Annotated in this window: 76 protein-coding genes (1 of these 76 running past the window's edge); 75 read left to right on the forward strand and 1 reads right to left on the reverse strand. The window is 35.9% G+C overall.

Annotation, left to right across the window (positions count from 1 at the left end; all coding sequences use genetic code 11):
- The 42 genes from BW929_RS07330 to BW929_RS15350 form a co-directional block, all read left to right on the forward strand.
- The coding region (locus BW929_RS07330; protein ID WP_143009710.1) for an EF-Tu C-terminal domain-related protein at window positions 1-94 on the forward strand (94 nt) is incomplete at its 5' end.
- Between the two features lie 85 nt (window positions 95-179).
- A complete protein-coding gene (gene rpsJ, locus BW929_RS07335) occupies window positions 180-491 on the forward strand; it encodes a 30S ribosomal protein S10 (protein WP_014553831.1) in 312 nt (103 codons plus the stop codon).
- A 21-nt stretch (window positions 492-512) separates the two neighbouring features.
- Window positions 513-1133, forward strand: a complete 621-nt coding sequence (gene rplC, locus BW929_RS07340) for a 50S ribosomal protein L3 (RefSeq protein WP_076544727.1) — start codon at window positions 513-515, stop codon at window positions 1131-1133.
- Between the two features lie 25 nt (window positions 1134-1158).
- Window positions 1159-1788: a 50S ribosomal protein L4 gene (rplD, locus tag BW929_RS07345; protein ID WP_076544728.1), complete on the forward strand. Its 630-nt coding sequence runs from the start codon at window positions 1159-1161 to the stop codon at window positions 1786-1788.
- On the forward strand, window positions 1785-2075 hold the full coding sequence (rplW, locus tag BW929_RS07350; protein WP_076544729.1) for a 50S ribosomal protein L23: 291 nt from the start codon (window positions 1785-1787) through the stop codon (window positions 2073-2075). The genes rplD and rplW overlap by 4 nt, the downstream gene beginning before the upstream one ends.
- Window positions 2076-2103: 28 nt before the next feature.
- Window positions 2104-2940, forward strand: coding sequence for a 50S ribosomal protein L2 (gene rplB, locus BW929_RS07355; protein ID WP_076544730.1), 837 nt, complete (start codon window positions 2104-2106; stop codon window positions 2938-2940).
- Window positions 2941-2958: 18 nt separating this feature from the next.
- On the forward strand, window positions 2959-3243 hold the full coding sequence (rpsS, locus tag BW929_RS07360) for a 30S ribosomal protein S19 (RefSeq protein WP_076544731.1): 285 nt from the start codon (window positions 2959-2961) through the stop codon (window positions 3241-3243).
- 33 nt (window positions 3244-3276) lie between these two features.
- Window positions 3277-3618: a 50S ribosomal protein L22 gene (rplV, locus tag BW929_RS07365; protein ID WP_076544732.1), complete on the forward strand. Its 342-nt coding sequence runs from the start codon at window positions 3277-3279 to the stop codon at window positions 3616-3618.
- A gap of 3 nt (window positions 3619-3621) precedes the next feature.
- Complete coding sequence (gene rpsC, locus BW929_RS07370) at window positions 3622-4266, forward strand: 30S ribosomal protein S3 (RefSeq protein ID WP_076544733.1); 645 nt, start codon at window positions 3622-3624, stop codon at window positions 4264-4266.
- Between the two features lie 29 nt (window positions 4267-4295).
- The gene (gene rplP / locus BW929_RS07375) at window positions 4296-4730 is read left to right on the forward strand and encodes a 50S ribosomal protein L16 (RefSeq protein WP_005487011.1); all 435 of its coding nucleotides are present in this window, start codon (window positions 4296-4298) and stop codon (window positions 4728-4730) included.
- Entirely contained in the window at window positions 4720-4923 is a 204-nt protein-coding gene (rpmC, locus tag BW929_RS07380) for a 50S ribosomal protein L29 (RefSeq protein WP_076544734.1), read from the forward strand. Before rplP ends, rpmC begins: the two co-directional genes overlap by 11 nt.
- Before the next feature lie 24 nt (window positions 4924-4947).
- A complete protein-coding gene (gene rpsQ, locus BW929_RS07385; protein ID WP_076544735.1) occupies window positions 4948-5202 on the forward strand; it encodes a 30S ribosomal protein S17 in 255 nt (84 codons plus the stop codon).
- A 29-nt stretch (window positions 5203-5231) separates the two neighbouring features.
- Window positions 5232-5600: a 50S ribosomal protein L14 gene (rplN, locus tag BW929_RS07390; protein ID WP_076544736.1), complete on the forward strand. Its 369-nt coding sequence runs from the start codon at window positions 5232-5234 to the stop codon at window positions 5598-5600.
- Between the two features lie 15 nt (window positions 5601-5615).
- Complete coding sequence (gene rplX / locus BW929_RS07395; RefSeq protein ID WP_076544737.1) at window positions 5616-5930, forward strand: 50S ribosomal protein L24; 315 nt, start codon at window positions 5616-5618, stop codon at window positions 5928-5930.
- A 22-nt stretch (window positions 5931-5952) separates the two neighbouring features.
- Window positions 5953-6492 (forward strand): 50S ribosomal protein L5, encoded by a 540-nt coding sequence (gene rplE, locus BW929_RS07400; protein WP_076544738.1) that lies wholly within the window; start codon window positions 5953-5955, stop codon window positions 6490-6492.
- Between the two features lie 28 nt (window positions 6493-6520).
- Window positions 6521-6706, forward strand: coding sequence for a type Z 30S ribosomal protein S14 (locus BW929_RS07405; protein ID WP_005487017.1), 186 nt, complete (start codon window positions 6521-6523; stop codon window positions 6704-6706).
- Window positions 6707-6726: 20 nt separating this feature from the next.
- Entirely contained in the window at window positions 6727-7125 is a 399-nt protein-coding gene (rpsH, locus tag BW929_RS07410) for a 30S ribosomal protein S8 (protein WP_076544739.1), read from the forward strand.
- Between the two features lie 179 nt (window positions 7126-7304).
- Window positions 7305-7838: a 50S ribosomal protein L6 gene (rplF, locus tag BW929_RS07415; RefSeq protein WP_076544740.1), complete on the forward strand. Its 534-nt coding sequence runs from the start codon at window positions 7305-7307 to the stop codon at window positions 7836-7838.
- A gap of 18 nt (window positions 7839-7856) precedes the next feature.
- On the forward strand, window positions 7857-8213 hold the full coding sequence (rplR, locus tag BW929_RS07420) for a 50S ribosomal protein L18 (protein ID WP_076544741.1): 357 nt from the start codon (window positions 7857-7859) through the stop codon (window positions 8211-8213).
- A gap of 16 nt (window positions 8214-8229) precedes the next feature.
- Window positions 8230-8730: a 30S ribosomal protein S5 gene (rpsE, locus tag BW929_RS07425; RefSeq protein ID WP_076544742.1), complete on the forward strand. Its 501-nt coding sequence runs from the start codon at window positions 8230-8232 to the stop codon at window positions 8728-8730.
- A 19-nt stretch (window positions 8731-8749) separates the two neighbouring features.
- Window positions 8750-9193 carry a 50S ribosomal protein L15 gene (gene rplO, locus BW929_RS07430; RefSeq protein ID WP_076544743.1) on the forward strand — a complete coding sequence of 148 codons (444 nt, stop codon included), beginning with the start codon at window positions 8750-8752 and terminating at the stop codon, window positions 9191-9193.
- 1 nt (window position 9194) lies between these two features.
- The gene (gene secY / locus BW929_RS07435; RefSeq protein WP_076544744.1) at window positions 9195-10463 is read left to right on the forward strand and encodes a preprotein translocase subunit SecY; all 1269 of its coding nucleotides are present in this window, start codon (window positions 9195-9197) and stop codon (window positions 10461-10463) included.
- A 15-nt stretch (window positions 10464-10478) separates the two neighbouring features.
- On the forward strand, window positions 10479-11129 hold the full coding sequence (locus BW929_RS07440; protein WP_076544745.1) for an adenylate kinase: 651 nt from the start codon (window positions 10479-10481) through the stop codon (window positions 11127-11129).
- On the forward strand, window positions 11129-11878 hold the full coding sequence (gene map / locus BW929_RS07445) for a type I methionyl aminopeptidase (RefSeq protein ID WP_076544746.1): 750 nt from the start codon (window positions 11129-11131) through the stop codon (window positions 11876-11878). The genes BW929_RS07440 and map overlap by 1 nt, the downstream gene beginning before the upstream one ends.
- 82 nt (window positions 11879-11960) lie before the next feature.
- Window positions 11961-12245, forward strand: coding sequence for a KOW domain-containing RNA-binding protein (locus BW929_RS07450; RefSeq protein WP_076544747.1), 285 nt, complete (start codon window positions 11961-11963; stop codon window positions 12243-12245).
- 3 nt (window positions 12246-12248) lie between these two features.
- Entirely contained in the window at window positions 12249-12473 is a 225-nt protein-coding gene (gene infA / locus BW929_RS07455; protein ID WP_005487029.1) for a translation initiation factor IF-1, read from the forward strand.
- Window positions 12474-12496: 23 nt separating this feature from the next.
- Complete coding sequence (gene rpmJ / locus BW929_RS07460; RefSeq protein ID WP_005487032.1) at window positions 12497-12610, forward strand: 50S ribosomal protein L36; 114 nt, start codon at window positions 12497-12499, stop codon at window positions 12608-12610.
- Between the two features lie 20 nt (window positions 12611-12630).
- A complete protein-coding gene (gene rpsM / locus BW929_RS07465; protein ID WP_076544748.1) occupies window positions 12631-13011 on the forward strand; it encodes a 30S ribosomal protein S13 in 381 nt (126 codons plus the stop codon).
- Window positions 13012-13027: 16 nt separating this feature from the next.
- Window positions 13028-13426 (forward strand): 30S ribosomal protein S11, encoded by a 399-nt coding sequence (gene rpsK / locus BW929_RS07470; RefSeq protein WP_076544749.1) that lies wholly within the window; start codon window positions 13028-13030, stop codon window positions 13424-13426.
- Window positions 13427-13454: 28 nt separating this feature from the next.
- Window positions 13455-14081 (forward strand): 30S ribosomal protein S4, encoded by a 627-nt coding sequence (gene rpsD, locus BW929_RS07475; RefSeq protein ID WP_076544750.1) that lies wholly within the window; start codon window positions 13455-13457, stop codon window positions 14079-14081.
- 52 nt (window positions 14082-14133) lie between these two features.
- Window positions 14134-15078, forward strand: coding sequence for a DNA-directed RNA polymerase subunit alpha (locus BW929_RS07480; protein WP_076544751.1), 945 nt, complete (start codon window positions 14134-14136; stop codon window positions 15076-15078).
- Window positions 15079-15091: 13 nt separating this feature from the next.
- Window positions 15092-15433 carry a 50S ribosomal protein L17 gene (gene rplQ / locus BW929_RS07485; protein WP_076544752.1) on the forward strand — a complete coding sequence of 114 codons (342 nt, stop codon included), beginning with the start codon at window positions 15092-15094 and terminating at the stop codon, window positions 15431-15433.
- 20 nt (window positions 15434-15453) lie between these two features.
- Window positions 15454-16275, forward strand: coding sequence for an energy-coupling factor transporter ATPase (locus tag BW929_RS07490; RefSeq protein ID WP_076544753.1), 822 nt, complete (start codon window positions 15454-15456; stop codon window positions 16273-16275).
- Complete coding sequence (locus BW929_RS07495) at window positions 16269-17117, forward strand: energy-coupling factor transporter ATPase (protein ID WP_076544754.1); 849 nt, start codon at window positions 16269-16271, stop codon at window positions 17115-17117. The genes BW929_RS07490 and BW929_RS07495 overlap by 7 nt, the downstream gene beginning before the upstream one ends.
- Window position 17118: 1 nt before the next feature.
- Window positions 17119-17910 carry an energy-coupling factor transporter transmembrane component T family protein gene (locus BW929_RS07500; protein ID WP_076544755.1) on the forward strand — a complete coding sequence of 264 codons (792 nt, stop codon included), beginning with the start codon at window positions 17119-17121 and terminating at the stop codon, window positions 17908-17910.
- A 12-nt stretch (window positions 17911-17922) separates the two neighbouring features.
- Window positions 17923-18669 carry a tRNA pseudouridine(38-40) synthase TruA gene (gene truA, locus BW929_RS07505; protein ID WP_076544756.1) on the forward strand — a complete coding sequence of 249 codons (747 nt, stop codon included), beginning with the start codon at window positions 17923-17925 and terminating at the stop codon, window positions 18667-18669.
- A gap of 135 nt (window positions 18670-18804) precedes the next feature.
- The gene (gene rplM, locus BW929_RS07510) at window positions 18805-19233 is read left to right on the forward strand and encodes a 50S ribosomal protein L13 (protein ID WP_076544757.1); all 429 of its coding nucleotides are present in this window, start codon (window positions 18805-18807) and stop codon (window positions 19231-19233) included.
- A gap of 23 nt (window positions 19234-19256) precedes the next feature.
- Entirely contained in the window at window positions 19257-19652 is a 396-nt protein-coding gene (gene rpsI, locus BW929_RS07515; RefSeq protein WP_076544758.1) for a 30S ribosomal protein S9, read from the forward strand.
- Window positions 19653-20125: 473 nt separating this feature from the next.
- Window positions 20126-20959 (forward strand): AmmeMemoRadiSam system protein B, encoded by an 834-nt coding sequence (gene amrB / locus BW929_RS07520; protein WP_076544759.1) that lies wholly within the window; start codon window positions 20126-20128, stop codon window positions 20957-20959.
- A gap of 33 nt (window positions 20960-20992) precedes the next feature.
- Window positions 20993-21520 carry an AmmeMemoRadiSam system protein A gene (amrA, locus tag BW929_RS07525; RefSeq protein ID WP_114489960.1) on the forward strand — a complete coding sequence of 176 codons (528 nt, stop codon included), beginning with the start codon at window positions 20993-20995 and terminating at the stop codon, window positions 21518-21520.
- The gene (amrS, locus tag BW929_RS07530; protein WP_076544852.1) at window positions 21513-22502 is read left to right on the forward strand and encodes an AmmeMemoRadiSam system radical SAM enzyme; all 990 of its coding nucleotides are present in this window, start codon (window positions 21513-21515) and stop codon (window positions 22500-22502) included. Before amrA ends, amrS begins: the two co-directional genes overlap by 8 nt.
- 205 nt (window positions 22503-22707) lie before the next feature.
- Window positions 22708-22869, forward strand: a complete 162-nt coding sequence (locus BW929_RS15350) for a hypothetical protein (RefSeq protein WP_199505809.1) — start codon at window positions 22708-22710, stop codon at window positions 22867-22869.
- 69 nt (window positions 22870-22938) lie between these two features.
- Here the strand turns inward: BW929_RS15350 and BW929_RS07535 are convergent, their stop codons facing one another.
- Window positions 22939-23664: a hypothetical protein gene (locus BW929_RS07535; protein WP_076544761.1), complete on the reverse strand. Its 726-nt coding sequence runs from the start codon at window positions 23662-23664 to the stop codon at window positions 22939-22941.
- A gap of 135 nt (window positions 23665-23799) precedes the next feature.
- Here BW929_RS07535 and cdaA point away from each other — a divergent pair, with 135 nt between their 5' ends.
- The 33 genes from cdaA to BW929_RS07695 all read left to right on the forward strand — a co-directional run.
- Window positions 23800-24576, forward strand: a complete 777-nt coding sequence (cdaA, locus tag BW929_RS07540) for a diadenylate cyclase CdaA (protein WP_076544762.1) — start codon at window positions 23800-23802, stop codon at window positions 24574-24576.
- Window positions 24577-24966 (forward strand): YbbR-like domain-containing protein, encoded by a 390-nt coding sequence (locus tag BW929_RS07545; protein ID WP_076544763.1) that lies wholly within the window; start codon window positions 24577-24579, stop codon window positions 24964-24966.
- A 63-nt stretch (window positions 24967-25029) separates the two neighbouring features.
- A complete protein-coding gene (glmM, locus tag BW929_RS07550) occupies window positions 25030-26382 on the forward strand; it encodes a phosphoglucosamine mutase (RefSeq protein ID WP_076544764.1) in 1353 nt (450 codons plus the stop codon).
- Window positions 26383-26704: 322 nt separating this feature from the next.
- Entirely contained in the window at window positions 26705-28537 is a 1833-nt protein-coding gene (gene glmS, locus BW929_RS07555) for a glutamine--fructose-6-phosphate transaminase (isomerizing) (RefSeq protein WP_076544765.1), read from the forward strand.
- A gap of 152 nt (window positions 28538-28689) precedes the next feature.
- Window positions 28690-29070, forward strand: coding sequence for a holo-ACP synthase (acpS, locus tag BW929_RS07560; protein ID WP_076544766.1), 381 nt, complete (start codon window positions 28690-28692; stop codon window positions 29068-29070).
- A complete protein-coding gene (locus BW929_RS07565) occupies window positions 29071-30633 on the forward strand; it encodes a bifunctional ADP-dependent NAD(P)H-hydrate dehydratase/NAD(P)H-hydrate epimerase (protein WP_076544767.1) in 1563 nt (520 codons plus the stop codon). It begins immediately after the preceding gene.
- 62 nt (window positions 30634-30695) lie between these two features.
- The gene (dcd, locus tag BW929_RS07570) at window positions 30696-31238 is read left to right on the forward strand and encodes a dCTP deaminase (protein ID WP_076544768.1); all 543 of its coding nucleotides are present in this window, start codon (window positions 30696-30698) and stop codon (window positions 31236-31238) included.
- Between the two features lie 16 nt (window positions 31239-31254).
- Complete coding sequence (locus tag BW929_RS07575) at window positions 31255-33504, forward strand: IGHMBP2 family helicase (protein WP_076544769.1); 2250 nt, start codon at window positions 31255-31257, stop codon at window positions 33502-33504.
- Window positions 33505-33702: 198 nt separating this feature from the next.
- A complete protein-coding gene (locus BW929_RS15355; protein WP_199505810.1) occupies window positions 33703-33849 on the forward strand; it encodes a hypothetical protein in 147 nt (48 codons plus the stop codon).
- Between the two features lie 97 nt (window positions 33850-33946).
- Window positions 33947-34252, forward strand: coding sequence for a type II toxin-antitoxin system HicB family antitoxin (locus BW929_RS07580; RefSeq protein ID WP_233493831.1), 306 nt, complete (start codon window positions 33947-33949; stop codon window positions 34250-34252).
- Entirely contained in the window at window positions 34233-34583 is a 351-nt protein-coding gene (locus BW929_RS07585) for a type II toxin-antitoxin system PemK/MazF family toxin (protein ID WP_076544771.1), read from the forward strand. The genes BW929_RS07580 and BW929_RS07585 overlap by 20 nt, the downstream gene beginning before the upstream one ends.
- Window positions 34584-34763: 180 nt before the next feature.
- Window positions 34764-35138 (forward strand): hypothetical protein, encoded by a 375-nt coding sequence (locus BW929_RS07590; protein ID WP_076544772.1) that lies wholly within the window; start codon window positions 34764-34766, stop codon window positions 35136-35138.
- A 23-nt stretch (window positions 35139-35161) separates the two neighbouring features.
- Window positions 35162-35590, forward strand: coding sequence for an ATP-binding protein (locus BW929_RS07595; protein ID WP_234978075.1), 429 nt, complete (start codon window positions 35162-35164; stop codon window positions 35588-35590).
- 29 nt (window positions 35591-35619) lie between these two features.
- On the forward strand, window positions 35620-36957 hold the full coding sequence (locus BW929_RS07600; RefSeq protein WP_076544773.1) for a [Fe-Fe] hydrogenase large subunit C-terminal domain-containing protein: 1338 nt from the start codon (window positions 35620-35622) through the stop codon (window positions 36955-36957).
- Window positions 36947-37276, forward strand: coding sequence for a serine kinase (locus BW929_RS07605; protein ID WP_076544774.1), 330 nt, complete (start codon window positions 36947-36949; stop codon window positions 37274-37276). Before BW929_RS07600 ends, BW929_RS07605 begins: the two co-directional genes overlap by 11 nt.
- Window positions 37277-38017 carry a PHP domain-containing protein gene (locus BW929_RS07610; RefSeq protein ID WP_076544775.1) on the forward strand — a complete coding sequence of 247 codons (741 nt, stop codon included), beginning with the start codon at window positions 37277-37279 and terminating at the stop codon, window positions 38015-38017. It abuts the gene before it with no gap.
- Between the two features lie 22 nt (window positions 38018-38039).
- Window positions 38040-38522 carry an NADH-quinone oxidoreductase subunit NuoE gene (gene nuoE / locus BW929_RS07615; protein ID WP_076544776.1) on the forward strand — a complete coding sequence of 161 codons (483 nt, stop codon included), beginning with the start codon at window positions 38040-38042 and terminating at the stop codon, window positions 38520-38522.
- Between the two features lies 1 nt (window position 38523).
- The gene (locus BW929_RS07620; protein WP_076544777.1) at window positions 38524-39081 is read left to right on the forward strand and encodes an ATP-binding protein; all 558 of its coding nucleotides are present in this window, start codon (window positions 38524-38526) and stop codon (window positions 39079-39081) included.
- Window positions 39081-39449 (forward strand): (2Fe-2S) ferredoxin domain-containing protein, encoded by a 369-nt coding sequence (locus BW929_RS07625; protein ID WP_076544778.1) that lies wholly within the window; start codon window positions 39081-39083, stop codon window positions 39447-39449. Before BW929_RS07620 ends, BW929_RS07625 begins: the two co-directional genes overlap by 1 nt.
- 17 nt (window positions 39450-39466) lie before the next feature.
- Complete coding sequence (gene nuoF, locus BW929_RS07630; RefSeq protein WP_076544779.1) at window positions 39467-41269, forward strand: NADH-quinone oxidoreductase subunit NuoF; 1803 nt, start codon at window positions 39467-39469, stop codon at window positions 41267-41269.
- A 24-nt stretch (window positions 41270-41293) separates the two neighbouring features.
- Window positions 41294-43015: an NADH-dependent [FeFe] hydrogenase, group A6 gene (locus tag BW929_RS07635; protein ID WP_076544780.1), complete on the forward strand. Its 1722-nt coding sequence runs from the start codon at window positions 41294-41296 to the stop codon at window positions 43013-43015.
- A gap of 288 nt (window positions 43016-43303) precedes the next feature.
- Window positions 43304-44737, forward strand: a complete 1434-nt coding sequence (gene nagE / locus BW929_RS07640; protein ID WP_076544781.1) for an N-acetylglucosamine-specific PTS transporter subunit IIBC — start codon at window positions 43304-43306, stop codon at window positions 44735-44737.
- Window positions 44738-44825: 88 nt separating this feature from the next.
- On the forward strand, window positions 44826-45731 hold the full coding sequence (locus BW929_RS07645) for a DUF7916 family protein (RefSeq protein WP_076544782.1): 906 nt from the start codon (window positions 44826-44828) through the stop codon (window positions 45729-45731).
- Between the two features lie 304 nt (window positions 45732-46035).
- On the forward strand, window positions 46036-46899 hold the full coding sequence (gene glcT / locus BW929_RS07650; protein WP_076544783.1) for a glucose PTS transporter transcription antiterminator GlcT: 864 nt from the start codon (window positions 46036-46038) through the stop codon (window positions 46897-46899).
- A gap of 159 nt (window positions 46900-47058) precedes the next feature.
- A complete protein-coding gene (locus BW929_RS07655) occupies window positions 47059-48480 on the forward strand; it encodes a PTS transporter subunit EIIC (protein WP_076544784.1) in 1422 nt (473 codons plus the stop codon).
- An 80-nt stretch (window positions 48481-48560) separates the two neighbouring features.
- Complete coding sequence (locus BW929_RS07660; protein ID WP_076544785.1) at window positions 48561-49040, forward strand: PTS sugar transporter subunit IIA; 480 nt, start codon at window positions 48561-48563, stop codon at window positions 49038-49040.
- A gap of 147 nt (window positions 49041-49187) precedes the next feature.
- Window positions 49188-50324 (forward strand): glutamate 5-kinase, encoded by a 1137-nt coding sequence (proB, locus tag BW929_RS07665; RefSeq protein ID WP_076544786.1) that lies wholly within the window; start codon window positions 49188-49190, stop codon window positions 50322-50324.
- Window positions 50314-51570 (forward strand): glutamate-5-semialdehyde dehydrogenase, encoded by a 1257-nt coding sequence (locus tag BW929_RS07670; protein ID WP_076544787.1) that lies wholly within the window; start codon window positions 50314-50316, stop codon window positions 51568-51570. Before proB ends, BW929_RS07670 begins: the two co-directional genes overlap by 11 nt.
- A gap of 19 nt (window positions 51571-51589) precedes the next feature.
- Entirely contained in the window at window positions 51590-52393 is an 804-nt protein-coding gene (proC, locus tag BW929_RS07675) for a pyrroline-5-carboxylate reductase (RefSeq protein ID WP_076544788.1), read from the forward strand.
- Window positions 52394-52867, forward strand: coding sequence for a tRNA (adenosine(37)-N6)-threonylcarbamoyltransferase complex ATPase subunit type 1 TsaE (gene tsaE, locus BW929_RS07680; protein ID WP_076544789.1), 474 nt, complete (start codon window positions 52394-52396; stop codon window positions 52865-52867). It begins immediately after the preceding gene.
- Window positions 52861-53574: a tRNA (adenosine(37)-N6)-threonylcarbamoyltransferase complex dimerization subunit type 1 TsaB gene (gene tsaB, locus BW929_RS07685; RefSeq protein ID WP_076544790.1), complete on the forward strand. Its 714-nt coding sequence runs from the start codon at window positions 52861-52863 to the stop codon at window positions 53572-53574. Before tsaE ends, tsaB begins: the two co-directional genes overlap by 7 nt.
- A 16-nt stretch (window positions 53575-53590) precedes the next feature.
- Window positions 53591-54628: a tRNA (adenosine(37)-N6)-threonylcarbamoyltransferase complex transferase subunit TsaD gene (tsaD, locus tag BW929_RS07690; protein WP_234978076.1), complete on the forward strand. Its 1038-nt coding sequence runs from the start codon at window positions 53591-53593 to the stop codon at window positions 54626-54628.
- Between the two features lie 8 nt (window positions 54629-54636).
- Window positions 54637-55604 carry the 5' portion of a radical SAM protein gene (locus BW929_RS07695; RefSeq protein ID WP_076544791.1) on the forward strand. 376 nt of this gene lie beyond the right edge of the window, so 968 of the gene's 1344 nt are visible here — the first part of the coding sequence; it begins with the start codon at window positions 54637-54639; its stop codon lies beyond the right edge, outside the window.

A 55604-nucleotide genomic window follows, 5' to 3' on the forward strand; every position in this document is an offset into this window, starting at 1 on the left:
TACTCCAATAGCTATGGAAGAAGGACTACGTTTTGCAATCCGTGAAGGTGGTCACACAGTAGGAGCTGGAGTTGTAACTGAAATTATTGAGTAAGGATAAAAAAGCAGAGGAGGCAGCCTCCTCGCTTTTTCTATGCTCCTAACTGAGCTTAAATCGTAAAGATTAAGGAGGTAAGCAAATGGCAAAACACGAAAAAATTAGGATTCGCCTTAAAGCTTTTGAACATGAGCTCCTGGATCAATCAGCAGAAAAGATTGTTGCTACTGCTGAAAGAACTGGTGCAGATGTATCTGGTCCAGTACCTCTACCAACAGAAAAAGAGGTATTTACAGTACTTCGCTCACCTCATGTTCATAAAGATGCAAGAGAACAATTTGAAATGAGAACCCATAAAAGACTGATCGATATTCTCGATCCTACATCAAAAACTGTAGACTCACTGATGAGGCTTGATTTGCCCGCAGGAGTAAATATAGAAATTAAACTTTAATGTCAGGAGGTGTATTAGGCCATGGCGAAAGCTATATTAGGAAAAAAACTGGGTATGACTCAGTATTTTAAAGATAATGGAGAGCTGGTACCTGTAACTGTAGTTGAGGCCGGTCCCTGTGTTGTAACACAGATTAAGACTACAGAAAAAGATGGTTATGATGCAGTACAGCTTGGATTTGGTGAAGTAAAAAAACACAGACTTAACAAACCAGAACTTGGTCAGTTTGAAAGTCGTGATCTCGAGCCCAAGAAACATCTTCGAGAATTTAAAGGACTTGATCTGGAACTGAGTGAAGGTAGTGAAATTAAAGCTGATCTCTTCGAAGTGGGAGAAAAAGTTAATGTTAGCGGAATTTCTAAAGGTAAAGGATTTGCCGGTAATATTAAGAGATGGAACCATAATACAGGACCCAAAACACACGGTTCACATTTCCATCGTGCACCTGGTTCAATCGGTGCTGTTGATGCTAGAAGAGTATTTAAAGGCTTTAAAATGCCAGGTAGAATGGGTCACGATAGAGTGACTGAAAGAAATCTAGAAATAGTAAAAGTTGATGTAGAGCGTAATGTTTTATTGATTGCTGGTCCAGTACCAGGAGCCAAAAAAGCAGTGCTTGAAATCAAATCTGTTAACAACTAAATAAGTTTAGAAAGGAGGATTTTTGATGCCGCAGGTAGCAAAATTCAATCAGAGTGGAAAAGAACTCGAAAAAGTAGAATTAAATGATTCTGTTTTTAATGATAAAATAAATAAGCATGTTGTACATCAGGTAGTTAATGCTCAATTAGCTGCTCGCAGAGGCGGAAACGCTTCTACAAAGACAAGAGGTAAAGTTCGCGGTGGTGGCCGCAAACCCTGGAGACAGAAAGGAACTGGACGTGCTCGCCACGGAAGTATTCGTTCTCCATTATGGGTAGGTGGAGGAATCACTTTTGGACCTTCCCCTCGCAGTTATGATAAAAAGTTAACTAAAAAGATGAGAAGATTGGCTTTAAGATCTGTTTTAACTGATAAAGTTGACAGAGATGAGTTAATTTTAGTTGATAAGATTGAGCTTGATCAACCAAAAACAAAAGCAGTAGTTAACATTTTAGCTGACTTAAATCTAGAAGATAAAAAAGTTGTTTTAGTAATGCCTGAAAAGGATAAAAACTTATATCTTTCAGCTAGAAATATTCCAAATGTAAAGACTCTGCTGGCCGGTTCAATTAATGCCTATGATCTTTTAGATAATGAAATGGTTATTTTTATCGAAGAAGCGGTTAAAATGGTTGAGGAGGTGCTGGGCGAATGAAAGATGCAAGAGATATCATCATAGCACCTATTATTTCTGAAAATACAATGGATCAAATGCAGGAGGCAAATACCTATACATTTAAGGTTGCCAAAAATGCAAATAAAGTTGAAATTAGAAATGCAGTAGAAGAAATCTTCTCTGTAAATGTTATAAAAGTAAATACAATGAATGTTAGAGGTAAAAAAAGAAGACTCGGCTTCCATGTTGGTAAAAAACCTGACTGGAAAAAAGCTTTAGTTAAGCTGGCTGAGGGCGATGAAATAGAAATTTACGAAGGCCTCTAAAAAATAATTCAAAAAGGAGGGAAAAAAGATGGCGATTAAAAGTTTTAAACCAACCACACCTTCAAGGCGTTATATGACTGTTGCCAGTTTTGATGAAATTACAACAGATAAGCCAGAAAAGAGCCTGCTGGCTCCATTGAAAAAGAAGGGTGGCCGTAATGCAAATGGTAGAATTACCAGCCGTCATCAGGGTGGTGGACATAAGCGCCGCTATCGTTTAATAGATTTTAAGCGGGACAAAGATGGAATTCCTGCTAAAGTAAAGACTATAGAATATGATCCAAATCGTTCTGCAAGAATTGCTCTACTGCAGTATGCAGATGGAGAAAAAAGATATATTCTTGCGCCAAACAAAGTAGAAGTTGGTGACACCTTAGATACTGGAATAGATGCAGATATTACTGCCGGTAATGCACTACAATTAAAAGATATTCCTGTAGGTACAATTGTACACAATGTAGAAATGCAGCCAGGAAAAGGCGGTCAAATTGCTCGTTCTGCTGGAACCATGGCTCAAATTCTTGCAAAAGAAGGTAAATTTGTACACTTAAAAATGCCTTCGGGTGAAGTTAGATTAATTCATAATGTATGTAAAGCTACTGTTGGACAGGTTGGTAATATTGATCACGAAAATATTACTGTCGGTAAAGCCGGACGCAGCCGCTGGAAGGGTAAAAGACCTCATGTACGCGGTGTAGTTATGAATCCTCATGACCACCCACACGGTGGTGGAGAAGGTAAATCACCTGCTGGTAGACATCCTGTAACTCCGTGGGGTAAACCTACTATGGGTAAAAAGACACGTAAACCAAAGCGCTCAGATAAGTATATTATCCGTTCACGTCACGCCAAGAAGCGCAAATAGTAGAAAGGAGGATTATTGATGGCTAGATCTATAAAAAAGGGACCTTTTGTCTCAGAGAAACTAATTGCCAGAATCAGAGAAATGAATGAGAGTGGAAAAAAACAGGTTGTTAAAACCTGGTCAAGAAGCTCAACCATTTTCCCTGAAATGGTTGGACATACAATTGCTGTCCATGATGGTCGTAAGCATGTGCCAGTATATATATCTGAAGAGATGGTAGGACATAAATTAGGAGAGTTCGCTCCAACCAGAATCTTTAGAGGTCACAGCCGCCATACAGAACGTTCAACAGCACTTAAATAAGAAATTTTGTAGATAGAGTAAGGGGGTTTTAAAATGGAAGCAAAAGCAGTTGCAAAGCATCTGCGTATTACTGCGCGCAAAGCCCGTCTGGTTACAGACTTAATTAAGGGTAAGGACGTTAATACTGCAGTTGCAATTTTAAAAAGCACACCGAAAAAAGCTGCTAAAATGGTAGAAAAAGTATTAAATTCAGCTACAGCAAATGCTGAAAATAATCATGATATGTTTGTAGATGACCTTTATGTAAAGAAAGCTTTTGTTGACGAGGGTCCTACAATGAAGAGATGGAAAGCTCGTGCACAGGGATCGGCTAGTCCTATTAACAAAAGAACCAGCCATATCACAATCGTTTTAAGCGATACAAAGGAGGGATAAAATTTGGGTAATAAAATAAATCCACATGGTCTCCGAGTTGGAGTTATAAAAGATTGGGATGCAAAATGGTATGCGGATAAAAATGATTATTCCAAACTTTTAAATGAAGATCGCGAGATTAGAAATCATGTTAAGGAGAAGATGTTTGAAGCTGGAATTTCTAAAGTTGTAATTGAAAGAGCTGCTAATAGATTGAAATTAGATGTTCACACTGCCAGACCAGGAATGGTTATTGGACGTGGAGGATCTGAAGTTGAGGCTTTAAGAAACGAAGTTGAAGCTTTAACAGGAAAAACTGTACAGATTAATGTTGTAGAGGTTGAAGATCCAGAAATGAATGCTCAGCTAGTTGCTGAAAATATTGCTTCTCAGTTAGTTAGAAGAATTTCTTTCCGGAGAGCAATGAAGCAGGCAATGAATCGTGCAATGCGCATGGGAGCTGAAGGTTTTAAGGTTCAGAGCAGTGGCCGTCTTGGTGGAGCAGAAATGGCCAGACGTGAAGGCTACAGTGAAGGTAGTGTTCCAATGCATACACTGAGAGCTGATATAGATTACGGATTTGCAGAAGCTGATACAACATATGGTTTAATTGGAGTAAAAGTTTGGATCAATAAGGGAGAAATACTTCCAGAAATAGATGATGAATAGATAGATTATGCAGGAAAGGAGGCTCTTTGATGTTAGTACCTAAAAGAGTAAAACATCGTAAGCAAATGAGAGGAAGAATGAAAGGTAAAGCTCATCGGGGAAATAAAATCACCTTTGGTGAATATGGCCTGCAGGCCTTAGAACCCGTATGGATTACCAATAGACAGATAGAGGCTGCTCGTGTTGCCCTTACTAGAAGCATTAAGCGTGGAGGTAAAGTTTGGATTAAAATTTTCCCGGACAAGCCTGTAACCGCAAAACCTGCTGAAACACGTATGGGTAGTGGTAAAGGTGCACCTGAGAAGTGGGTAGCAGTTGTTAAACCAGGTAGAATTATGTTTGAGCTGGCTGGTGTACCGGAAGAGGTTGCCAGAGAAGCGATGCGCCTTGCATCTCACAAACTACCTATTAAAACTAAATTTGTAGCAAGAGAGGGAATGGATGGTGAGGCCGATGAGAGCTGATGAATTAAGAAATTTAACAGAAGCAGAGTTAGAACAGAAAGCCCGCGAATTTAAAGAAGAGTTATTTAACCTACGCTTTCAACATGCAACAGCACAGTTGGATAATCCTATGAGGATAAAAGAGGTTAAAAGAATTATTGCCCGAATTAAAACTATTCTGCGGGAAAAGGAACTTGGTATAGAGAGGGCTTAATTCTTTTTTGAAAGGAGGTTTCTCATGGAAAGAAATAGTCGTAAAGAACGTAAAGGTGTTGTAGTTAGTGATAAGAGAGATAAAACTATCACAGTAGCTGTAGAGCGCAGAACACAGCATCCTAAATATAAAAGAGTTGTCAAGAAAACTAAAAAATATACAGCTCATGATGAAGAGAATGTTTGTAATGAAGGTGACACTGTAAGAATTATGGAAACACGTCCCTTAAGTAAGACTAAGAGATGGCGTTTAGTAGAAATTATTGAAAAAGCAAAATAAGTCCTGGAAGTAGAAAGGAGGGCCTGAAAATGATACAATCTGAAAGCCGTTTAAAGGTAGCGGATAATTCAGGTGCCCGCGAACTTTTATGTATTAAGGTACTTGGAGGCTCCAAAAAGAAATATGCTAAAGTTGGAGATACAATAGTAGTCAGCGTTAAAGAAGCTATTCCAGACGGAATGGTAAAAAAAGGTGAGGTTGCTAAAGCAGTAGTTGTTAGAACCAAAAAGTCCTTAAAACGCAAAGACGGCACCTATATTAGATTTGACGAAAATGCAGCAGTAATAATAGATGACAATAATAATCCTAAGGGTACACGTATTTTTGGTCCTGTGACCCGTGAACTGAGGGAAAAGAATTATATGAAGATTATCTCCCTTGCACCGGAGGTATTATAGAAGGAGGGGATTGGATTGAGAATTAAAAAAGGTGACACTGTGGAAGTAATATCCGGAAAAGATAAAGGTAAACGCGGTGAGATTTTAAAGGTAGATCCTAAAAAAGATCGCGTAATTGTTGAAGGTGTAAATATTGTGCACCGTCATGTTAGTCCTACACAGGATATGCCGCAGGGTGGAATTATAGAAAATGAAGCACCAATACATGCTTCAAATGTTCAGCTCGTCTGCCCCCGTTGTGACGAAAAGACAAGGGTTGGAGCAGAGCGTTTAGATGATGGTACTAAAGTAAGAACATGCAAAAAATGTGACGAAGTTGTTGATAAATAAATAAGCGGAAGGAGGTCCAGAAATGTCAGTATTAGCTAATGAATACAGGGAAGAAATTCTACCCCAGCTGATGGAGAAATTTGATTACAATAATGTAATGGAAGCTCCTAAATTAGAAAAAATTGTTGTTAATGTTGGGTTGGGAGATGCTAAAGAAGATACTAAACTTCTGGATACTGTTGTTGATGAGATCGCAAGAATAACCGGACAGAGTCCTACTGTAACTCGAGCAAAGAAATCCATTGCTAATTTTAAAATTAGAGAGGGTATGCCGGTTGGAGTTAAGGTTACTCTTCGCGGTGAGCAGATGTTTGAGTTTTTATATAAATTGGTTAACATTACAATGCCACGTATCCGAGATTTTAGAGGTGTATCTCCTAAATCATTTGACGGTCGCGGTAATTACAGCTTAGGAATAAGCGAACACACTGTTTTCCCAGAAATTAATATCGATGATGTTGATAATATTCATGGTATGGAAATTACCATTGTGACTTCTGCTGAAACGGACGAAGAAGCATTTGAATTATTATCATTGATGGGAATGCCATATAAGAAGTAAAGACCTATAAATTGAAGGAGGGTTTAGTTTGGCACGTAAAGCTTTAATTGAAAAGGCCAATAAAGAGCCTAAATATGAAACACGTAAAGTGAATCGCTGCAGTAGATGTGGACGTTCACGTGGATATATGAGAAAATTTGATTTATGCAGAATTTGTTTCCGAGAATTAGCCCATAAAGGCGAAATTCCTGGAGTTAAAAAAGCAAGCTGGTAAAACTGGAAGGAGGTTTGTAAATGAATTTAACAGATCCAATAGCAGATATGCTGACCCGGATTCGCAATGCTAATAGTGTTGGGAAAGATAGAGTTGATATTCCCGCTTCTAAGGTTAAAACCAGCATTGGTGAACTTTTAAAAGATGAAGGTTTCATTAATGATGTAAAATTAGTTGAAAGAAAACCTCAGAATATGATTCGGGTTTATTTAAAATATGGAGATAATGATGAAAAAGTAATAAGTGGAATTAAAAGAATCAGTAAGCCTGGTCTGAGAGTCTATGTTGGCAAGGACGAAGTGCCACAGGTTCTTGGTGGTTTAGGAATCGCTGTGATTTCAACTTCCCAGGGTGTTATGAGTGATAAAGCGGCAAGAGAAAAAGGTATCGGTGGAGAGGTTCTCTGTTACGTCTGGTAGACTGGAGATTAGAAGTTGCACTAACCTTTCATTTATAAACGTATTGTCAGGTTAGTATTAGCGCATCGAGCGCGTCAGAGGTTGGAAGTTAGATGTGTTTACAATTGTCTCTAAGATCTGGCTGATGGCTTCTGCTTGAGAGAACTTTTCTAAGATAAAATATTTCGGAGGTGAAATTTATGTCACGTATTGGTGATCTACCTATAGAAATACCAGAGAAAGTTGAAGTAACTGTTGATGGCCAGACTGTTAAAGTTAAGGGTCCATTAGGTGAATTGGAAAGAACTTTTAAACCTGGTATTGATATCAAAGTTGATGAAAATGAAGTTGTTGTTGAACGCAATGGCGAAGATATTGAATCTCGCTCCATGCACGGTTTGGTTAGAAGTTTAATCGAAGGTATGGTTGAGGGAGTTAGCAAGGGCTTTGAGAAAAAATTAGAAATGGTAGGTGTAGGATATAATGCTCAGGTTCAAGGTGATAAGCTGAAACTTGAAGTTGGATATTCACACCCTGTAATTATAGAAGCTGAAGGTGATATTTCTTTTGAAGTTGAAAAAAACACAAATATCACAGTTAAAGGTATTGATAAGCAGCGTGTTGGTGATACAGCAGCTAAGATTCGTGAAGTAAGAAAACCAGAACCTTACAAAGGTAAAGGAATTAAATATGTTGGAGAACATATTAGACGTAAGGTCGGTAAAACTGGTTAATAGAAAGGAGTGAATGTGATGGGTAAAAGAGAAGCAAGACAAAAGCGCCATCAGAGAATTAGAAATAAAGTTGTGGGTACACCCAATCGTCCAAGAATGAATGTAACCCGTACTTTAAAGCACATGTATGTGCAGATTATAGATGATTTATCTGGAGAAACTGTTGCTTCTGCATCTACTCTTGATCCAGCTCTTCGCGATTCAATTGAAGTAGCAAGTAACAGGGAAGCTGCTAAAATGGTAGGAGAATTAGCTGCCAGTAGAGCACTGGAGAAAGGAATAGATACAGTAGTTTTCGACAGAAGTGGATATAAATACCACGGCCGAGTTAAAGCTCTGGCTGATGCTGCCCGCGAGGAAGGGCTAAAGTTTTAAATAAGGAGGTAAATTAATGAGTAAAATTAACGCTGATAAACTCGATCTTGAGGAACGCGTGGTTAACATTAATCGTGTTGCCAAGGTTGTAAAAGGTGGCCGTAGATTTAGCTTTAGTGCCCTGGTAGTTGTAGGGGACAAAGAAGGCCATGTTGGTGCAGGTATCGGTAAAGCAAATGAAGTGCCTGAAGCCATTAGAAAAGGTATTGATGCAGCTAAAAAAGAATTAATCGAAGTTCCAATTGTGGATACAACAATTCCGCATGAGAAAACTGGAGTTTTTGGTGCTGGTAGAGTACTACTGAAACCCGCTGCTCCTGGTACTGGTGTTATTGCTGGTGGTCCTGTGCGTGCGGTAATCGAGCTTGCAGGAATTAGTGATATTTTAACTAAATCTCTTGGAACATCCAATCCGATTAATATGATCAATGCTACAATTACTGGTCTTAAAGAACTTAAAAGCGCAGAACAAGTTGCCAAATTAAGAGGTAAGTCTGTAGAAGAATTAATTGGATAATTATCAAGGAGGTGTAAGTATGAAATTAAATAATCTTAAACCTGCTGCAGGATATAAAAAGGATCGCAAAAGAGTTGGTCGTGGTACTGGCTCCGGTCGTGGCTATACATCCGGTAGAGGTGCAAACGGACAGAACTCTCGTGCAGGTGGAAGAGTACGTCCAACATTTGAGGGTGGACAAACTCCTCTGTTTAGACGTCTTCCCAAAAGAGGGTTTAACAATAAATTTAAAAAAGAATTTAATGAAGTTAATGTATATCAATTAAATAAATTTTCCGCTGATGAAACTGTAACACCTGAAGTTTTATTAGAAAAGGGAATTATTGATGGTATCGCTAAAAACGGTGTTAAAATACTTGGTAAAGGTGAAGTTAATGTTGCTTTAGATGTTAAAGCACAGGCTTTTACTGCTTCTGCCAGAAAAAAGATAGAAGCTGCTGGCGGAAAGTCAGAGGTGATATAAGTTGATAAAGGCTCTCGGTAATGTTTTTAAAGTAAAAGAACTTAGAAATAAAGTTTTATTTATGCTCGCTATGATGGCTGTCTATCGTCTAGGAGCTCATATACCAGTTCCTGGAGTAGATGTTGCATTACTTCAGGAAAGACTTTTCGGTGGAAACTTTGGTGGAGCACTTGACTTTTTGGATTTATTTGCAGGTGGTGCTTTAAAAAACTTTACAATTTTCGCGATGAGCATTACGCCCTACATTACTGCTTCAATTATTCTGCAGCTACTTACTGTAGTTGTTCCTAAATTAGAAGAACTTTCTAAACAGGGTAATGAGGGCCGCAAAAAAATTGCACAGTATACAAGATACGGAACTATTGTGCTGGCTGTTATTCAGGCAGTAGGAATTACAATGTATATTAGACGTTTTGGAGCAGTACCTAATGCAACAGCTTTTGATATCGCTCTAATTATTGTTAGTTTAACTGCAGGAACAGCCTTCTTAATGTGGCTGGGTGAGCAGATCACAGATAAGGGAATTGGTAATGGTATTTCTATTATCATTTTTACATCTATTATCTCTCGCTTCCCGTCAGATATGTATAACACATATGAGTTATTACAGGCAGGCACAATCTCAATTTTAAATGTGCTAATTTTTGCTGTACTGGCTATAATAATTATTGCTGGTATTATCTTTGTTCAGCAAGGTGAAAGAAGAATTCCGGTTCAATATTCAAAAAGAATTGTGGGCCGCCGAGTTTACGGAGGTAGAAGTACACATATTCCGATGAAGATTAATCAGGCTGGAGTTATTCCAGTAATTTTTGCCTCATCTGTACTTTTATTCCCGGGAATTATTGCTCAGGTTTTGCCTTATGACTGGGCTACAGGCCTTGCAAATGCTATTAGTCCTGGTTCAGGACTGTATATGGTACTGTATGGTCTAATGATTTTATTCTTTACTTATTTCTATACTGCAATTACCTTTAATCCAGAAGAGGTTGCAGATAATATGAAAAAATATGGTGGTTTTATTCCTGGAATTCGTCCTGGAAGACCAACTATTAATTATTTAGATAGAGTATTAATGAGAGTTACACTAGCAGGAGCTATATTCTTAACAATTGTTGCATTACTTCCTTTTGCTATGCAGCCACTAACTGGGGTTACAATTAGTTTTGGTGGTACATCGCTGATCATTATGGTAGGTGTAGCTTTAAAAACTATGGAACAGATCGAATCCCATCTCCTGATGAGACACTATGAAGGTTTCATGAAATAAAAAGGAGGAACTAAAATGGATATGATTTTACTGGGTTTGCCCGGAGTTGGCAAAGGAACTCAGGCTAAAAAATTAGAAGAAACTCTGGAAATTCCTCATATTGCTACTGGTGATATTTTCAGAAAGGCCATTAAAAATGAGACACCTCTTGGTAAAAAGGCTAAATCATTTATTGATGCCGGTGAATTAGTGCCAGATGAAGTTACAATCGGAATTGTTGAAGAAAGATTAAAAGAGGATGATTGTGAAGATGGCTTTATTCTGGATGGATTTCCACGCACAATTGCACAGGCAGAGGCTCTGGATAAAATTTTAGCTGAGCAGAATAGAGAGCTTGATTTAGCAATTTATTTACAGGCTGAAATTGATATTTTAGTTGAAAGACTGGCTGGACGCAGAGTTTGTGTTGATTGTGGTGCCACCTATCATGTTAAAAATGACCCACCTGAAGTTGAAGGTGTATGTGATGTATGTGGTGGTGATGTAATTCAGCGCAGTGATGACCAGGAAGAAACTGTTAAGAAAAGAATTGAAGTTAACAAAGAAAAAACTGCTAAACTTGCAGATTACTATCAAAATAAAGGAATACTGCATGAAGTACAGAGTACCGGTGGAATCGAAAAGGTACAGCAGAGACTAATGAAATTAATTGAGGCGAATAAATAATGATTATCTTGAAATCGAGGCGTGAAATTGATATAATGCGTGAAGCAAATCAGATAGTAGCAGAAACACATGCTTATCTGGCAGAAAATATTAAACCAGGGATATCCACAGCTGAACTGGATCAGCTTGCTGACGAATTTATTCGTAGTAAAGGAGCAGTTCCGTCTTTTAAAGGATATCAGGGTTTCCCAGCCTCTATTTGTATTTCAATTAATGAAGAAGTTGTACATGGTATTCCTGCTGATCATCGTTTCTTAGAAGCTGGTGATATAGTAAGTATTGACATTGGAACTTTTTATGAAGGCTTTAATGGTGATGCTGCCAGAACACATGCAGTTGGTTCAATTTCTGAAAATGCCAGCAAATTATTGAAAGTAACTGAAGAATCTCTTCTGAAAGGAATTGAAAAAGCAGTTATCGGCAACAGATTATTTGATATTTCTCATGCTGTACAGGAATATGTTGAGGAAAATGGGTTTTCTGTGGTTCGAGATTATGTAGGTCATGGAATTGGTCGTGATATGCATGAAGATCCACAGATACCTAATTTTGGGCCGGCAGGTAAAGGTCCAAAATTAAAAGAAGGGATGACCCTTGCTATAGAGCCAATGGTTAACATTGGTGGTTATGAAGTCGAGACCCTCGAGGATGACTGGACTGTAGTAACAAAAGATAGAAGTCTTTCTGCTCATTTTGAGCATACAATTGCAATAACTAAAGCTGGAGTTGAAATATTAAGTAAACTTTAACTTTTATTGCAGAGTCTGTCTTATCTATGGTATAATGTACAGTGCGTGTTAAAAAGAGAGAGTGAAGAAATGAGTGATATTTTTGGATACTGCTTTTAAAGTTGGCGAAATTGTAAAGTCGACTGCCGGCAGAGATAAAGATACTTATTATCTAGTGATAGGTAATCAGTCTAATAGAAAAATAAAAGTTGTCGATGGTGTGAAGAGGAAATTTAATAATCCAAAATATAAAAATAGCAGACATTTAGAAAGCACAGGTCAGATTGCAGCAGAGTTTTTAAGAGATTTGAAAAAGAAGAAACGAGTTCGCAGTGAAGATGTTCGCTTAATTTTAAAGGATTATCTCAGTAAAGAGGAGGTCAAATAATTTATGGCAAAAGAAGATCCTATTGAAGTCCAGGGTACAGTTGTTGAACCCCTGCCAAATGCAATGTTTAGAGTAGAATTGGAAAACGGACATAAAGTTCTGGCACATGTTTCAGGAAAAATGAGGATGAATTTTATACGAATCTTACCTGGTGATAAGGTAACAGTAGAACTTTCTCCCTATGACTTGAGTCGTGGCCGGATTACTTATCGACATAAAGCGAAATAAATTACCACAAGGGGTGATTGTTAATGAAAGTAAGACCATCAGTTAAGCCGATTTGTGATAAATGTAAGGTTATCAGACGCAATGGTAAAGTAATGGTTATTTGTGAGAATCCCAAGCATAAACAGCGTCAGGGATAAAAAATACTGGAGGTGAAATCATGGCTAGAATTGAAGGTGTTGATCTTCCTAGAAATAAAAGGGTAGAGATTGGATTGACATATATTTATGGTATCGGTAAAACTACTTCTCAAAAAATTCTTGAGAGCACAGGCATTGATCCTGATACAAGAATTAAGGATTTAACTGAAGCTGAAATTTCAGAATTAAGAAGTGAAATTGATGAAAATTATATTGTTGAAGGTGAATTAAGAAGAGAAAGAAGAGCTGATATCAAAAGATTAAAGGATATTGGTTGTTACCGTGGTCTTCGTCACCGCAGAGGTTTACCAGTACGTGGACAGAGAACTAAAACAAATGCTCGTACACGTAAAGGACCTAAGAAAACTGTTGGTGTTACAAGATCAAAACCAGCTAAGTAAGGAGGGAATTTAATTAATGGCTAAAAATAAGAAGAAAAAATCACGTAGAAGAAAAAAGGTTAAGCGTAATATAGAAAAAGGTCAGGCTCATATTAAATCTACATTTAATAACACGATTATTTCAATTACTGATGAAGAAGGAAAGGTAATTGCCTGGTCAAGTGCTGGAAAAGTTGGTTACAAAGGTTCCAGAAAGAGTACTCCTTTTGCTGCTCAGCTGGCTGCAGAAAATGCTGCTGAAGAAGCAAAGGAAATGGGTCTTAAAGAAGTTGAAATCTATGTTAAAGGTCCTGGATCCGGTAGAGAGTCTGCAATTAGAACTCTACAGTCTGCAGGTTTAAACATTACTTTAATTAAAGATATTACTCCTATTCCACATAATGGATGTAGACCCCCAAAAAGAAGACGTATATAATTATATAATAGAAAGTTGAGGTGTAAAAATGGCAAGATATACAGGTTCAGTTTGTAAATTATGCAGGCGTGAAGGTGAAAAATTATATTTAAAAGGCGCCCGCTGTTATAGTGATAAATGTTCTTTTGATCGCAGACCTTATGTTCCAGGTGAACATGGTCAGGGACGTCAGAAGGTATCCGAATATGGTTCCCAGTTAAGAGAAAAGCAGAAAGTTAGAAGAATTTATGGAATTATGGAGAAACAGTTCCGTAATTACTTCGAAAAGGCTGAAAATGAGACTGGTGTTACAGGTGAAAATTTCCTCCAGTTATTAGAAAGAAGACTGGATAATGTTGTTTATAGAATGGGTTTTGCAAGTTCCCGCAGTGAAGCAAGACAGTTTGTATTACACGGACATATTAAAGTTAATGGGCGCAAGGTTGACATTCCTTCCTATGAAATTGATGTAGATGATGTTATTAGTGTTAAGGATTCCAGCCGCAAGTCCAAACGTTTTAAAGAAATCTTTGAATATAATGCTGACTTTGCTACACAGGAATGGATTAATTCTGATCTTGAAAAAGCTGAAGGTACAGTTGTTGCATTACCAGAGAGGGAAGATATCGATTATCCGGTAGAAGAGCACCTGATTGTCGAGTATTATTCACGGTAAATGAATACCCTCAGTCATAAAATTGTTAATTTAAGGAGGGTAAGCTGATAAGATGATAGAAATTGAAAAACCACGTGTGGAAAGACTTGAAAGTGATGAAAACTATGGTCGTTATGAAATTTCTCCTTTAGAAAGAGGATATGGGACTACTCTTGGTAATTCACTGCGTCGTATCTTGCTTTCTTCTCTACCTGGAGCCGCACTTACTTCAGTTAAAGTAGAGGGAGTAAAGCATGAGTTTTCGGCTATTCCAGGAGTAGTTGAAGATATGACAGATCTAATTTTGAATCTAAAAGAGGTAGTTGTTAAGTATTCTGGAGAAGAACAGACAACTATTCGCTTAGAAGCAGAAGGAGAAGGAGAAGTAACTGCTGGTGACTTTATTTCTTCAGGTGATGTACAGGTTGTTAATAAAGATCACCATATTGCTACTTTAGCAGAGGATGGAAGACTTGTTTTAGAAGCAACTGTCGATAAAGGTAGAGGTTATCATACCGCTGAAGAAAACAAGGATCTTTTTGATAATGTGATTGGTTTAATTCCAATAGACTCTTCTTACAGTCCTATTGAAAGAGCCAATTTTAACATTCAAAATACCAGAGTTGGTCAGGTAACTGATTTTGACCGTCTGGTACTGGAAGTAAATACTAATGGTAGTATTCATCCTGATGATGCTATCAGTCTTGCTGCTAAAATCATGGTTGAGCATCTTGAACTGTTTATTAATTTGACAGATGAAATTGAAGATGTAGAAATCATGGTAGAAGTAGAGGAAGAAGAAAAGGATAAAATCTTAGATACAACAATTGAAGAATTAGAGCTTTCTGTTCGTTCTTCTAATTGTCTAAAGCGGGCCGGTATCAACACAGTTGAAGAACTTGTTGATAAAACTGAAGATGATCTAATGAAGGTTCGTAATCTGGGTAAAAAATCCTTACAGGAAATTAAAGATAAATTAGATGAACTTGATCTAGATTTAAAAGAGAATGAAATTTAAGGAGGGATTTTAGGTGGCTAAGCGTAAATTACAGAAAAGATCTTCTCATCGTCAGGCGATGTTTAGAAATATGGCAACATCACTGTTTCGTGAGGGAAGAATCGAAACTACACTACCTAAGGCTAAAGAATTAAGATCTTATGCTGAGAAACTTATTACTGCTGCTAAGACTAATAATCTGGCCTCAAGACGCAGAGTAATGAGTAAAATCAAAGATAAAGAAGTAGTTACTAAATTATTTGATGAAATTGCACCTCAGTATGCAGAAAGACCTGGTGGTTATACAAGGATTTTAAAGATGTATCCCCGTAGAGGAGATGCAGCAAAGAAAGCAATTATTGAACTGGTAGAATAATACTGAATGTAGGTGTTAATATGAGCCTGATAGAAATAAATGGGGTAGATTTTCTTTATCAAAATGACAACAGTGATAGACCGGCACTGCAGAATATTAACCTGCAGATAGAGGCCGGTGATTTTGCTGTTATTATTGGTTCAAATGGTTCGGGCAAATCTACCCTGGCAAAGTTATTAAATGTACTCTTAACTCCCTCTAAAGGAGAAATTTTTGTATCCGGTTTAAATACTAATAATCGTGATAATACCTGGAAGATTAGACAAAAAGTAGGGATGGTTTTTCAAAATCCTGATAATCAGCTTGTTGCTTCCATGGTAGAAGATGATGTAGCATTTGGACCTGAAAATCTTGGTGTTCCCAGTTCTGAAATTCGAAAAAGGGTTGATAAAGCTCTTGAGATGGTGGGAATGGCTGGTTTTCAAAAATTTGCTCCTCACAAATTATCTGGAGGACAGAAGCAGAGAGTTGCAATTGCCGGGGTTATTGCCATGGAACCTGAATGTATTGTCCTGGATGAACCTACTGCAATGCTTGATCCTCAGGGTAGAAAAGAGGTTATGGAGACAGTAGAATATTTAAATAGAGAAAAAGGGATTACTGTTGTGCATATTACTCATTTTATGGAAGAAGCAGTAGATGCAGATCAGGTTATTGTAATGAACCAGGGGAAAATTTTGCATAAAGGAAGTCCTAAATCCATCTTTAGATTAGTTGAGCAGTTAAAAGACGTAAACTTAGATATACCTGTTGCAGTTGAAGTTGCTGAATATCTGCGGCGGGAAAAGATAGAAATTCCTGATATTTTGAGCATAGACGAGTTGGTGGATGCTTTATGCTAATTGAATTAGATAACGTAAGCCATGTCTATCAGGATGAAAATAATGTTAAAGCTTTAACTGATATTAATTTAGAAATCAGTCGTGGAGAATTTATTGGTATAGTAGGACATACTGGTTCCGGTAAATCCACCTTAGTGCAGCTTTTTAATGGTCTGATTATACCAAGTTCTGGCACTGTTAAAGTTAATGGAAAAAACATTACTAATGAAAAAAGTAATCTAAAAGAAACCAGACGTCACGTTGGTTTGGTTTTTCAGTATCCTGAGCATCAATTATTTGAAGAAACTGTATATCAGGATATAGCTTTTGGGCCTAAAAATCTTGGTTTAGATAAGGATGAGATTCAGAACAGAGTTAAAGAAGTTATGGAGCTGGTGGGACTGGATTATCAGGAATTTAAGGATAGATCTCCATTTAATTTAAGCGGTGGTCAGCAGCGTAAAGTTGCTATAGCTGGTGTGCTGGCTTTAAAACCAGATGTATTAGTTCTGGATGAACCCAGTGCAGGACTGGATCCACAGGGAAGAAAACAGCTGGCAGAACTATTAAAATATCTTTACCAGGAGCTTGAAATGACAGTTATATTAATTTCTCATCGGATGGAAGAGATAGCTGAACTTGCCAGTAGAGTTATTGTAATGCATCAGGGAGAAATTGTAATTGATGATACTCCTGTTGAAGTTTTTTCTCGAGAACAGGAGCTGCATAAACTTTCTCTTGATCTTCCTCAAATCACAGAAATTCTACATCGTTTAGATGAAAAGGGTTTGAAAGTAAATACTGATTTATTTTCTATATCTGAGGCATCAGCCGAAATAATTAAAGCGTTGAGGAGCAAATAATATGCTTAAAGATATAACAATTGGTCAATATATAGCTCGTGATTCTATTATACATGCTCTGGATGCCAGGATAAAAATTATAATAACAACTATTTTAATAATTGCTTTATTTACAATTGATACATTTAGTGGATTTGGATTTTTTTCTGCCTTTATTCTGGTAGTTGTCTTATTATCCAAAATCTCAATCAAAAAAGTACTCAAGGGATTAAAACCAATTCTGATTCTGGTATTGTTTACTCTTTTTATTCATATATTTTTAACCAAAGGCGGTCAAGTTCTTTGGTCCTGGAAATTTATTTCTATTGAATCCGAAGGAGTATATACTGGTTTTTTTATGGTAAGTAGGATTTTTATTTTAATACTGTTTACCTCACTCTTAACTTTAACTACTTCTCCCTTACAGCTTACTGATGGAATAGAGTATATTTTATCACCTTTAAAAAGATTTGGAGTACCGGCCAGCGAACTGTCCATGATGATGACAATTGCTTTAAGGTTTATTCCAACTTTGCTGGAAGAGGCAGATAAAATTATGAAAGCTCAGCAGGCCAGAGGAGCTGATTTTGAATCTGGGAATTTAATTCAGAGAGCTAAAAGTTTAATTCCTTTACTGGTACCATTATTTATTAGTGCTTTTAGAAGGGCTGATGATCTTGCTCTTGCCATGGAATCCAGATGCTATAGAGGAGGAGAAGGAAGAACAAGATTACACGAACTAGAATTTAGATATTATGATTTTATTGCTTTAATCATTATTGTTATTCTGGCAGTTGCTGTATCATTTTATTAGGTGAGATAAAAAATGAAACAAAATTATAAAATTATAATAGAATATGATGGCAGTAATTATAGTGGCTGGCAGATTCAAAAAAATACCAGTCAAACAATACAGCAGAAGTTAGAAAATGCTCTTACTAAAATTAATAAAAAAAGGGTTAGAATTACAGGTGCTGGAAGGACAGATGCCGGGGTTCATGCGGCTGGTCAGACGGCAAATTTCTTTCTGGATGTAGATATACCACCTCATAAAATTCCTATTGCCTTAAATAGTGAATTACCTGCTGATATTATTTGTAAAAAAGCTGAAAAAGTGGAGGAAGATTTCCACGCTCGTTACGATGCACGGGGCAAAAAATATAGATATAGAATTTTAAACAGTAATTTTAATTCAGTTTTTGTCCGCAATTTTGTTTATAATGTTTATAAAAAACTTGATATAAAAATTATGCAGAAAGCAGCCAATGTTTTTGTAGGCTCTCATGATTTTGCTGCTTTTTGTGCTGCAGGATCTTCTGTTGAATCAACAGTAAGAGAAATTTATTCTTTAGATCTTTATGCAGCTGATAATGGTGAAATTTGGATTGATGTTATGGGAAATGGTTTTTTATATAATATGATTAGAATTTTAGCCGGTACACTTATTGAAACCGGTCTTGGTAAGAGAAGCCTGTCAGAAATGAAATATATTCTGCAGAGTTGTGATCGAAATAATGCTGGTTTTACTGCTCCGGCTCAGGGTTTAACTTTATTAGAAGTCTTTTATGGTTAATTTATATTCGTTTAACTTGACAAAAGCAGAAGATTGTATTAAAATTACTATGAATTATTCTGTCCAACAACTAGCCCCGTTGAGAATAATTTCATGTAATTATAGAGAGTATTTTAATTAAGGAGGTATAGATTTATGTCAACATATATGGCCAAAAACGAAAATGTAGAGTGCAACTGGTATGTAGTTGATGCTGCAGATAAAACTTTAGGTAGACTGGCATCTGAGATTGCTCAGTATATAAGAGGAAAGCACAAACCTACTTTTACTCCTCATGTAGATATGGGAGACTATGTAGTTGTAGTAAATGCGGAAAAAGTTAAATTAAGTGGAAAGAAGTGGGATGACAAGAAACATTATAGTCATACAAATCATCCTGGTGGTATTAAAGAAGTTACTTATAAAGAACTTCGTGACAAAGATCCTGAATTTATTATTGAAAAAGCAGTTAAGGGTATGTTACCACACAATAAACTTGGTAGAAAGATGTTTAAAAAATTAAAAGTATATAGTGGACCTAATCATCCACATCAGGCTCAACAGCCAGAAAAATTAGAACTTTAATTCTGAAAGGAGGAATTTAATAGATGGCTTCTGAAGTACAATATAGAGGTACAGGTCGTAGAAAAACTTCTACAGCTCGTGTACGCCTGCTGCCTGGAGATGGAAAGTTTTTAGTAAATGACAAAGAAATTGATAACTATTTTAATAGAAAATCTTTAATTAAAGATATTATGTCACCTTTAGAATTAACTAATACCGATGGAACTTTTGATGTCTTAGTTAATGTAAAAGGTGGAGGACTTTCAGGACAGGCTGGAGCAGTTCGTCATGGTATTGCTAGAGCACTGCTTGAAGTTGACAAAGATTATCGTGGACCACTTAAGAAAGCTGGTTACTTAACTAGAGACTCCCGTATGGTTGAGAGAAAGAAATATGGTCGCAAAAAAGCGAGAAAAAGTCCACAGTTCTCAAAAAGATAATATTTATTTTCATTTTATTACAGGCAGAGCTCAGGCTCTGCTTTTTTCTTTTTTATAATCTTACTTTTAGTTAATTATTTTAAAACTGAGCATCAAAATATCAATCCAGAAAAAATTATTACAATAACTAAGACTCATAAAAGAACTTAGTACAGCTGTCTGAGCAAAGAAACCTCCTGTTTCTAGCTCAGCTCAGAGCGTCCGTGCTCTTCGGCTGCCCTAAGCTCTTTTATTCATCAAGTTATAATAAAATAATTTTTTAGTCACTCATTTTGATGCTCAGTTTTAAAATAAAATATTTAAATAGATTATAAAAAAGTAAAAAAACATGCCTTCGGGTCTTAGGTGTTTTTTTATCAGTTGATTTGTTGTATAATATATTATAGAGAAATTAGTTCTAAAGTTTAATTTTTCAAAAGAACATTAAACTTTAACTGTATTTGTTGAATGCTTATAAACCGGAGGTGAAATTTATGGGAGTTAAATGTGCTGCTCTGTTGCCCCATCCACCGATTGTGATCGAAGAAATTGGCGGGAGGGAGTTAAAAAAGGCAGAGAAGACTGTTCAGGGTTTTAAAAAGACGGCTGCAGAAATAGCAGAATTTAAAAATGAACTTGATTTAATTGTTTTTATTACTCCCCATGGGCCAGTTTTTCGTTCCACAGCTTCCTTAATAATTAAGGATCAGCTTGAAGGTGACTTTGGAGATTTTGGTTTTTCAAAGCTTAAATTTAAAGAAAAATCTGACACTAATTTTGCTGAAAAATTGTTGGCAAATACCGGAGAAAAAAATCTGGCATTACAGGCACTTAGAAAAGATGACTTAGTGAATTATGGAATTGATCAGGAACTGGATCATGGGATTATGGTACCTTTAAATTATTTAGAAAAATCAGGGATTAAAAAACCTTTACTTCCAATATCTATTGGCTTTATCTCCTATCAGGAACTTTATAAAATAGGTAAGGAAATCGCAAGAACGGCAGCTGAGCTGGATTATAAAATTGCTGTCATTGCCAGTGGTGATCTATCACATCGTTTAAAGAAAGGAGCTCCTGCCGGCTATAATTCTGAAGCACACATTTTTGATGAGAAACTGATTGAATATTTTAAAGCAAAGGATTTTGATTCTATCTTAAATTTTGATCAAAAGCTGGTTGAAAAAGCTGGAGAATGTGGTTTGCGGCCAATTGTAACTATGTTGGGAGCACTTAATAATTTGGAGGTTGAGCTTAAAGTTAATTCCTACGAAGGACCTTTTGGTGTCGGTTATGGAACTATTTTTATCAAAGCAGAATCAATATAAATTATTTTTAATTAGTAGTGAGGAGTGATTATGATGAAAGAAGCTAAGTTTATTACTGATTTAGCCAGAAGAGCAGTTGAAGAATACATTGTTTCAGGTAAAGAAACGGAATTTGAAGAAACTGAGCTGCCAGAAATTTTAAAAAAAGAAGCAGGAGTATTTGTAACATTAAAGAAAAATGGTAAGTTAAGGGGCTGTATGGGAACTTTTAGACCTGTACAGAAAAATGCAGCTTATGAAATTATCAGTAATGCTATGACAGCTGCTGAAAATGATCCTCGTTTTCCAGAAGTAAAAAAAGAGGAGTTAAATGAGATTTCAATTTCTGTAGATATTTTATCTGAGCCGGAAAGAGTGAGAGATAAGTCTGAACTTGATCCTAAAAAATATGGTATATTGGTTAAAGGTGGTCATCAAACAGGTCTTTTATTACCTGATTTAGAAGGGATTAAAACAGCTGAGAAACAGCTGAATATTGCCAAAAGAAAGGCTGGATTAAGGGAAGATGCTGAGGTAGAGATTTACCGTTTTACTGTAAGCAGGTTTGATGAAAATGACTGAACTTTACCCGGCACAGTTTTATCAGCGGACGGATAAAGGAATTGTTAAATGTGATCTCTGTCCTCATAATTGTCGGATTTCCAGTAATAAAACTGGAATATGTCAGGTTAGAAAAAATATTAAGGGAAAATTATATTCATTAAATTATGGCCAGGTATCTTCTCTGGGGATTGATCCTGTCGAAAAGAAACCACTTTATCATTTTCATCCGCAAAAAAGAGTGCTTTCTCTTGGCAGCTGGGGCTGTAACATGAGCTGTACCTTCTGTCAGAACTGGCAGATTAGTCAGCAGAAACCGGAATTGAGAGAATTTAAACCTGACGAGATTGTTGAAACTGCTCTTAAAAAAGATATTGGTTTAATTGCCTATACCTATTCAGAACCTACAGTTTTTTATGAATATATGCTTGAGACAGCTAAAATTGCGTCTGAGAAGGGTTTGAAAAATATTCTGGTTAGTAATGGTTTTATTAATCAAAAACCTTTAGAAAAGCTTATTCCATTCTTAGATGCAGCAAATATTGATTTAAAAGCATTTAATCAGAATTTTTATCAAAAAGAGTGTGGTGGGTCATTAGAGCCGGTAAAAAGAACAATTGAAATACTTGCTCACGAAGTACATCTGGAAATAACAAATCTAATTATTACTGAATTAAATGATAATCTGAGCGAGATAGAAGAACTTTTTAAATGGCTGGCTCAAATTAATAGACAAATACCTCTTCATTTGAGCAGGTATCATCCAGCTTATAAATTAAATAAACCTCCTACAGATTTAGAAATAATGAAAAAAGCCTATCATTTAGCCAAAAAGCATCTGGACCATGTTTATTTAGGAAATGCAATTATAGAAAATACTGCTGATACTTACTGTAATAAATGTGGAGAGAAGTTAATTAAGAGAAAAGCTTATCAGGTAAAAAATATGCTTGAAAATAATAAATGTCCTGAATGTGGTACAGAATTATATGGTGAATTTTAATTATGGAAATTTCGCTGCTGATTGACTATAAATTGGTAACTTTCTAAATTTTTTGCTGCTAATAAAAACGTACTAAAGCAAATGATAATTATCAAATAATTTTAAATTTTGTTTTTTTATAAATTAGCTTGACAGCAATTATTAGTGCTGCTATACTCTAGTTAAGCTCATATAATACTATAAGACTAATAAGGAGGGCTTAATAATGAGAAACAAAAATGTAAAATGTGATGTATGTGGAAGTCAGAACTGGTCTGGTGCACTCTATTGTGAAAAGTGTAGTGGAGACTTATATCATAACCATAATGACGAAAAAATTGCAGCAAAGATTGATCAGGTAAATAAAATCTTTAAGCTGTGGGAGTAAGTGTAAGTTAAATATGGAATTAAAAAGGTCGGCCGCTGGCCGGCCTTTTGCGTTATTGAGAAAATTAATTTAAATAATCACAAAATCGAAACCATAAATAAAAACTATGTAAAGTGTTAAAAAATAGCTGTAAAAAACAATTGGAGTAAATAAATTATAGTCACTTGTAATATAAAGATAGTTGCTTATGATTACCGAAAGAAAAATAATCATGATAAAACCCGGATTAAATTCTAAAAACAGAACTGAAGCAAACAGACCACTAAAAATTACGGCAAAAAAACTAGGTAGATAAAGATTAAATAATGAAAATATTACTTTATTAAATAAAAATTGTTCAACACTGGCCGTAAACAGAAGGATAATAAAAACTAAAATTAAGAGAGGTAAATCACTATAGATAACTTTTAAAATATCTCCTTTTAACTGAAGAGGAAAAAAACTTCCTTTAACTTCAGGATTGTAACTAAGATTAATTAAAATTACTCCAGCTGTTAAAAGCATAAGGACAATAAATAGGGATTTAAAATTAATTTTTTTTCCGCTAAATTTAAAACCAAGGTCAGTAAAACTGAAGTCATAAAGCAGATTAAAATAACTATAGATTATAAATAAAAAGACAATATGAGAAAGGATATTAATAGCAAAAGCTAAAATTTCATTAATATAAATTAAAGAAGTAAAATCTTTTTCGATAATAAAGTAACTGCTCAGGGTTATTAAATACCAGGCAGCAATAACTATCAAAAAATCTTTGTAGTTAAGACGCTGATCGGAAAAGATGTTATTTTTCAAAAATATCACCTCCTCTCTACTAATTCTATTAAAAATTGATGATTCCTTTAAAATATTAATTTTTTGTGTTGTTTTAAAAAATATGCAGGGTTTGGGCTGTCTTTTGCCGAATATTTAAAGTAAGAGGTGATAAAATTGTCCTGGAAAGTTATAACTAGTTTATTAGACATCTTTATAATTGCTTTTATTATTTACTATTTACTTAATATTATCTCGGGCACAAGAGCGGTGCAGTTAATTAAAGGACTGGGCTTAATTTTTTTAGTTGCTTTATTTGCTCAGCTCCTGGAGCTGAATACTGTTAATTGGTTTTTAGACAGCTTTTTGACTATTATCATGGTAGCACTGCCAATAGTTTTCCAGCCTGAATTAAGGAGAGCTCTGGAGCAAATTGGGCGTGGAGGGTTTCTTAAGGAACAGTTCTGGCAGAACTGGGGGCCAAAAGAAATTAATGAAATTGTAATGGCTACAGCCGAAATGTCAGAGCAAAAAACAGGAGCTTTAATTGTTATTTCACGTCGAGTTGGCCTGAAAAATTATATAGAAACAGGAATAGAACTCGACTCCAGAATTAGTAAACAGTTATTATTCAGTATTTTTCAACATCAATCACCTCTACATGATGGAGCTGTAATAATTGAAAATGGTACAGTTCAGGCAGCAAGCTGTTTTTTAAATCTTTCCACTCGTTCTGACATTAATCCGCGTTTGGGAACAAGACATCGAGCAGCGATTGGCATTACAGAGGAATCTGATGCTCTTGCAATAGTAGTTTCCGAAGAGACCGGTGTGATTTCAGTTGCAGAAGATGGCCAGCTAAGCCGTCATTTAGATACAGCTGAACTGAGAGAAACTCTGGCTCACAGTTTTGAAAAATCTAAAGAAAAATCTTTTATGAGGAGGCATCTATAAATGTTTTCTCTAACTGAAAATCAAAAAAAATTAATTCTTGCGTTTTTTATAGCAGTTTTACTCTGGGGTTATGCTAATAATCAAACGGCTAATGTTTTTAATTATGGAGAAGAGCAGGCAGCTTCCTTTTTGCTGGATATTGAAGTCAGGAACTTACCGGAAAATTATCAACTGGAGTCAATGTCAGTGGAAAGAGCAGTAGTTAGAGTTGATTATGTTTCTTATTTTTCTAAAATTAACAGATCAGATATTAGAGCCTATGTTGATTTACGCAATGTTGACCCGGGAGATAATATGAAAATAGTTGAAATTGAATTACCAAGTTCCGCCAGATTGCTCGGAGTAGATCCGGGTTATATACTGGTTAAAGTCAGTAAGAAAGAAGAGTAAAAGATTAGTCCAATATTTTGGTTTGTAAATTTATTTGATAATATTTAAACTGAGGTGGGTATTTTGGAAAAAAAGTTATTTGGTACTGATGGTGTACGTGGGGTGGCCAATCATGAATTAAAAGGGGAACTTGCTTTTAAACTGGGAAGAATTGGAGGTTATTATTTAAGCAGAAATTCTGAGCAGGAAAAACCGGTGGTGGTAATCGGTAAAGATACAAGGCTGTCTGGTGATATGCTGGAGGCAGCATTAATGGCAGGTTTGACTTCAGTTGGGATTGATGTTTATAGATTAGGAATAATTCCAACACCCGGGGTTTGTTATTTAAGCAGGACTAAAGAAGTAGCAGGTGGAATTATGATTTCAGCCTCTCATAATCCAACAGCAGACAATGGAATTAAATTTTTTGATGGAGAAGGGATCAAATTAAGTGATCAGGCCGAACTGGAGATTGAAGAATTAATTTTTAATGATCATTCAGAAGAATTACCATATCCAATTGATAAAGAAATTGGTCTTGTGGAAGAAAAATACAGCTGGATTGATGAATATATTAGTTTTGTAATTGAAAGCTCAGATCAAAAATTAAATGGTTTAAAAGTAGTAATTGACTGTGCAAATGGAGCTGCTTATCAGGCCTCTCCTGCAGTATTTGAGGAACTAGGTGCGGAAGTTGTTGTAATTAATAATCATCCTAATGGCGAAGAAATTAATGTTAACTGTGGTTCCACTGCTCCTGGACTGGCAGCAGAAAAGGTGATTGAGACAGGAGCAGATCTGGGGATAGCTCATGATGGTGATGCAGATCGAGTAATTTTAATTGATGAAAACGGAGAAATTGTAGAAGGAGACAATATTATGGCTGTTGCTGCCAGGGACATGATAACCGAAAATAAATTGAATAAAAAGACTGTAGTAACCACTAAGTACAGCAATCTGGGCTTAAAAGAGAGTCTGGCTGAAGTTGGAGCTGAACTGGTAATAACCAAAAATGGAGACCGTTACGTGCTGGCAGAAATGCTGAAAAATGACTATAAACTTGGTGGCGAAAAATCAGGTCATATTATTTTTAGTGAATATAATACAACAGGTGATGGAATTTTAACTGCAGTTAAAATTGCTTCTATTATTAAGAAAAAAGAAAAGTCACTTTCTGAGTTAAAAGAAGTGATGAGCTACTGGCCACAGCTGCTGGCAAATGTGGAAGTAAATCAGAAAGAAGGCTGGGAACAGAATTCCAAAATTACTGCAGAAATTAAAGCAGCCAAAAATGAAATAGGAAGCTCAGGTCGAGTTTTTGTTCGTGCTTCTGGAACCGAACCGCTGATTCGAGTAATGTTGGAAGGTAAAGAAGAGGAGCTTTTAAATAAGTGGGAGTTCAGGCTAAAAGAGTTAATTAGAGAAGAATTGAATTAAAAATTTGCTATTTATAGTAATTTATAATAGAATTAAATTTGTCTTTATTGGTATTTGTGCAATTTTATTTGCCAAATTGCTAAAAGTAATAAGGGGGGTGATTTAAAAGTTGAGAGAGAAAAGCGCCAGAACCTGATTGCAACGGGATTTTAATCAGGTGGACGAGGAAGAAGGTTATCGAAATTTCGGCGGATGCCTTCAGGCAGTGGCTGTTCTGCCTAAATTTTATTTCTTAAAATCAGCGGGTAATTGCTGAGACAAAGGGGATAAATAGCAGCTGACAATTAAATATTAAAAAAACAAACGGAGGTTAAGATAATATATGTGCGGAATTGTTGGTTATATTGGTGAAAAAAAGGCAGCTCCGATACTGCTTTCTGGACTGAAAAAGCTTGAATATAGAGGTTATGATTCAGCTGGGATTGCTGTTCAGGAACAAGAAGCTGTTAAAATTGTTAAAAAAGAAGGTAAATTAGATAAATTAAGATCAAGTGCAGAAAAAGAAATTTTTACTGGGGGAACCGGAATCGGCCATACCAGATGGGCTACCCATGGTAAACCATCTGATTTAAATTCACATCCTCATACAGATTCTTTTTCGAAGATTGTAATTGTGCATAATGGAATTATTGAGAATTTTAGGGAGTTAAAAGAAGAATTACTCCAAAAAGGCCATCAATTTAAATCTGAGACCGATACAGAAGTAGCTGCCCATTTGATTGCCAGCTACTATGAGCAGACCAATTTAAAGGAAGCTGTGATTAAAGCAGTTAAAAAGCTGGAGGGTTCTTTTGCCCTGGCAGTGATGTCCTATACAGAAAAAGATAGAATTATTGCTGTGCGAAAAGATAGTCCTTTAATTGTTGGTTTGGGCGAAAATGAAAACTTTCTGGCTTCCGATATTCCCGCTTATCTTGAACATACAGATGATTTTTATATTCTGGAAGACGGAGAAATTGCTGATATTAGAAAAGATAAGGTCAGTATTTACTCTTTTAACGGTGAGGTAATTACTGATAAAAATAAGACTAAAATTGACTGGGATGCAGAGATGGCTGAGAAACAGGGATATGAACATTTTATGCTCAAAGAAATTCATGAACAGCCTGAATCATTAAAAAGGTTGCTGGAAGATAATTTAAAAGATGGAAAAATTGATTTAACTAAAAGCGGCCTGGAATCCGATTGGCTGAATAATTATGACAAAATTCATGTTGTAGCCTGTGGAACTGCCTATCACTCGGGAGCACTGGCCAAGTATTTACTTGAGGATAAACTTCGAATTCCGGTTGAAGTTGAAGTGGCAAGTGAGTATCGTTATCGTAATCCAATCATTAATGACCGGACTTTAATGATTGTAGTTAGCCAGTCAGGAGAAACTGCTGACACCCTGGCAGCTTTAAGATTAGCAAAAAAAGAAGGGGCAAGGGTGCTTGCTCTAACTAATTCTCGTGACAGCAGCATTGCCCGGGAATCAGATATGGTAATTTATTTAAAAGCCGGGCCAGAAATAGCAGTTGCTTCTACAAAGGCTTATACAAACATGGTAGCAGCCTTTTATATTCTACTAATTGATGGAATGAGGCAGCGTCAGGAGATTGCAGAAGAAACGGAAAAGAAATATACTTCTGATTTGATTAAATTACCTGAGATGATCAGACAGTTGAGTGAACAGTCAAAAGAAAAAATTAAGCAGATTGCTGATAAATATGCTCAAAAAGAAAATATCTTTTTTATTGGACGTAACACAGATTATACACTTGCCCTTGAGGGAGCTTTAAAATTAAAGGAAATCTCTTACATTCATGCAGAGGCCTATCCAGCTGGTGAATTAAAACATGGAACACTGGCTCTAATAGAAGATGATGTACCGGTTGTTGCTCTGGGCAGTAGAGCTGATATTTTCCCAAAACTGTTTAGTAATTTAAAGGAAGTTAAAGCCCGCGGAGCTGAAACCCTCTTAATTACTGAAGAGGATCAGGAGTTTGAAGCTGATAGTGTTGATCATTTAATCGAACTGCCATTATTGAATAAGGATTTTGCTGGTTTGCTGGCGATCATTCCACTCCAATTGCTTGCCTATTATACTGCTCTAAATTGTGGGGAAGATATTGATCAGCCACGAAATCTGGCAAAAAGTGTTACTGTAGAATAAAAGATTATTTTTTGAAGTTTATATTATAATATGACAAAAACAGACATCAAACCGGGCCTATAAATAGGTCCGGTTTTTTGCATTTAGCGCATAATTTTAATATAATTAAAGTACAATGATTAAGAATAATTTGGTTTGAAGAAAGGAAATATATGATTTTAGGAACCGGTATTGATATAGTAAAAAATAAGCGAATTAAAAGCTTAATAGAAAAATATGAAGATCGATTTTTAAAAAAAATATATACTGAGGCTGAAATTGAATACTGTCAGCAGAAAATTAATTCAGCAGCATCTTTTGCAGCACGTTTTGCTGCCAAAGAAGCAGTTTTAAAAGCGCTGGGAACAGGAATGAGAAAAAATAGCTGGCAGGACATTGAAGTTTTGAATGATGAATTAGGAAAACCTGAAGTCAAATTATCCGGCTCTACAAAATTCAGAGCTAAGGAACTTAATGTAAGCTCAATCTTTATTTCTATTTCGCACGAAAAAGACTTCAGTGTTGCTCAGGTTATTATGGAAGGAGCAGATTAAATGGAAGTTTTAACTCCCCAGATGATGGCAAAATGTGACCGTGAAACTATTGATTCAGGTTATCCGGAAATCTTATTGATGGAAGCAGCTGCTTATGGAGTTGCCAGAATAGCAGTTGAAATTTTAAAAAAAGAATTTGAATTTAAAGCTAAAGCAGAACTTAAGTTAACTTTTTTAGTAGGTAAAGGTAATAATGGTGGTGATGGACTGGCTGCTGCAAGAATATTAAAAAATTGGGGCTATCAGCCAGAAATTATTTTCAGTACAGAAGCTGAAAAATTAAAGGGAGTTAACAGCAAAAATTATGAACTGGCCAGTTTAAACCAGGTTAAATATTATCATTTTAGTGATTTAAAAGAGGCTCAATTTTTAAGTAAAATAGAAAATAGTGATTTGATTATTGATGCACTTCTGGGAACTGGAATTAAAGGGGAACTAAGAGGTAATATTAAGAATATAATTAATCTAATTAATCAGAAACGACAGTCAAAACCATTAACCCTTGCTGTGGATATACCATCAGGTGTGATAGGTGAAAATGGAAGAATAGCTGGTGAAGCTTTAAATGCTGATTATACTGTAACAATGGCTGCCTACAAGAGAGGACTGCTATTATATCCCGGAAGAGATTATTGTGGTCAGATTAAGGTAGTTAGTATTGGAATTCAGCCGGAAACTATTGAAAAAAATAGTGACTCTCTTAAAGCTTTTAAGCAGCAGGAAGCAGTTAGATTAAAACCTGATCGAATAAATAACGGGCATAAGGGTAGTTTCGGAAAAGTGGCTGTTCTCGCGGGTTCTAGAGGGATGACCGGAGCTCCACTTTTAAGTACAAAGGCAGCCCTGAGAAGTGGTTCAGGCTTAGTCTACCTTTTAACTGCAGAAGAAATTGAAGCCCAGACTTCAGTTCAGTTAGAAGAGGTTGTTGGAATTCCACTTGTTTCAAAAAAGGGAATGGTTAGTGCTAACTCATTTCCTCAAATTCTTCAATTTTCAAAAAAAGTAGATTTGCTTGCTGCTGGTCCGGGACTGGGAAGAAGTTCTGAAATATCTGATTTAATGGAAAAAATTTTAAAAGAATTAGAACTGCCTCTGATTCTGGATGCCGATGCAATTAATGCAATTAAAAATCTAGAACTGTTAAAAAAATATAAAGGGGAACTTATTTTAACTCCTCACCCTGGTGAAATGTCTGCATTGACAGGGATTAGTATTGAGGAGATCAATAATAATAGAATAGAGGTTGCCCGAGATTTCGCAGAAGAGCATGGAGTTAACCTAATTTTAAAAGGAGCTGCAACAATAACGGCTGCTCCTGATGGTAGAGCTTATATTAATACGAGTGGCTGTAATGGCATGGCTACAGCAGGCAGTGGTGATGTTTTAACAGGTATAGTTTCTGCTCTCAAAGCACAGAAAATGAGCTGCTTTGAAGCTGCAGCACTGGCTGTTTATCTGCACGGTAGAGCTGGAGAAATTGCAGCAGCTAAAACTAGTAATTATGCTTTAATTGCTTCGGATATTATTGATAATCTGCCACAGGTCTGGCAGAGCTTAGAATAAAAGTTTTTTAAAAATATGTTTAGTATTTGTTTTTAAAATAAAATATTGTAGAGGAGTAGAAAATGATATTATCAGACAAAACAATAAAAAAAATGTTAGGCAAACAAGAATTAATTATAGATCCTATTGATGAAATGCAAATCCAACCAGCTTCAGTCGATATGAGGCTGGGAGATGACTTTTTAAAAGTAGATGAGAATTCTTTACCACTGATGACATTAAATGATCAGGTTAATTACGAAGAAGTGCGGGGTTCAGAAATTATTATCCCCCCACATTCTTTTTTACTGGCCACAACAAAAGAATACATCAAATTACCTGATAATTTGACAGCCTTTGTTGAAGGCAGAAGCTCAATTGGTAGAATGGGTCTTTTTATTCAAAATGCGGGTTGGGTTGACCCCGGTTTTGAAGGTCAGATAACTCTGGAACTTTATAATGCAAATCGTCTACCAATTAAACTGGAATCAGACCGCAGAATCTGTCAGCTTGTATTTGCCTCAATGGATAATGAAGCTGATAATCCTTATCGCGGTAAATATCAGGGACAAAAAAACACAGTAGGAACCAGAGTTTTTAAAGATCCAGAAAATAAAAAAAGATAAACCTGGAGGTGTAGTTATGGTAACTTTGGTAATTTCGGAAATAGATAAGAGAATTGGCCCCGGAGATATTGTTGGTGCTTTTATCAATGAAGCCGGGACTGCAAGTGATGATATAGGTAAGATTAATATAGATAAAAATAAAAAACAGGCTGAAGTAGAGGTTAATTGGGAATCAGCACCTCAAATTATTAGAGCAATGGACAACAATCAAATTGGGGGAGTTAAAGTTCAGGTAAGTGCTAAAAACCCAGATGATTTGATTGATAAGGAGATAATAAATTATTATAATCGGTTTCACGAATTAGTTGATTTAGAAAGACAGGAAGAGATAGATAGACATAAGCTGGAAATAAAATATTTATCAGCAAGAGAGCGGCAGGCTAAGGGACGTGCTTTATTAGAACTGCATGGAAAAGATAATGGAACCACTTTTGGTCATCGGCCTCTGGTTAAATTCACTTCTAAATATAAAGGTGAAAAACTGGCAGAAACTCAAATTACTCCCGGTGATCTAGTAATGATTAGTTTGGACAAACCTCTGCATCCTGATAACCCAACTGGAACAGTGGTAGAAAAAACTTCTTATTCAATCACAGTTGCTTTCGAGAGTCATCCTCCTGAATTTATCTATAATAAAGGGGTAAGGCTTGATTTGTTTGTTAATGATACAACTTTTCAGAGAATGTTTACTGCTCTTGATAAGATTAAAAATCCAGAGAATCAGCTGCAGGAGAAAAAAAGAGATATTTTACTTGAAAGAAAAAAGGCGGAGTCTGCTGCTAAAGTAGAGTTAGAGCTGGAACATCTCAATCAGTCGCAAAAAGCTGCGGTCGAGAATGCTCTTGCAGCAGAAGATATATATTTAATTCAGGGACCACCGGGAACCGGGAAAACAGTAACAGCAGTTGAGTTAATTGCCAGAGCAGTTGATTATGGTAATAAAGTGCTGGCTGCTGCAGAATCTAATACAGCAGTTGATAATCTACTTGAGCTACTGGCTGAAAAAGAGCTTAATGTAATTAGAATCGGACATCCAATCAGAGTTAATAAAAAATTAAGAGAGCATACTCTTGATGAAGTAGTTATGGAACATCCTGACTATCTCGAAGCCGAAAAATTGCGAGATGAGGTTTCAGATTTAATCAATCGACAGGAATCTTATATTTATCCAGGTGGTAAATATCGAAGAGGCTTATCTGACCAGGAGATAAAAAATTATGCGGAAAAGGATTTAGAACATCATGTTAGAGGAATTAGTCCAGAAGTTATAGGTGAAATGGCAAACTGGCTGGAACTACAGGAAAAAATCGATAGCTATTTTAGACAAATAGAACAGCTTGAAAATAAAGCTGTAGAAGAACTGCTGGATCAGGCTGATGTTATTTGTACTACCAACATTACAGCGGGTTCTGAACTGCTTGAAAATAGAGATTTTGATTTAAGTGTAATTGATGAAGCTACTCAGGCTACACAGCCAGCAGCATTAATTCCTTATTTAAAAGCTGAGAAAACAATTTTAATTGGTGATCATAAACAGCTGCCTCCTACAGTAGTAAATCAGGAAGCTGTCAGAAAGGGCTTGAGTGTTTCTCTTTTTGAAAAACTGATTGAAATTTATCCGGACCAACTGAGTTCTATGCTGGAAACTCAGTACCGGATGAACAGAGAAATTATGGGTTTTTCAAGTATTTATTTTTATAATAATAGTTTAAAAGCTGCTGATTCTGTAGCCGGACGAAAATTAAGCGATCTGGGTGTTAAAATTGATGAAGATCAGTGTTTTACAGAAAAATCTCTTAAGACAGAGTATCCAATGGTTTTTTTAGATACTAAAGAAATGAAAGCAAATGAGAGATCATTTGAGGGCTCAAATTCTTATGATAATCCTGTTGAATCAGAAATTGTACTTGATATACTTGATCGTGCCCTTAAATCTTCTCTTTCGGAAACGGATATAGCAGTGATTGCTGCTTATAAAGATCAGGTTGATTTAATCAATCAGCATAATAGTTTTAAAAATGTTGAGATTGATACAGTAGATGCATTTCAGGGTAGAGAAAAAGAAATGATAGTTTTTTCTGCTGTTCGAAGCAATCAGGAAAATAATATAGGTTTTTTAAGAGATCTACGCCGCCTGAATGTTGCCCTAACTCGGGCCAAAAGAAAAATGATATTTATTGGTGACAGCAGTACTATTTGTGAGTATGATGCATATGCAAAACTCCTTAAATATATCAAAAAAAGTGGACTTTATTATAAGCTTTAACTACTGATTTATAGACCTGATAGCTTATATCCATAATTTATAAATAAATGGATAGCTTTACAGGTCTATAAAATTTAAACTCGATCCAGTTATATCAGTAATCCGGACTGATTTTTTGATTGACAGAATTTGATTTTTGAGGTATAATTACATTATCTAAAGTGTTTTAAAATCATTTTATAATGAGGTGGTTAAACAGTGGAGAGGCTGCGCCGCAAAAGAAATTTTAGTAAGACAGAAAAAGAAGAAATTGCCAGAGAGATGGTAAAGGGCTATGAAAAAATGGCTGCAGTAAATGATGATCTTATTCGAAATGTTTCTCTACTTAAGGATGGGGCTAATTAGTCTCATCTTTTTTTCTTAATTTTCATTAAAAATTAAGCCCTTTGATTGATAATTATTTTCCGAATGATATAATAGAGACAGCTTAAAAACAGTGGAGGTGGGTCAGTTGTCCGAGAGCAGAAAGCTAAATATTGAACTTCCAGTCTATCTGGTAGAAGAAATTGAGCGTTATTGTAAAATTAATAACCAGCAGCGAAATAGCTTTTTAAATCAGGCGGTTAAGTTTTATTTAAAAGAATTAAAAAAAGAAGAGGTTCGCAATCATCTTCGGGATGGGTATAAAAAAATGGCCGGTCTTAATCAGCAGTTAGCTGATGAAGGATTATCAAGTGAGTGTTATTCATATTTATGCTATGAACAGAGACTGGTGGAGTGTGAAAAAATTGAAAGTAAAAAGGGGTGATGTTTTTTACGCAAACTTAAATCCAGTTGTTGGTTCTGAGCAGGGGGGAGTTCGGCCTGTATTAATCATTCAAAATGATATAGGTAATAAATACAGTCCAACAGTTATTGTTGCTGCAATTACTTCTCGGATTAATAAGGCTAAGTTACCAACTCATGTCGAGATTCCAGCTGATTATACAAATCTAGATAAAGATTCGGTAATTCTCCTGGAGCAGATAAGAACTTTAGATAAAAAACGTCTGCAGAGACATATAGCTCATTTAGGAGAGGATGTAATAGAAGATGTTAACCAGTCTATAGAAATAAGTCTAGGTTTAATTGAATTATAAATTATTCTTATCCTGGATAAGTTTTTTCTTCTTGACAGTGTGAAAAAAATATCATATACTTTTGATGAGTAATTTTTTATTGATTAAAGTGAATTTTATCACTATAAGTCATTTGTGGGAATATTTTACAAATTGCAAAAATGGCAATAATGAGATATTATTTAACTATGGAGGTTAAAAATGAAACTAAAAACTGTCAAGTCTCTTCTTAATACAGAAACTATCTTTGAAGCTTCTGATGAAAAAGATGAGTTAGAAGTTAAAAATGCCTGTGGTGCAGATTTGATGAGTGATGTACTGGCTTTTTCAAATGAAAAAACTCTTTTGCTTACTGGCTTGACTAATCCTCAGGTTGTTCGCACTGCTGAAATGATTGGGATTCAGGTGATTATTTTTGTTAGAGGCAAAGAGCCACAGATAGAAACTATTTCTTTAGCCAATCAGTTAAATATATTTTTATATTCCACAGACAAGCCTTTATTTGAAGCCTGTGGTCTTTTGTATAAAAATGGGATTGGACCGGAAGAGATGAATTATATAGAAACCTTCAAATAATTTGTTGGGAGTTGATTTTGTCTTTGCAAAAACAACAGATATTGAATAAAGAAATTGATAGTTTTGATTTTCAGAGTGGAGGAGAAGCTTCCAGTGATTTAAAAAATATTCTACGCAAACTGGGAGTTCCATCAAAAATAGTTCGTAAAACAGCAATAATTACTTATGAACTGGAAATGAATGTTGTAATCCATTCTCTTGGGGGGGAAATTACAGCTTTGATTTCTGAAGATGAGCTTGAAATAAGGGTTGATGACAGTGGCCCGGGAATTGAAGATCTTGATAAAGCTTTTACAGCAGGTTTTTCTACAGCTAGTGATGAAATTCGGGAGATGGGTTTTGGAGCTGGAATGGGACTTGTTAATGTTAAACGATATGCAGATCAGATTGATGTTAAATCGTCAAAAGATGCTGGAACACATGTGAAAGTAATAATTAATTTAGCTAATTAGCATTAACTAATCGCAGCAGGGGGTTAATAATGACCAGAAAGCATTCTGTACTCTTAAAAGAAGAAAAATGTGAGGGTTGTACTAATTGTGTTAAAGGCTGCCCTACCAAAGCAATCCGTGTTCATCAGGGGAAAGCCTGGATTAAAGAAGATTTATGTATTGATTGTGCAGAGTGTATCAGAGCCTGCGAATACCATGCTAAATATACTAAAACAGATCAGCTCGAAAAAATTGTAAAGACTTCGGATTATCCTGTATTATTAATACCACCAAGTTTCTATAGTCAGTTTTCGGCCGAAATATCTTCTCAAAAAATTAAAAAAGCCATACAAAATTTAGGTTTTCGAGCAGTTTTTGATGTTGCTGAGGCAGCAGCTGCCTTATCTCGTAAAACACTTGATTTTCTAAATAATAATCAGGGAAGTTATATATCAACCTCCTGTCCAGTAATAGTCAGATTGATTAAACTTCAATTTCCTGATTTAATTGAAATGCTAATTCCTTTAAAATCTCCAGTAGAATTAATTGCTGAAAGAATTAAGAGAAAGTTTAAAGAAGAAAAAAATATTAATCCAGATATTTTCTTTTTAACACCCTGTCCGGCAAAATTAACGACTGTTAACAGAGCTATCGGACAGAAAGAAAGTTTTTTAAGTGGAGCAATTGGGGTAGAAAATATTTATCAAAAGATTTATGAATCTCTTGCAGATATTGAACTGAAAACAGAAGCAGGAAGAGTAATCACTCTGGCGACAATCTGGGGTAGTGAGGGTGGAGAAGAGGGTATTTTGAAATCCTGGCAGGAACTTAATACTCTGAGTGTTTCCGGGATTAAAGAGGCAAAAAAATTGTTAAATGAAATTGAAAGAAATAATATACCTGATGCAATTAGGTATTTTGAACTTACTTCCTGCACAAATGGATGTATTGGTGGAGTTTTAAATGTAATTAATCCATTTCAGGCTCAGTTTAATTTGGAAGAAAGAATTAAAAAAATCAGGGAAATTACTCAAGCACATAATTTAGACTTTGAGAAAGATGATGATCAGTTTTATAATTTTGCACTTTCCGAAAGTATTACTGCTGATAATGTTTCCAAACTGGACAGTGATTTTAAAAAGGCTATGCAGAAGCTTGAACAGCTGCAGAAAGAAATTGATATTTTGCCTGGCTTAGATTGTGCAGCCTGTGGAGCTCCAGATTGTAAGACTTTTGCGGAAGATGTAGTTAATGGTCGTGCCAGCAGAGCAGATTGTATTTTTATGCTGCGGAAACAGCTTGGTAAACTTGCAGATGATCTTTCGATTCTGGCACACGAACTTCCGCCTGTTATGGCATCTCAAAAGGAGGAATCAGATGACAGTTAAAGAACTTGTAGATCAATTTGATTTGGAAGTAATTGCTGGCCCGGACTTACAAAAAGAAATTGATGGAGCTTATATTGGTGATTTATTGAGTAATGTAATGGCTCGTGCAGAAAAAGGAAATCTCTGGCTGACAGTGCAGGGACATCAGAATGTGGTGGCAGTAGCTCTTCTGGTTGAGCTATCAGCAGTTATACTGGTGGAGGATTTCGATTATGAAGAAAATGCAATACAAAAAGCCTGTCAAAAGGGAGTTAATCTTTTAAAAACAGGGAAAAAAAGTTATGATCTGGCCTGCAGTTTTTACGAAAGTAATATTTAAATGCAGAGATTAAAAGCTGATCTTCATCTTCATTCTGTACTTTCACCCTGTGGAGATTTATTAATGACTCCACTGGAGATAGTTAAAAAAGCAAAATCAGAAGGAATTGAAGTTGTGGCTTTAACAGACCATAATAGTGCCGAAAATGTAGAAGTATTTAAGTATCATTGTGAAAATCATAATTTGAATTTCATTCCTGCAATGGAGGTTGAGACAAAAGAAGAAATTCACATTCTTTGTTATTTTCCAGATCTTATGAAACTTTTTGAGTGGCAGCAGATTGTCTATGATAGTCTACCTAATCAGGCAAATGATGAGGACTTTTTTGGACCTCAAATAAAATGTGATTATAATGATCAATTTCAGAGTAAGGTAAACAGATTACTTGCAGCTGCAGTTGATTTGAATCTGGGAAAATGTCTAAATATGGTTTGTGAGTTGGGAGGTCTTGTTGTACCTTCTCATCTGGATCGAAAAAATAGTATTGTTTCTCAGCTTGGATTTATCCCACCTACACTTGAGTTGAGTACTGTAGAAATATCCAAAAATACTAATCCAGAATTTTTTTTGAATAAATTTCCTTTTATAAAAAATCTGCAGTTTATGCAGAATTCTGACAGTCATTATCTTAAGGAAATTAAAGCTTACCAGCAGCTGGTGCTTAAGGAATTTTCATTTGTTGAATTCAAAAAAACTTTACAAAAAAAAGATGGTCGTAAAATTGAATTAATTAAAACTTAATTTATCAAGGAGGTAATTATTGATGGCAGAAATGACAGAAGAGAAATTAGCTGAATATTTAGAGCCAGTAAAAGAAATTTTGTCGCGTTATGAAAAAAAAGAAAGATATTTAATTCCAGTTTTACAGGAAGCTCAGGAAGAATATGGATACTTACCGGAAGAGGTAATGAAGGAAATTGCACTGGGTTTAAATCTTTCTTTAAGTCAGGTTTATGGTGTTGTAACCTTTTACAGTCAGTTCCACCAGGAACCTCGAGGTAATAATATAATCCGAGTTTGTATGGGTACAGCTTGTCACGTTAGAGGTGGAGATGGTATCCTGAAAGCAATAAGGGATGAACTGGGCATAGATGCCGGAGAAACTACAGATGACTTAGAATTTACACTTGAGTCTGTAGCCTGTATTGGTGCCTGTGGTCTGGCACCGGTTATAATGATTAATGATGATACTCATGGTCGTTTGACTCCCGAAAAGGTTCCCGAAATTCTGGCAAAGTACCAGTAAAATGAGGGAACTATCTCTTCATATTTTAGATATTATAGAAAATTCCCGAAGAGCAGAAGCTGATTTAATTAAAATAAAGATTGAAGAAAAAAAAGATTCCAATCTACTTAGGATAGTGATCGAAGATAATGGTAATGGAATTGCCCCAGAAAAAATAGAAAAGATTACTGATCCTTTTATCACTTCTCGAACTACAAGAAATGTTGGACTTGGACTTTCTTTATTTAAATCAGCAGCAGAAAGCTGTGCGGGTGACTTTAATATTGAATCTGAAATTAATGAGGGAACTCTGGTAATAGCTGAGTTTAAGTATGATCATATAGATCGAGCGCCACTGGGAGATATAACAACGACAATTAGTAATTTTATTGCTGCAAGTGGTGACCAGGTAGATCTTGTTTATCAGCATTGTTATAACGAAAATAGTTTTAAATTTGACAGCAGAGAAATTAAAGCTGAATTGGAAGATCTTTCAATTCAGTCCCGGCAGATAATTGCCTGGATTAGAGAATATATTGGAGAAAATTTAGCAGAAATTCGCGGAGGTGAAGCTTTTTAATGAAATCTTTAGCTGAGTTAAAAGAGTTGAGAAATAAAGTTCAAAAAGAAATGAAAAAGCGTGATCAGGGAACAAGAGCTGAAATTATAGTTGGTATGGGAACCTGTGGTATTGCAGCAGGTGCCAGAGACATTTTAAAGGCTGTGCTGGCAGAAGTTGAAAAACGTGATCTTGATGTTAGAGTAACTCAGACCGGCTGTATTGGAATGTGTGAAAAAGAGCCTTTAATTGATGTTAAGCTTCCTGGTAAAGAGAGAATTACTTATGGTAATTTAAGTGAAGCTGATGTGCAAAAAATTATTACAGAACATGTAGTCAATGGCAATATAGTTAGTGATTTGGTAATCGCCAGACACAAATCAGAATAATAAGGAGGCACTTGTAAATGAAGGATTCTATTTATCGTTCCCATGTTTTAATTTGTACAGGAACAGGATGTGTATCATCTGGAGCTAAAACTTTGAAAGAATCGTTAGAAGAAGAATTAGCTGCAAATGATTTAAGTGGAGAAATAAAAATTGTAGAAACTGGTTGTCATGGATTTTGTGAAAAAGGGCCAATAATGATAGTTTATCCTGAAGGTGTGTTTTACTGTGAGGTTCAGGCAGAAGATGTGGAAGAAATAGTAGAAGAACATTTATTAAAAGGAAGAACAGTAGAAAGACTGCTTTTTAAAGAGCCAATGACCGAAGAGCAAATTCCTTCCTATCAGGATATAGATTTTTATAAAAAGCAGCAGCGAATTGCACTTGCCAATTGTGGTAAGATTGATCCGGAAGATATTAATGAATATATTGCTCTGGGAGGATATGAAGCAGCAGGTAAAGTTTTAACAGAAATGGAGCCTCAGGAAGTTGTTGATACTATCAAAGATTCTGGTCTTCGTGGCCGTGGTGGTGGTGGATTTCCAACAGGTTTAAAATGGCAGTTTGCCAAAAATTCTGAGAGTGATAAAAAGTATGTTATCTGTAATGCTGATGAAGGAGATCCAGGTGCCTTTATGGACCGCAGTATTTTAGAAGGAGATCCTCACAGAATTATAGAAGGTATGCTGGTTGGTGCCTATGCAATTGGCGCTGATGAGGGATATGTTTACGTTCGAGCTGAATATCCACTGGCAATTAAGAGGCTGGAAAAAGCTATTGAGGATGCCGAAGAATATGGGTTATTAGGAGAAGATATTTTTAGCAGTGGATTTGATTTTAAACTTCATATTAAAAAAGGTGCTGGAGCCTTTGTTTGTGGAGAAGAAACTGCTCTAATGAATTCAATTGAAGGTAAAAGAGGAATGCCTACTCCCAGACCACCTTATCCAGCAGTAAGAGGTTTATGGGGTAAACCAACTAATATCAATAATGTAGAAACCTATGCAAATATTCCCTATATTATTAATGAGGGTGCAGAAAACTTTTCTGCAATTGGTACAGAAGGTAGTTCTGGAACAAAAGTATTTGCTTTAACTGGAAAGATTAATAATACAGGTTTAGTGGAAGTTCCAATGGGGACTACTTTAAGAGAGGTTATTTTCGAAATTGGCGGTGGGCTTGGTAATGGCAAAAAATTCAAAGCCGTACAGACCGGTGGACCGTCTGGTGGATGTCTGCCTGAAGATTATTTAGATTTACCAATTGATTATGATTCACTTTTGGATGCTGGAACCATGATGGGCTCTGGCGGAATGGTAGTTATGGATGAGGACTCCTGTATGGTGGATGTAGCAAGATTTTTCTTAAACTTTACTCAGAGTGAATCCTGTGGTAAATGTACTCCCTGTCGTGAGGGTACAAAAAGAATGTTAGAAATTTTAAACAGAATCACTGACGGTGAGGGTAAAGATGGAGATATTGAATTATTATTAGAATTAGGAGAACATATTAAGAGCACCTCTTTATGTGGTCTTGGTCAGTCTGCTCCCAATCCTGTTTTAAGTACAATTAGATATTTCCGGGATGAGTATGAAGCACATATTCATGATAGTGACTGTCCTGCAGGAGTATGTACGGAATTAGCCAGTGCCTATGTAATTGATGAGGAAGCCTGTATAGGCTGTGGAAAATGCGCTAAAGTTTGTCCTGTAGATGCAATTAGTGGGGAAATTAAGAATCCATTTACTATAGATCCTGAAGTTTGTATAGCCTGTGGAGCCTGTGAGCCAGAATGTCCTGTAGACGCAATTTCACAGGGATAATCTCTTATAATAGGAGGAAAATTAATGAGCAAAGTAAAGTTAACAATAGATAGTCAAACTGTTGAAGTTGAAGAAGATAGTTCACTTTTAGAAGCTGCCAAAGAGATTGGGATTGATATACCTGTACTGTGTTATCATCCTGATTTAAGTTTGCACGGTGCCTGTCGGGTTTGTGTAGTAGAAGATGAGGAAAGTGGCCGTTTATTAGCGTCCTGTGCTACCCCGGTTACAGAGGGAATGAAGATTAATACCCGCAGTATGAAGGCCAGAAAGGCAAGACGTAAAAATGTAGAGTTATTACTTGCAAATCATCCTAATGATTGCCTGGGTTGTGATCGTAATGGTCACTGCGAATTACAGGATCTAACTTATGAACTGGGAATTAGATCTGAAGATGTGGCAAGATTTGCTGGAGAAAAAAGTGAATACGAACTGGATACAACCGGGCCGGCTTTAAAAAGAGATCCAAATAAATGTATTCTCTGTGGTCGCTGTGTTCGTATTTGTGAAGAAGTTCAGGGGGTGTCAGCCTTACAGTTTACTCAGCGTGGTTTTGATTCCATAGTAACTACGGCTTTTGATCTGCCTCAGGCAGAAATTAACTGTGTTAATTGTGGTCAGTGTGCAACTGTTTGTCCAGTAGGAGCAATTACTGAACTGAGTGAAATTGATAAAGTATGGGCAGCATTAGAAGATGATGAAAAACATGTTTTAGTTCAGACTGCGCCATCAGTTCAGGCTACTTTAGGTGAAGAATTTGGTATGGAGCCGGGAACAGTTGTAACAGGTCAGATGGTGGCTGCCTTGAGAAGGCTTGGTTTTGATCAGGTATTTTCAACAGATTTTGCAGCTGATTTAACTATTTTAGAAGAAGGAAATGAATTCTTAAAGAAACTTAATGGAGAAGGAGAATTACCTCATATTACTTCCTGCTGTCCGGGGTGGGTTAAAGGAGCTGAACATAACTTCCCTGATCTTTTAAAACATTTATCATCTGCTAAATCACCAATGCAGATGTTCTCTGCTCTAAGTAAAACTTACTATCCTGAGCAGACCGGAGTTGATCCAGCAACAATTTATACTGTAGCAGTTATGCCCTGTACTGCTAAAAAGTTTGAAAAAGATAGAGAAGAAATTAATGGTTCAGACTTTAAAGATACAGATGCAGTTTTAACTACTCGAGAATTTGCCCGGATGATTAAAGAGATGGGAATTAATTTTAATTCATTACCAGAAGAAGATTTTGATGAATTAATGGGTGAATCAACAGGTGCTGGAACTATTTTTGGTACAACTGGTGGTGTAACTGAGGCTGCAGTTAGAACAGTAAAAGAAAAATTAACAGGTGAGCCTCTAGAAAGATTAAACTTAGGTTTTAGAGGGATAAATCAGGCAGAAGTAAGAATCGGAGACCGCCTGGTTAAAGTTGGAATTGCAAATGGCTTTGCCAATGCTCAAAAACTACTGGAAAGAGTTAGAGCTGGAGAGTGTGAATTAGATTTTATTGAAATAATGGCCTGTCCTCATGGTTGTGTTGGTGGTGGAGGTCAACCTCGACCTGCAACAAATGAAAAGAAAGATAAAAGAGCTCAGGGACTTGCTAATATTGATGACAGCAGTAAAATAAGGAAATCTCATGAGAATCCTCAAATATTAAAGTTATATGAGGAATTTTTAGGGGAACCTTTAGGAGGAGAATCACATCATCTGCTGCACACTAAGTATAAAGCTAGACCAAAAAATTAATAGTTTAAATTAAGTGTTTTATTTAAATTAATAACTTTAAAAACCCGTTCTGGTTAAATTACATCAGAACGGGTTTTTTGCTTATTGATAGCAATTACTGTATCTAATTGATTATCTTGACAACAAAACTTAAGTTGAGTATAATTAAAAGTAGAGTCAATATTCACAAAATTCAAATCTCGGCTAAAATGATATTAAATTATTCGTACTCAGTCGGGGTGTAAGCAGAGGAGGGAATTAACTTAAAGTATCTGAGTGATTTTTAAAATAACAGGGAGGTTGATTTAATTGAAAAAAGTATTTTCTCAATTACAGCGTATTGGTAAATCTCTGATGCTGCCAATCGCAGTCTTGCCTGCAGCTGCTTTACTACTAAGATTAGGTGCAGGGGATGTCTTTGATATTCCATTTGTTATGGCTGCTGGTTCTGCAATTTTTGATAATCTGGCCTTATTATTTGGTATTGGTGTTGCAGTAGGAATTGCTTTTGACAGTTCTGGTTCAGCAGGTCTGGCTGGAGCAGTTGGATATCTTGTAATTACTAATGGTACTCAGGCTATTAATTCTGATATTAATATGGGTGTTTTAGCCGGTATTATAGGTGGACTAACTGCGGGAGCCTTATACAATCGCTATCATGATATTCAATTACCTGATTTTTTAGGTTTCTTTGGTGGCCGCCGTTTTGTTCCAATAGTAACTGGGGCTGCCGGGGTTGTTTTGGCCGGAATATTTGGCTTTATCTGGCCCCCCATTCAGGATGCTATTCAAATGGCTGGACAGTGGATTATTGATGCTGGTGCAATTGGTGTATTTGTATATGGTTTCTTAAACAGGCTATTGATACCTGTTGGTTTGCATCATGTTATTAATAGTTTTATCTGGTTTGTGTTTGGAGAATTTACAACTTCAGCTGGAGAAGTTGTAACTGGAGATTTATCCAGATTTTTTGCCGGAGATCCATCCGCCGGATTCTTTATGTCTGGATTTTTTCCTATTTTTATGTTTGGTCTGCCAGCAGCAGCATTAGCAATGTATCACGCAGCTAAACCGGAAAATAAAAAAGCAGTTTCCGGTATTTTCTTAAGTGTTGCTCTTACTTCATTTTTAACAGGAATTACAGAACCGATTGAATTTTCATTTATGTTTTTAGCTCCTGCTTTATATGTTATTCATGCAGGTCTAACTGGTCTATCTTTAGTCACAACATATATACTGGGAATTAAACACGGTTTTGGATTTTCTGCAGGAGCAATTGATTATTTCTTAAATTATGGACTTGCGACTCGGCCTCTGTTAATAATACCAATTGGTCTGGTGGTTTTTGCCATCTATTATTTCCTTTTCCGTTTTGTAATAGAAAAATTTGATATTGCCACTCCAGGACGTCTTGATGCAGATGTTGATCGAGGAACCGAAATGAGTGTAATGCCCGAAACTCAACAGAAAAAATCAGGAGGGAAAAGTAAATCAAAAAACAAACCAAGAGCTTATATAGAAGCTCTTGGTGGAGAAGATAACATAAAGAAAGTTGAAGCCTGTATTACTCGACTTCGTTTAGAGTTAAGAGATACGGAAAAAATAGATGAGCAGACTTTGCAGCAGCTTGGCGCAACCGGTGTTTTAAAAGCGAATAAGAATAATGCTCAGGTTGTAGTTGGAACAAAGGCGGAAATGATTGCTGATGACATAAATCAGGAATTAAAAGTGATGCGGGAATAAAATAAATTAATTTATTAATTAAAGCCGGAGTCTTTGCTCCGGCTTTAAATCTATAATAACTCAAAATCTTTAGAAAGAGGGGATTAAAATGTCCAAACGACTTTTAAGTTCAAATAGTTCCGAGCTTTTAAGTTACAATAAAGAAGAACTGCTGCAGTCTATAAAATTATCAGAAGGTAGAACTATTATCTCAGAGGTTATTGGTGAGGAGTCATTATTTAGAGATGTGAGTAATGCCGAGATAGCAGCAGCTTTTGGGGCAGATATTTTACTTTTAAACTTATTTGATTTAAATAAACCCTATTTTAAAAATATTAAGCAGGGAAGTGCTAAAGAAATAGTAACTACCATAAAAAAATTATGTGGAAGACCTCTGGGTATCAATCTGGAACCAGTAAATAAGGGAGATAATCAGAAGGATGATTTTATAGAATTAAGTTCTGGACGAAAAGCAAGTTTGAAAAATATTGAGCTAGCAGTTAAAGCAGGTTTTAATATGATTACTTTTACCGGCAATCCATCAGTTGGGGTTAGCAATCAGGCAATAATTGAAGCGGTCAAAATAGCAGATCAAAATTTTGGTGACCAGATAATAATAACTGCTGGTAAAATGCATATGGCAGGTATAGATGAGGAATATCTGGCTGCAAAATATATAGATTCATTAATTTCAGCCGGTACAGATATAATTTTACTTCCTGCTGTGGGGACAGTACCCGGAATCGATTTGAATTCATTAAAAGAAATAATAAGATTGGTTCATAACAGAGGGAAATTGGCTTTGACAGCAATTGGTACTTCTCAGGAAAGTTCAGATGCAGAGACAATTAGAGAAATTGCACTAATGAGTAAAATGGCTGGAGCTGATATCCAGCATATTGGTGATGCAGCTTACGGGGGAATAGCGCTACCAGAAAATATACTGACTTTATCCAAGACAATTAGGGGAAAACGTCACAGTTATCGCAGGATGGCTCTATCGATCAATCGTTAAAAAGATAAGTAAAGAGTTTATATATTGTTATCTAATAAATATTTACGAAATCGATTTACTTTTATTTTCAAAAAAACTTGAAAAAGTTCATAAATACTGTTATCATTAAAGAAATGAATAATTTAAAGAGTGTAACTGTTAAATCAGGCATAATCTGGGGAAGGATATCTTAACTTTTTGGAGAGGAAGCTATCTTTTTCTGGATTTTTTTATTAACAGTATAGCTAAAAGATAGAAATTGTTTTTGTGTTTTAGGTTTACCATTTTTATTTTACCGATGTCCTGCAATTTTGAGGAGGTTTTTATGGCTGCAGTTGAGAAACTTAAAATAAAAAAGATCTTTAATAATAATGTAATTCTGGCAGAAGAAATTTCTTCAAAAAGAGAGCTTATCTTAATCGGTAGAGGGATCGGGTTTTCCAGAAAAACTGGTGATGATTTTTTGAAATCAGAACTTGAAATTGATAAAGAATTTGCCCCAATTGAAGGAGAAAAAAGAGAAAATTATATTCAACTGTTAGAAGAAATAGATAGTCAGGTTATTGGAATAACTGAGGAAATAATTGCAATGGTCAGCTCTAAATTAAATGAAGAGCTGGATCAGCATATCAGAATTGGTCTGGCTGATCATATTGCTTTTTCTCTAAAAAGAATTAAAGATGGGATAGAAGTCACCAATCCTTTTTTAGCTGAAACAAGGACATTATATAATCAGGAATACAGACTGGCGGAAAAAGCAGTGCAAATGATTGCTAATAGATTTGAGCTGGATATTCCTGAAAGCGAAGTCGGATTTATTACTCTGCATATTCATGGAGCCAGAAATGAAAGAGGAGTTTCTAAAACTTTAAAAAACACCTCTTTAATTAAAGAGCTGGTAACAGAGGTAGAAAATGAACTGGGTCAAAAATTAAGTTATGAAAGTCTCAATTATGCTAGATTAGTTAACCATCTCCGTTTTGCACTTGAAAGAATAGAAACTGATGTCTCAAATCCCAATCCACTTTTAAAAAATATTAAGGAAAATTTTGATTTTTCCTTTAAAGTTGCTGTAAAACTTGCTAAAATAATAGAAGACAAGTTTAATTGTCAGGTACCGGAAAGTGAAAAAGGATATCTGGCTCTGCATTTGCATCGATTAAAAAGAGATTTAAATAACTCTCAATAGATATTAATAATTTAACTGGCGTGTTACTGTTCAATCAGGCAAAAGCCGATTAGATACTGAGACCATTTTATTGGTTTCGGATTATCTGATCGGCTTTTTTGCTTTTATATATATTTCATCTATAATACTTATAATTTTAAAAGGGAGGAAATTTTTTTAATGAAAGGTTTTAAGAAATTACAAAAAATAGGTAAGGCACTAATGACACCAGTTTCTGTTTTGCCTGCTGCAGGTATTTTAGTTGCTTTAGGTAGAATGCTTCAGGAACAGAATGGTCTGGCTGTTGATATTGGAGAGGTAATGTTTAGTAGTGGAATTGCAATTTTTGAGCATTTACCACTGATTTTTGCTCTGGGCGTGGCTATAGGTTTTGCTGGAGATGCTGTAGCAGCTCTTGCAGCTGGAGTAGGATTTACAGTTTATGCTAAAGTGCTCACTGTTATGGCTGGAATAATTAATATTTCCGAAAGAACGGGTGGCAGTATTGAGGCAATTAATACAGGAGTTTTTGGTGGTATAGTTGTGGGAGTTATTGCTGCACAAATGTATAAAAAGTTTCATAGTACTGAGCTGCCTCCATATCTAGGATTTTTTGCCGGGAAAAGATTGGTTCCAATAGTAACTGCGGCAGGTTCTGTGCTGGCAGGAGTTGCTCTATCTTTTGTCTGGCCCCCAATTCAGATTCAAATTAATCAATTTGCCCGTTTTGCAATGAATTCCCCAATAGGGCCAGCATTATATGCTGCTGGTAAGAGAGCTTTAATACCTGTTGGTTTACATCATGTTTATTATCCACCTTTTTTATATGAATTTGGACGTTATACTACAGAAGCAGGCCAGGTATTAAGAGGAGAAACAGCCAGATTTTTTGCAGGTGATCCAACTGCCGGACGCTTTATGGCAGCTGAGTTTCCGTTAATGTTATTTGCGCTTCCAGCAGCCTGTCTGGCAATGTATTTGAGAGCTAAAAATAAAGTTAAAGTTGCTGGTATGCTAACAACTGCTGCTATAACTTCATTTTTGACAGGAATAACTGAACCAATTGAGTTTTCATTTATTTTTGTAGCGCCACCTCTTTACTTATTTCATGTTGTTGGAGGTTTTATTTCTGGACTTTTAACCAATTTCTTTGATATTAGAATTGGTTATACTTTTTCTGCCAGTGCAATTGATTATGTTTTAAGTTTATCAAATCTGGGAAATCCAATGATGTTTTGGCTGGTTGTTGGACCAATAATGGCAGTTTTATATTTTACTGTTTTTTATTTTACAATTCCTCTGTTCAACTTTGAGACACCCGGTCGTGGCAGTGATGCAGTCGAATCAGAAGATGCTGCTCCTATGGACAAGGATCAGCGAGCTGCAGATGTGCTGGCTGCTCTGGGAGGTAGTAAAAATTTAGAAAGTGTAGATGCCTGCATTACCAGACTAAGACTTGAAGTCATTGATAATTCTAATATTGATGAGAAGATGCTAAAACAATTAGGAGCGTCGGGTGTTATGAAATCCGGCAGTAGTGTGCAGGTTGTATTTGGCCCTGAATCGGATGCATTAAAGGATAAAATAAAAAGAATAATGTAAAAAAATAGATTTTAATTAATTTAAGTACTATTGTAAAAGTAAAAGGAAATGTATTATAATAAATTAGAGGAGGAGATTAAATGTTTAATATTTTTAAGAAAAAAGAGGAATATTTAGCAGCACCATTTGCAGGGGAAGTTAGTGATTTACAGCAAGTACCTGATGATGCCTTTGCCCAGAAAATGCTAGGAGATGGTTTTGCCATTACTCCAGAAGAAAACGTTGTTAAAGCTCCCTGTGCTGGAGAGATTGTTCAGATTTTTTCTACAGGACATGCAGTAGGAATAAAAACTAAAAAGGGTCTGGAAGTTCTGGTTCATATTGGTATAGATACAGTTAAATTGGATGGAGAAGGTTTTAAAAAACTTGTAAAAAATGGTGACAAAGTTGATGTTGGTACTCCATTAATTGAAGTAGATTTAGATTTTATTAAAGAAAATGCTCCTTCGATTTCTACTCCTGTTATTATTACCAACATGGAAAAGGTTAAAAATATGGAAATTCTCAAAAAAGAAAAAGTTGAAGCTGGTACAAAAGTATTAAAAATTGAACTTGCTTAACTTAATCTTTAAAGTAAATAAATATATTAATGGGGATAGCTGTTTTGTTATGCAGTTATCCCCTTTTTATCTTTAATTAAATTTGATATAATAAATTAAGATGTTTTTTAATATTTAAATTCTGATCAGAGACAGGATGATTTAATAATGAAATTTAAAAGAATTGTAGTTAAAGTAGGAAGTAGTAGTTTAACAAATCAGAATGGAAAATTAAATTTTACCCAGCTGGATGCTTTGAGCCGGCAGCTGGTTGATCTTAAAAACCAGGGCAGAGAAATGATACTGGTTAGTTCGGGAGCAGTCGCAGCTGGTATGGGAGAGCTTGGTTATGCAAAAAAACCGGGGTCTATTCCTGAACAGCAGGCCTGTGCAGCTGTAGGACAGGGGCTTCTCGTGGGTATCTATAATAAATTTTTTAGAGAATATGGTGCGAATTCTGCTCAAATTTTGCTAACTTCAAGTGATCTGGAGAACAGAAATCGTTACCTGAATGCCTTTAATACTCTAAAGACTTTAATTGATCATGGCGTAATTCCTGTAATTAACGAAAATGACACTGTTGTTACAAATGAGATAAAGGTTGGAGACAATGATACTCTGGCAGCAAGAGTAGCCGGGCTGGTAGAAGCAGATTTACTAATTAATTTATCTGATGTTGATGGTCTCTATAATGGTGATCCGGCTGATAATAGAGATAATATCCAACTTATTTCTAAAGTTGAAAATATAACAACTGAAATAGAAAAAATGGCTGGAGGTAAGGGCAGTGCAGTGGGCACGGGAGGTATGGAAACAAAAATTGAAGCTGCAAAAATTGCTGTCAACTCTGGGGTGCAAATGATAATTGGATCTGGCAAAGAAAAAAACTCTCTTTTAAAGATTGTTGAAATGGCGGAGAATAGTCAGTTTAATCTTGGAACTACATTTCTGACTGCTGAGGAAAGATTATCCAAAAGAAAACAGTGGTTAAATTTTAATTTACCACCTCTTGGGAAAATTGTGGTTGATCGTGGAGCAGCAGAAGCTCTGGTCAAAAGAGGCAAAAGTTTACTTCCGGGTGGGATTATTGAAGTTGAGGGGGAGTTTAATAGTGGTGATCCAGTAACTATCAGTGACGGAAACCGGGCAATTGGAAAAGGTATTGTTAACTATAATTCTGATGAAATTAAAAGAATTAAAGGTTCCCATTCAAATGAAATAGAAAAAATTCTTGGATATTTTAATAAAAGTGAGGTTATTCATAGGGACAACATGGTTATAGGAGGAGATAAAAATGAGTATTAGAGAAGAATTAATTTCACAGGCAGATTCCGCAAAAAAAGCAGCCAGAAAGCTGGCTCAGGCAGGAAGCAGCGAGAAAAATAAGGCTTTACAGATGATTGCTGATAAGCTGCTGGAGAGACAGGCTGAGATTTTAGAAATCAATGAAAAAGATATGCAAAAGGGTAGAGAGAATGGTTTAAGTAGAGCTTTACTTGATCGACTTAAGTTAACAGAAGCAAGAATTAAAGGGATGGCCCAGGGGTTAAGAGAAGTAGCTGCTCAGGAAGATCCAATTGGAGAAGTTCCCGGTATGTGGAAAAGACCAAACGGACTGCAAATAGGTAAAATTAGGGTCCCCCTAGGTGTGATTGGTATTATTTATGAGGCAAGACCAAATGTTACAGTCGATGTAGCCGGTCTTTGTCTAAAGTCAGGAAATACGGTTATTTTACGTGGGGGTTCAAATGCCTTTAATTCCAACCAAATCTTAACTAACATTATTCAGGATGGTTTAAGGGAAGCTGCCCTGCCTAAAGAAGCTGTTCAGCTGATATCAACTACAGATCGGAAAGCAGTAGATATTCTATTTACCCTAAATGATTATTTAGATGTTTTAATTCCCCGTGGAGGAGCTGGATTAATTCAAAAGGTTGTTAACGAATCTAAGGTGCCTGTAATCGAAACAGGGGTAGGTAACTGCCATGTTTATGTAAATAAAGATGCGGATTTAACCAAGGCTAAAAAAATTGTTTTTAATGCTAAATATTCCAGGCCTGCTGTTTGTAATGCAGCAGAAAGTTTGCTGGTTGACCAAAAAGTTGCAGAGGAATTTTTACCAGAGATGGCCCGGATCTTTGCTGAAAGTGATGTAGAATTAAGAGGATGTGAGCAGACTCAAAAAATTGTTCCTGGTGTTACACCGGCTACTGAAGAAGATTATGCGACCGAGTTTTTAGACTATATAATGTCAGTTAAAGTTGTAGCAGATTATGAGGAAGCTGTGGAACACATTTACCAGTACGGAACCAAACATTCGGAAGCAATAGTTACAGAAAATTATACTACAGCCAGAGCATTTTTAGATGATATTGATGCAGCGGCAGTTTATGTAAATGCCTCAACTCGCTTTACTGATGGTGGTCAATTTGGGCTGGGGGCTGAAACAGGAATTAGTACTCAAAAACTGCATGCAAGAGGACCAATGGGCCTGAAAGAATTAACAACTACTAAGTATATTATTATGGGAAGTGGACAGATTAGAGAGTAAGCTGGGGGAGGACTTATAAATGAAATTAGCAATTATTGGTCTGGGGAATATGGGTAAGGCTATTTTAAATGGAATTTTAAAACAGAAGCTGATAAAACCTGAAAATATTATAGCAGCAGATAAAAAATTTGCTGATCCGGATTTTGAAAATACAGATGAATATGCCAGTGTAACTGTTACCGCTGATAACTGTCTTGCTGCTCAAGAAGCTGACTATATTATTCTGGCAGTAAAACCTCAGATCATTAATTTAGTTCTGGAAGATATCAAAAAAGTGGCGGCAGCCAAGGTTGTTATTTCAATTGCAGCTGGAGTAAAAACAGAACTGTTAGCAAAATATTTTGGTTCCAGAGCTAAAATTGTACGGGTAATGCCAAATACTCCAGCTTTAGTTGCTGCAGGAATGAGTGCAATTTACTACAGTCCAGCTGTGGAAGCAGACGAAAAAGCATTTGTAGATCAAATATTTAACTCTCTGGGGAAAACAGTTAAGGTTAAGGAAAGTGAAATGGATGCAGTTACCGGTCTAAGTGGTAGTGGACCGGCATTTGTCTATATTTTTATAGAGGCACTGTCTGATGCAGGGGTTTTAAAAGGTCTTGATCGGAAAAAGGCCCTTAAACTTGCAGCTCAGACGGTTAAGGGAGGGGCAGAAATGGTATTAAGTTCAGGTAAACATCCTGCTGAACTTAAAGATATGGTCTGTTCTCCTGCAGGTACTACAATTACTGGAGTAGCCACCCTGGAAGAACAGGGATTTAGATCTTCTGTAGTTCAGGCTGTTAAAACAGCAGCAGAGCGTTCAGAGGAGCTGGGAAAATAAATGGATAATAGTAGTTATTCAATTATTACCAATTCACCAGCAGAAACTGCAAAATTTGGCCGGGACCTGGCCCAATTTCTTGAGGTGCCTGCCCTAATTTTACTTAAAGGTGAGCTTGGTACCGGTAAGACTTTAATTATTAAAGCAGCAGCAGCTGCTTCTGGTTATCAGGGGAATGTAACAAGCCCAACTTTTAATCTGATTCAGGAATATTCCGGTGAGCAGGAGATTATTCATATGGATCTTTATCGCCTTGATAGAACAGAAGAGCTTTTAGAAATTGGATTTGAAGACTATTTAACTAGAGAAGCTTTAATTTTTATTGAATGGCCGGAACTTGCACTTCCACTGCTGCCGGCTGACTTTCTTTTTATAAATATAGAAAAAATATCTGCTCAAAAGCGAAAGATTACTGTTTATGCTGAAGGAAAACGAAGTAGTTTATTAATAGAAAGGTTGAATCAAAAATGTTAACTCTGGCAATTGATACTTCAACAGATAATTTGGGACTTGCTCTAATGGAATCTGGGCAGCTCAGAGGAGAATATAATTTAAGTTTAAAGAGGCAGCACAGCGAAAAATTGCTACCTTTGATAGAACAGATTTTTGAGCTCTTGGGAATTCAGCCCCGGGAACTTAACGGGGTTGCTGTAGCAACAGGTCCTGGTTCTTTTACAGGTCTTAGAATAGGTATTACTACAGCAAAATTACTGGGAAGAATATTTTCTATACCTGTAAAAGGTATATCGACTCTTGAAATCATGGCAGCCGGAATAGCTGAACCTTATTTATTACCTCTAATTGATGCCCGAAGAAAAAGAGTTTATTGTTCTTTTTATCAAAATTTACGGACTGCAAACGACAATTTTTTAAAAGAAATTTATCAACCTACAGCTATCAGTATTGCCGAATTACCAGAATTACTTAGTAATTATAAAGAAAAAGAAATTACATTAATTGGCGAAAAGAAGAAAGAAGTTAGGCGAGTTTTAGAAGCCAATGCATTTTCAACCAGACTTGCTGAGGCTGAATCTGATCTACCAAGGGCTGCAGTTTTAGCAAGGTTGGGAGAAAATTATTTTAAGACGGGACAGAGAGATGATATTTATCAGCTTAAACCCGCTTATTTAAAAAAACCACAGGCAGAAATTAACTGGCAGCAGAAATATGGAAATAATTAATATGGGAGTGGGAAAGTTGAAGTTTAGAGATAAATTAAAAGATGAAAGTGAAGACATTTATATACTTGCTCTTGAGAGTTCCTGTGATGAGACAGCGGCAGCAGTAAATAAAAATGGACTGAAAGTTTTGGCAAATGTTGTTTCTTCTCAGGTTGATCTTCATAAAAAATTTGGGGGGGTTGTACCGGAAATTGCCTCCCGTAAACATCTTGAGTTGCTGCTGCCTGTAATTGATCAGGCATTAGCAGAAGCAGGAATTGATTTTGAAGATTTAGATGCAGTAGCATCTACTTCTGGTCCAGGTCTAGTTGGAGGGCTTTTAGTTACTCTGACTGCTGCCAAGACAATTTCCCTGGCTTTAAATATCCCTTTAATAGGGGTTAATCATATTGCTGGACATATTTATGCTAATTTTATCGCCAATCCAGAAATAAAAAAACCACTTTTGTGTCTTACTATTTCTGGTGGACATACAGATCTGTTATATTTTGAGGATTTAAGAGGTTATAAAATTCTTGGGAGAACTGTTGATGATGCCGCAGGAGAAGCCTTTGATAAAATCTCCCGATTTCTCGGTCTGGGTTATCCCGGAGGACCGGCAATAGAAAAAGCAGCTCGAGCTGGAAATGAGATGGCAGTTGATTTTCCAAGAGCTGATTTAGGAGACAGTTATAATTTCAGTTTTAGTGGTTTAAAAACTGCGGTAATGAATTATGTTAATAATGAAGAACAGCGGGGCAATGAGCTAAAAATAAATGATTTAGCAGCCAGCTTTCAAAAAGCAGTAGTAGACAGTTTAACCGCAAATTTACTGCAGGCGGTAGAGAAATATGATGTAGAGAGTGTTGTTTTATCAGGTGGAGTTGCCGCAAATCAGAGGCTTAGAAGTTATATTGAGGAAAAATTAGAGGAACATAATTTAAAACTTTACTATCCTCCTTTAGAATTATGTACTGATAATGCAGCTATGATTGGTGCAGTGGCATATTATCAGTATCTTGAGCGTGATTTTGCACCTTTAAGTATTAGTGCTGATCCCTCTTTAAAATTGTAGGTGATTAAATGAAAAAAAGATCTAAAGAAGAAATTTTATATAAAACAGTAAAAGAAGATAATATTCTTCCTATAACATCTATCTGCAAATTGAACTGTATTTTTTGCAGTCATAAAAACAATCCCCCCCAGGTTGAAACTTATAGCTTTGGACATCTGGATAAAGCACTAATCAAAAATATGATTGAATTTTTGAATCCGGAGAAACCAGTTTTTATTGGTGAGTCAGCCAGTAAAATTATCGAAGGTGAACCTTTTGTTTATCCAGAAATATATCAAATCTTAGAATATCTGCGTCAGCGATGGCCAGAGATTGAAATTAAAATTACAACTAGTGCTTCATTTCTAGAGCTTGAGAGATTAGAATACCTAAAGAATTTAGAACCATTGGAATTAAATATCTCGCTAAATGGTCCCGCTCCTGAGGAACGGGTTTTTTTAATGAATGATTCGCGTCCAAATAATGTTTTTAAAATTATTCCTGAACTAAAAAGAATGGAGTTTAATTTTTCTGCAAGTATTGTTTCCATGCACCATCTTAAAGGTTTTGATTATTTAAAAAGAAGCTTTGATTTTTTGGAAAAATACCAACCACGGACTTTGCGAGTGTTTATGGCTGGTTTTAGTAATTATGCAGATTCTGAGATTATTTCTGCTACAGATGATTATCAGCAATTAAATCAGTTCATTAACTCAATCAAAAATGAATATTCATACCCAATTCTTGTTGAGCCTCAGCTATTGAATGATTTTAAAGCTGAAATAAATGATATTATAAAAGATTCTCCTGCAAAAGTAGATTTACAGCCGGGCGATATAATAAAAAAAATAAATCAAAATACTGTTGAAAGCAGAGTTGATGCTTTTTATCAAATTAAAACTGCCAGTAATCCTGAAATAATATTCAAACGTGATCAAAAAACTAAAAAAATAATTCTTAAAAAAAAGAAAAACGAAGATTCTGGATTAATCATGTC

It is taken from the genome of Halanaerobium kushneri, from assembly GCF_900156285.1.
Classification (GTDB): domain Bacteria; phylum Bacillota; class Halanaerobiia; order Halanaerobiales; family Halanaerobiaceae; genus Halanaerobium; species Halanaerobium kushneri.

Excerpts from the sequence above, each read along its gene's own strand:
- BW929_RS07610 (WP_076544775.1), top strand. The coding sequence starts at position 37,277 with ATGCAGAGATTAAAAGCTGATCTTCATCTTCATTCTGTACTTTCACCC.
- proB (WP_076544786.1), top strand. The coding sequence starts at position 49,188 with ATGAAATTTAAAAGAATTGTAGTTAAAGTAGGAAGTAGTAGTTTAACA.
- rplN (WP_076544736.1), top strand. The coding sequence starts at position 5,232 with ATGATACAATCTGAAAGCCGTTTAAAGGTAGCGGATAATTCAGGTGCC.
- rpsM (WP_076544748.1), top strand. The coding sequence starts at position 12,631 with ATGGCTAGAATTGAAGGTGTTGATCTTCCTAGAAATAAAAGGGTAGAG.
- BW929_RS07495 (WP_076544754.1), top strand. The coding sequence starts at position 16,269 with ATGCTAATTGAATTAGATAACGTAAGCCATGTCTATCAGGATGAAAAT.
- rpsS (WP_076544731.1), top strand. The coding sequence starts at position 2,959 with ATGGCTAGATCTATAAAAAAGGGACCTTTTGTCTCAGAGAAACTAATT.
- rplB (WP_076544730.1), top strand. The coding sequence starts at position 2,104 with ATGGCGATTAAAAGTTTTAAACCAACCACACCTTCAAGGCGTTATATG.
- nuoE (WP_076544776.1), top strand. The coding sequence starts at position 38,040 with ATGGCAGAAATGACAGAAGAGAAATTAGCTGAATATTTAGAGCCAGTA.
- BW929_RS07490 (WP_076544753.1), top strand. The coding sequence starts at position 15,454 with ATGAGCCTGATAGAAATAAATGGGGTAGATTTTCTTTATCAAAATGAC.
- map (WP_076544746.1), top strand. The coding sequence starts at position 11,129 with ATGATTATCTTGAAATCGAGGCGTGAAATTGATATAATGCGTGAAGCA.
- BW929_RS07635 (WP_076544780.1), top strand. The coding sequence starts at position 41,294 with ATGAGCAAAGTAAAGTTAACAATAGATAGTCAAACTGTTGAAGTTGAA.
- rpsH (WP_076544739.1), top strand. The coding sequence starts at position 6,727 with ATGAATTTAACAGATCCAATAGCAGATATGCTGACCCGGATTCGCAAT.
- BW929_RS07575 (WP_076544769.1), top strand. The coding sequence starts at position 31,255 with ATGGTAACTTTGGTAATTTCGGAAATAGATAAGAGAATTGGCCCCGGA.
- rpmJ (WP_005487032.1), top strand. The coding sequence starts at position 12,497 with ATGAAAGTAAGACCATCAGTTAAGCCGATTTGTGATAAATGTAAGGTT.
- BW929_RS07500 (WP_076544755.1), top strand. The coding sequence starts at position 17,119 with ATGCTTAAAGATATAACAATTGGTCAATATATAGCTCGTGATTCTATT.
- amrA (WP_114489960.1), top strand. The coding sequence starts at position 20,993 with ATGAAAGAAGCTAAGTTTATTACTGATTTAGCCAGAAGAGCAGTTGAA.
- rplW (WP_076544729.1), top strand. The coding sequence starts at position 1,785 with ATGAAAGATGCAAGAGATATCATCATAGCACCTATTATTTCTGAAAAT.
- BW929_RS07545 (WP_076544763.1), top strand. The coding sequence starts at position 24,577 with ATGTTTTCTCTAACTGAAAATCAAAAAAAATTAATTCTTGCGTTTTTT.
- BW929_RS07565 (WP_076544767.1), top strand. The coding sequence starts at position 29,071 with ATGGAAGTTTTAACTCCCCAGATGATGGCAAAATGTGACCGTGAAACT.
- glcT (WP_076544783.1), top strand. The coding sequence starts at position 46,036 with ATGGCTGCAGTTGAGAAACTTAAAATAAAAAAGATCTTTAATAATAAT.
- tsaE (WP_076544789.1), top strand. The coding sequence starts at position 52,394 with ATGGATAATAGTAGTTATTCAATTATTACCAATTCACCAGCAGAAACT.
- infA (WP_005487029.1), top strand. The coding sequence starts at position 12,249 with ATGGCAAAAGAAGATCCTATTGAAGTCCAGGGTACAGTTGTTGAACCC.
- rplE (WP_076544738.1), top strand. The coding sequence starts at position 5,953 with ATGTCAGTATTAGCTAATGAATACAGGGAAGAAATTCTACCCCAGCTG.
- rplR (WP_076544741.1), top strand. The coding sequence starts at position 7,857 with ATGGGTAAAAGAGAAGCAAGACAAAAGCGCCATCAGAGAATTAGAAAT.
- rpsQ (WP_076544735.1), top strand. The coding sequence starts at position 4,948 with ATGGAAAGAAATAGTCGTAAAGAACGTAAAGGTGTTGTAGTTAGTGAT.
- rplC (WP_076544727.1), top strand. The coding sequence starts at position 513 with ATGGCGAAAGCTATATTAGGAAAAAAACTGGGTATGACTCAGTATTTT.
- proC (WP_076544788.1), top strand. The coding sequence starts at position 51,590 with ATGAAATTAGCAATTATTGGTCTGGGGAATATGGGTAAGGCTATTTTA.
- tsaB (WP_076544790.1), top strand. The coding sequence starts at position 52,861 with ATGTTAACTCTGGCAATTGATACTTCAACAGATAATTTGGGACTTGCT.
- amrS (WP_076544852.1), top strand. The coding sequence starts at position 21,513 with ATGACTGAACTTTACCCGGCACAGTTTTATCAGCGGACGGATAAAGGA.
- rplV (WP_076544732.1), top strand. The coding sequence starts at position 3,277 with ATGGAAGCAAAAGCAGTTGCAAAGCATCTGCGTATTACTGCGCGCAAA.
- rpsJ (WP_014553831.1), top strand. The coding sequence starts at position 180 with ATGGCAAAACACGAAAAAATTAGGATTCGCCTTAAAGCTTTTGAACAT.
- rpsE (WP_076544742.1), top strand. The coding sequence starts at position 8,230 with ATGAGTAAAATTAACGCTGATAAACTCGATCTTGAGGAACGCGTGGTT.
- rplM (WP_076544757.1), top strand. The coding sequence starts at position 18,805 with ATGTCAACATATATGGCCAAAAACGAAAATGTAGAGTGCAACTGGTAT.
- BW929_RS07620 (WP_076544777.1), top strand. The coding sequence starts at position 38,524 with ATGAGGGAACTATCTCTTCATATTTTAGATATTATAGAAAATTCCCGA.
- BW929_RS07645 (WP_076544782.1), top strand. The coding sequence starts at position 44,826 with ATGTCCAAACGACTTTTAAGTTCAAATAGTTCCGAGCTTTTAAGTTAC.
- rplD (WP_076544728.1), top strand. The coding sequence starts at position 1,159 with ATGCCGCAGGTAGCAAAATTCAATCAGAGTGGAAAAGAACTCGAAAAA.
- rplP (WP_005487011.1), top strand. The coding sequence starts at position 4,296 with ATGTTAGTACCTAAAAGAGTAAAACATCGTAAGCAAATGAGAGGAAGA.
- BW929_RS07660 (WP_076544785.1), top strand. The coding sequence starts at position 48,561 with ATGTTTAATATTTTTAAGAAAAAAGAGGAATATTTAGCAGCACCATTT.
- rpsD (WP_076544750.1), top strand. The coding sequence starts at position 13,455 with ATGGCAAGATATACAGGTTCAGTTTGTAAATTATGCAGGCGTGAAGGT.
- rplF (WP_076544740.1), top strand. The coding sequence starts at position 7,305 with ATGTCACGTATTGGTGATCTACCTATAGAAATACCAGAGAAAGTTGAA.
- rpmC (WP_076544734.1), top strand. The coding sequence starts at position 4,720 with ATGAGAGCTGATGAATTAAGAAATTTAACAGAAGCAGAGTTAGAACAG.
- BW929_RS15350 (WP_199505809.1), top strand. The coding sequence starts at position 22,708 with ATGAGAAACAAAAATGTAAAATGTGATGTATGTGGAAGTCAGAACTGG.
- truA (WP_076544756.1), top strand. The coding sequence starts at position 17,923 with ATGAAACAAAATTATAAAATTATAATAGAATATGATGGCAGTAATTAT.
- BW929_RS07440 (WP_076544745.1), top strand. The coding sequence starts at position 10,479 with ATGGATATGATTTTACTGGGTTTGCCCGGAGTTGGCAAAGGAACTCAG.
- acpS (WP_076544766.1), top strand. The coding sequence starts at position 28,690 with ATGATTTTAGGAACCGGTATTGATATAGTAAAAAATAAGCGAATTAAA.
- BW929_RS07480 (WP_076544751.1), top strand. The coding sequence starts at position 14,134 with ATGATAGAAATTGAAAAACCACGTGTGGAAAGACTTGAAAGTGATGAA.
- BW929_RS07600 (WP_076544773.1), top strand. The coding sequence starts at position 35,620 with ATGACCAGAAAGCATTCTGTACTCTTAAAAGAAGAAAAATGTGAGGGT.
- glmS (WP_076544765.1), top strand. The coding sequence starts at position 26,705 with ATGTGCGGAATTGTTGGTTATATTGGTGAAAAAAAGGCAGCTCCGATA.
- BW929_RS07670 (WP_076544787.1), top strand. The coding sequence starts at position 50,314 with ATGAGTATTAGAGAAGAATTAATTTCACAGGCAGATTCCGCAAAAAAA.
- BW929_RS07655 (WP_076544784.1), top strand. The coding sequence starts at position 47,059 with ATGAAAGGTTTTAAGAAATTACAAAAAATAGGTAAGGCACTAATGACA.
- dcd (WP_076544768.1), top strand. The coding sequence starts at position 30,696 with ATGATATTATCAGACAAAACAATAAAAAAAATGTTAGGCAAACAAGAA.
- BW929_RS07590 (WP_076544772.1), top strand. The coding sequence starts at position 34,764 with ATGAAACTAAAAACTGTCAAGTCTCTTCTTAATACAGAAACTATCTTT.
- BW929_RS07605 (WP_076544774.1), top strand. The coding sequence starts at position 36,947 with ATGACAGTTAAAGAACTTGTAGATCAATTTGATTTGGAAGTAATTGCT.
- rpsK (WP_076544749.1), top strand. The coding sequence starts at position 13,028 with ATGGCTAAAAATAAGAAGAAAAAATCACGTAGAAGAAAAAAGGTTAAG.
- rpsI (WP_076544758.1), top strand. The coding sequence starts at position 19,257 with ATGGCTTCTGAAGTACAATATAGAGGTACAGGTCGTAGAAAAACTTCT.
- BW929_RS07625 (WP_076544778.1), top strand. The coding sequence starts at position 39,081 with ATGAAATCTTTAGCTGAGTTAAAAGAGTTGAGAAATAAAGTTCAAAAA.
- amrB (WP_076544759.1), top strand. The coding sequence starts at position 20,126 with ATGGGAGTTAAATGTGCTGCTCTGTTGCCCCATCCACCGATTGTGATC.
- rplO (WP_076544743.1), top strand. The coding sequence starts at position 8,750 with ATGAAATTAAATAATCTTAAACCTGCTGCAGGATATAAAAAGGATCGC.
- nuoF (WP_076544779.1), top strand. The coding sequence starts at position 39,467 with ATGAAGGATTCTATTTATCGTTCCCATGTTTTAATTTGTACAGGAACA.